This window comes from Streptomyces sp. NPDC005070 (assembly GCF_053600395.1).
On sequence record NZ_JBSFZS010000025.1, the window covers coordinates 1 to 57,671 of the forward strand.

The 57,671-nt window shown below is 71.9% G+C and carries 48 protein-coding genes and 1 pseudogene (1 of these 49 running past the window's edge); 34 read left to right on the plus strand and 15 right to left on the minus strand.

Translation table 11 applies throughout. The annotated features are described in order from the left end of the window. Positions 1-111 precede the first annotated feature (111 nt). The gene (locus tag ACWEBX_RS11440) at positions 112-750 is read right to left on the minus strand and encodes a winged helix-turn-helix transcriptional regulator (RefSeq protein WP_451884652.1); all 639 of its coding nucleotides are present in this window, start codon (positions 748-750) and stop codon (positions 112-114) included. A gap of 84 nt (positions 751-834) precedes the next feature. On the opposite strand from ACWEBX_RS11440, the gene ACWEBX_RS11445 reads away from it, so the two are divergent. From ACWEBX_RS11445 to ACWEBX_RS11460, 4 genes are all read left to right on the plus strand, one after another. After that, positions 835-2,052 carry a pyridoxal phosphate-dependent aminotransferase gene (locus ACWEBX_RS11445; protein ID WP_451884653.1) on the plus strand — a complete coding sequence of 406 codons (1,218 nt, stop codon included), beginning with the start codon at positions 835-837 and terminating at the stop codon, positions 2,050-2,052. A 103-nt stretch (positions 2,053-2,155) separates the two neighbouring features. Next, positions 2,156-2,815, plus strand: a complete 660-nt coding sequence (locus ACWEBX_RS11450) for a histidine phosphatase family protein (RefSeq protein WP_451884654.1) — start codon at positions 2,156-2,158, stop codon at positions 2,813-2,815. 54 nt (positions 2,816-2,869) lie between these two features. Then, complete coding sequence (locus tag ACWEBX_RS11455) at positions 2,870-3,514, plus strand: hypothetical protein (protein WP_451884655.1); 645 nt, start codon at positions 2,870-2,872, stop codon at positions 3,512-3,514. A 119-nt stretch (positions 3,515-3,633) separates the two neighbouring features. Continuing rightward, entirely contained in the window at positions 3,634-4,056 is a 423-nt protein-coding gene (locus ACWEBX_RS11460; RefSeq protein ID WP_451884656.1) for an acyl-CoA thioesterase, read from the plus strand. A 45-nt stretch (positions 4,057-4,101) separates the two neighbouring features. Here the strand turns inward: ACWEBX_RS11460 and ACWEBX_RS11465 are convergent, their stop codons facing one another. Further along, positions 4,102-4,503, minus strand: coding sequence for a winged helix-turn-helix transcriptional regulator (locus tag ACWEBX_RS11465; RefSeq protein WP_355774635.1), 402 nt, complete (start codon positions 4,501-4,503; stop codon positions 4,102-4,104). Between the two features lie 212 nt (positions 4,504-4,715). Here ACWEBX_RS11465 and ACWEBX_RS11470 point away from each other — a divergent pair, with 212 nt between their 5' ends. After that, positions 4,716-6,143: an MFS transporter gene (locus tag ACWEBX_RS11470; RefSeq protein ID WP_451884712.1), complete on the plus strand. Its 1,428-nt coding sequence runs from the start codon at positions 4,716-4,718 to the stop codon at positions 6,141-6,143. Here ACWEBX_RS11470 and ACWEBX_RS11475 read toward each other — a convergent pair. After that, entirely contained in the window at positions 6,083-6,721 is a 639-nt protein-coding gene (locus tag ACWEBX_RS11475) for a TMEM175 family protein (RefSeq protein WP_451884657.1), read from the minus strand. The genes ACWEBX_RS11470 and ACWEBX_RS11475 overlap by 61 nt on opposite strands. A 232-nt stretch (positions 6,722-6,953) precedes the next feature. On the opposite strand from ACWEBX_RS11475, the gene ACWEBX_RS11480 reads away from it, so the two are divergent. Continuing rightward, complete coding sequence (locus ACWEBX_RS11480; RefSeq protein ID WP_451884658.1) at positions 6,954-7,769, plus strand: chitosanase; 816 nt, start codon at positions 6,954-6,956, stop codon at positions 7,767-7,769. Between the two features lie 104 nt (positions 7,770-7,873). Here ACWEBX_RS11480 and ACWEBX_RS11485 read toward each other — a convergent pair whose 3' ends face one another. The 7 genes from ACWEBX_RS11485 to ACWEBX_RS11515 form a co-directional block, all read right to left on the minus strand. Further along, complete coding sequence (locus ACWEBX_RS11485) at positions 7,874-9,208, minus strand: nucleobase:cation symporter-2 family protein (RefSeq protein WP_451884659.1); 1,335 nt, start codon at positions 9,206-9,208, stop codon at positions 7,874-7,876. Between the two features lie 333 nt (positions 9,209-9,541). Further along, the gene (locus ACWEBX_RS11490; RefSeq protein WP_451884660.1) at positions 9,542-10,918 is read right to left on the minus strand and encodes an 8-oxoguanine deaminase; all 1,377 of its coding nucleotides are present in this window, start codon (positions 10,916-10,918) and stop codon (positions 9,542-9,544) included. A 78-nt stretch (positions 10,919-10,996) separates the two neighbouring features. Then, complete coding sequence (gene pucL / locus ACWEBX_RS11495; RefSeq protein ID WP_451884661.1) at positions 10,997-11,944, minus strand: factor-independent urate hydroxylase; 948 nt, start codon at positions 11,942-11,944, stop codon at positions 10,997-10,999. A 5-nt stretch (positions 11,945-11,949) separates the two neighbouring features. Beyond that, positions 11,950-12,357, minus strand: coding sequence for a hydroxyisourate hydrolase (uraH, locus tag ACWEBX_RS11500; protein ID WP_451884662.1), 408 nt, complete (start codon positions 12,355-12,357; stop codon positions 11,950-11,952). After that, positions 12,354-12,908 (minus strand): 2-oxo-4-hydroxy-4-carboxy-5-ureidoimidazoline decarboxylase, encoded by a 555-nt coding sequence (gene uraD / locus ACWEBX_RS11505; RefSeq protein ID WP_451884663.1) that lies wholly within the window; start codon positions 12,906-12,908, stop codon positions 12,354-12,356. Before uraD ends, uraH begins: the two co-directional genes overlap by 4 nt. A 183-nt stretch (positions 12,909-13,091) precedes the next feature. Next, positions 13,092-13,460 (minus strand): helix-turn-helix domain-containing protein, encoded by a 369-nt coding sequence (locus ACWEBX_RS11510; protein ID WP_382788352.1) that lies wholly within the window; start codon positions 13,458-13,460, stop codon positions 13,092-13,094. Continuing rightward, complete coding sequence (locus ACWEBX_RS11515) at positions 13,457-13,717, minus strand: thiamine-binding protein (protein ID WP_451884664.1); 261 nt, start codon at positions 13,715-13,717, stop codon at positions 13,457-13,459. Before ACWEBX_RS11515 ends, ACWEBX_RS11510 begins: the two co-directional genes overlap by 4 nt. A 169-nt stretch (positions 13,718-13,886) precedes the next feature. On the opposite strand from ACWEBX_RS11515, the gene ACWEBX_RS11520 reads away from it, so the two are divergent. The 4 genes from ACWEBX_RS11520 to ACWEBX_RS11535 all read left to right on the plus strand — a co-directional run bounded on the left by ACWEBX_RS11520 (position 13,887) and on the right by ACWEBX_RS11535 (position 17,301). Beyond that, a complete protein-coding gene (locus tag ACWEBX_RS11520; RefSeq protein WP_451884665.1) occupies positions 13,887-14,741 on the plus strand; it encodes a TIM barrel protein in 855 nt (284 codons plus the stop codon). 79 nt (positions 14,742-14,820) lie between these two features. Further along, positions 14,821-15,714: a 2-hydroxy-3-oxopropionate reductase gene (locus ACWEBX_RS11525; protein WP_451884666.1), complete on the plus strand. Its 894-nt coding sequence runs from the start codon at positions 14,821-14,823 to the stop codon at positions 15,712-15,714. Positions 15,715-16,226: 512 nt separating this feature from the next. Next, positions 16,227-16,472 (plus strand): hypothetical protein, encoded by a 246-nt coding sequence (locus ACWEBX_RS11530; protein WP_451884667.1) that lies wholly within the window; start codon positions 16,227-16,229, stop codon positions 16,470-16,472. Positions 16,473-16,713: 241 nt separating this feature from the next. Next, positions 16,714-17,301, plus strand: a complete 588-nt coding sequence (locus tag ACWEBX_RS11535) for a TIGR04222 domain-containing membrane protein (protein WP_451884668.1) — start codon at positions 16,714-16,716, stop codon at positions 17,299-17,301. On the opposite strand, the gene ACWEBX_RS11540 is transcribed toward ACWEBX_RS11535, so the two are convergent. Continuing rightward, positions 17,270-18,178, minus strand: a complete 909-nt coding sequence (locus ACWEBX_RS11540; RefSeq protein WP_451884669.1) for an alpha/beta fold hydrolase — start codon at positions 18,176-18,178, stop codon at positions 17,270-17,272. The genes ACWEBX_RS11535 and ACWEBX_RS11540 overlap by 32 nt on opposite strands. A 179-nt stretch (positions 18,179-18,357) precedes the next feature. Beyond that, positions 18,358-20,142 (minus strand): glyoxylate carboligase, encoded by a 1,785-nt coding sequence (gene gcl, locus ACWEBX_RS11545; protein WP_451884670.1) that lies wholly within the window; start codon positions 20,140-20,142, stop codon positions 18,358-18,360. A 233-nt stretch (positions 20,143-20,375) separates the two neighbouring features. Between gcl and ACWEBX_RS11550 the strand changes: the two genes are divergently transcribed. Further along, on the plus strand, positions 20,376-21,233 hold the full coding sequence (locus tag ACWEBX_RS11550; RefSeq protein WP_451884671.1) for a hypothetical protein: 858 nt from the start codon (positions 20,376-20,378) through the stop codon (positions 21,231-21,233). Positions 21,234-21,299: 66 nt separating this feature from the next. Here the strand turns inward: ACWEBX_RS11550 and ACWEBX_RS11555 are convergent, their stop codons facing one another. Both ACWEBX_RS11555 and ACWEBX_RS11560 read right to left on the minus strand, forming a co-directional pair. Then, positions 21,300-22,907 carry an AMP-binding protein gene (locus ACWEBX_RS11555; RefSeq protein ID WP_451884672.1) on the minus strand — a complete coding sequence of 536 codons (1,608 nt, stop codon included), beginning with the start codon at positions 22,905-22,907 and terminating at the stop codon, positions 21,300-21,302. Continuing rightward, positions 22,904-24,583 (minus strand): AMP-binding protein, encoded by a 1,680-nt coding sequence (locus ACWEBX_RS11560; RefSeq protein WP_451884673.1) that lies wholly within the window; start codon positions 24,581-24,583, stop codon positions 22,904-22,906. Before ACWEBX_RS11560 ends, ACWEBX_RS11555 begins: the two co-directional genes overlap by 4 nt. An 86-nt stretch (positions 24,584-24,669) precedes the next feature. On the opposite strand from ACWEBX_RS11560, the gene ACWEBX_RS11565 reads away from it, so the two are divergent. From ACWEBX_RS11565 to ACWEBX_RS11575, 3 genes are all read left to right on the plus strand, one after another. Then, a complete protein-coding gene (locus ACWEBX_RS11565; RefSeq protein WP_451884674.1) occupies positions 24,670-25,536 on the plus strand; it encodes a LuxR C-terminal-related transcriptional regulator in 867 nt (288 codons plus the stop codon). Between the two features lie 151 nt (positions 25,537-25,687). After that, complete coding sequence (locus tag ACWEBX_RS11570; protein ID WP_451884675.1) at positions 25,688-28,537, plus strand: AAA family ATPase; 2,850 nt, start codon at positions 25,688-25,690, stop codon at positions 28,535-28,537. 537 nt (positions 28,538-29,074) lie between these two features. Then, positions 29,075-29,866: a S1 family peptidase gene (locus ACWEBX_RS11575; protein WP_451884676.1), complete on the plus strand. Its 792-nt coding sequence runs from the start codon at positions 29,075-29,077 to the stop codon at positions 29,864-29,866. A gap of 151 nt (positions 29,867-30,017) precedes the next feature. On the opposite strand, the gene ACWEBX_RS11580 is transcribed toward ACWEBX_RS11575, so the two are convergent. After that, the gene (locus ACWEBX_RS11580) at positions 30,018-31,124 is read right to left on the minus strand and encodes a winged helix DNA-binding domain-containing protein (RefSeq protein WP_451884677.1); all 1,107 of its coding nucleotides are present in this window, start codon (positions 31,122-31,124) and stop codon (positions 30,018-30,020) included. Between the two features lie 158 nt (positions 31,125-31,282). On the opposite strand from ACWEBX_RS11580, the gene ACWEBX_RS11585 reads away from it, so the two are divergent. The 20 genes and pseudogenes from ACWEBX_RS11585 to ACWEBX_RS11680 all read left to right on the plus strand — a co-directional run. Continuing rightward, positions 31,283-32,524: a CorA family divalent cation transporter gene (locus ACWEBX_RS11585; protein WP_451884678.1), complete on the plus strand. Its 1,242-nt coding sequence runs from the start codon at positions 31,283-31,285 to the stop codon at positions 32,522-32,524. Between the two features lie 534 nt (positions 32,525-33,058). Continuing rightward, on the plus strand, positions 33,059-34,537 hold the full coding sequence (locus ACWEBX_RS11590) for a sugar transferase (protein ID WP_451884679.1): 1,479 nt from the start codon (positions 33,059-33,061) through the stop codon (positions 34,535-34,537). A 73-nt stretch (positions 34,538-34,610) separates the two neighbouring features. Further along, complete coding sequence (locus ACWEBX_RS11595) at positions 34,611-35,927, plus strand: nucleotide sugar dehydrogenase (protein WP_451884680.1); 1,317 nt, start codon at positions 34,611-34,613, stop codon at positions 35,925-35,927. Further along, positions 35,917-37,178, plus strand: a pseudogene (locus tag ACWEBX_RS11600) (glycosyltransferase family 4 protein). Before ACWEBX_RS11595 ends, ACWEBX_RS11600 begins: the two are co-directional and overlap by 11 nt. Beyond that, positions 37,175-38,542: a Wzz/FepE/Etk N-terminal domain-containing protein gene (locus tag ACWEBX_RS11605; RefSeq protein WP_451884681.1), complete on the plus strand. Its 1,368-nt coding sequence runs from the start codon at positions 37,175-37,177 to the stop codon at positions 38,540-38,542. The pseudogene ACWEBX_RS11600 and the gene ACWEBX_RS11605 overlap by 4 nt, the downstream one beginning before the upstream one ends. Further along, positions 38,539-40,056, plus strand: a complete 1,518-nt coding sequence (locus ACWEBX_RS11610) for a Wzz/FepE/Etk N-terminal domain-containing protein (RefSeq protein WP_451884682.1) — start codon at positions 38,539-38,541, stop codon at positions 40,054-40,056. The genes ACWEBX_RS11605 and ACWEBX_RS11610 overlap by 4 nt, the downstream gene beginning before the upstream one ends. Positions 40,057-40,059: 3 nt before the next feature. Beyond that, the gene (gene asnB, locus ACWEBX_RS11615; RefSeq protein WP_451884683.1) at positions 40,060-41,994 is read left to right on the plus strand and encodes an asparagine synthase (glutamine-hydrolyzing); all 1,935 of its coding nucleotides are present in this window, start codon (positions 40,060-40,062) and stop codon (positions 41,992-41,994) included. Between the two features lie 25 nt (positions 41,995-42,019). Further along, entirely contained in the window at positions 42,020-44,224 is a 2,205-nt protein-coding gene (locus ACWEBX_RS11620) for a bi-domain-containing oxidoreductase (RefSeq protein WP_451884684.1), read from the plus strand. Next, positions 44,221-46,188, plus strand: coding sequence for an alginate lyase family protein (locus ACWEBX_RS11625; protein ID WP_451884685.1), 1,968 nt, complete (start codon positions 44,221-44,223; stop codon positions 46,186-46,188). Before ACWEBX_RS11620 ends, ACWEBX_RS11625 begins: the two co-directional genes overlap by 4 nt. A 13-nt stretch (positions 46,189-46,201) precedes the next feature. Beyond that, on the plus strand, positions 46,202-47,722 hold the full coding sequence (locus tag ACWEBX_RS11630; RefSeq protein ID WP_451884686.1) for a right-handed parallel beta-helix repeat-containing protein: 1,521 nt from the start codon (positions 46,202-46,204) through the stop codon (positions 47,720-47,722). Position 47,723: 1 nt separating this feature from the next. After that, positions 47,724-48,956: an O-antigen ligase domain-containing protein gene (locus ACWEBX_RS11635; RefSeq protein WP_451884687.1), complete on the plus strand. Its 1,233-nt coding sequence runs from the start codon at positions 47,724-47,726 to the stop codon at positions 48,954-48,956. 2 nt (positions 48,957-48,958) lie between these two features. After that, positions 48,959-50,200, plus strand: a complete 1,242-nt coding sequence (locus tag ACWEBX_RS11640) for a glycosyltransferase (RefSeq protein WP_451884688.1) — start codon at positions 48,959-48,961, stop codon at positions 50,198-50,200. Then, positions 50,197-51,432 carry a class I SAM-dependent methyltransferase gene (locus ACWEBX_RS11645; RefSeq protein WP_451884689.1) on the plus strand — a complete coding sequence of 412 codons (1,236 nt, stop codon included), beginning with the start codon at positions 50,197-50,199 and terminating at the stop codon, positions 51,430-51,432. Before ACWEBX_RS11640 ends, ACWEBX_RS11645 begins: the two co-directional genes overlap by 4 nt. After that, a complete protein-coding gene (locus ACWEBX_RS11650) occupies positions 51,429-52,259 on the plus strand; it encodes a glucose-1-phosphate cytidylyltransferase (RefSeq protein WP_451884690.1) in 831 nt (276 codons plus the stop codon). The genes ACWEBX_RS11645 and ACWEBX_RS11650 overlap by 4 nt, the downstream gene beginning before the upstream one ends. Then, entirely contained in the window at positions 52,256-52,903 is a 648-nt protein-coding gene (locus ACWEBX_RS11655) for a PIG-L deacetylase family protein (protein WP_451884691.1), read from the plus strand. Before ACWEBX_RS11650 ends, ACWEBX_RS11655 begins: the two co-directional genes overlap by 4 nt. A 3-nt stretch (positions 52,904-52,906) precedes the next feature. Further along, on the plus strand, positions 52,907-53,932 hold the full coding sequence (locus tag ACWEBX_RS11660; protein WP_451884692.1) for an NAD-dependent epimerase/dehydratase family protein: 1,026 nt from the start codon (positions 52,907-52,909) through the stop codon (positions 53,930-53,932). Then, a complete protein-coding gene (locus ACWEBX_RS11665; RefSeq protein ID WP_451884693.1) occupies positions 53,929-55,203 on the plus strand; it encodes a DUF4910 domain-containing protein in 1,275 nt (424 codons plus the stop codon). Before ACWEBX_RS11660 ends, ACWEBX_RS11665 begins: the two co-directional genes overlap by 4 nt. Positions 55,204-55,208: 5 nt before the next feature. Beyond that, a complete protein-coding gene (locus ACWEBX_RS11670; RefSeq protein WP_451884694.1) occupies positions 55,209-56,507 on the plus strand; it encodes a hypothetical protein in 1,299 nt (432 codons plus the stop codon). Next, positions 56,504-57,451, plus strand: a complete 948-nt coding sequence (locus tag ACWEBX_RS11675; protein ID WP_451884695.1) for a glycosyltransferase family 2 protein — start codon at positions 56,504-56,506, stop codon at positions 57,449-57,451. The genes ACWEBX_RS11670 and ACWEBX_RS11675 overlap by 4 nt, the downstream gene beginning before the upstream one ends. Further along, on the plus strand, positions 57,448-57,671 hold the 5' portion of the coding sequence (locus ACWEBX_RS11680) for a polysaccharide pyruvyl transferase family protein (protein ID WP_451884696.1). 1,009 nt of this gene lie beyond the right edge of the window; only the first 224 of its 1,233 coding nucleotides appear in the window; the start codon lies at positions 57,448-57,450; its stop codon lies beyond the right edge, outside the window. Before ACWEBX_RS11675 ends, ACWEBX_RS11680 begins: the two co-directional genes overlap by 4 nt.

Here is a 57,671-nt window from a genome sequence, read left to right on the forward strand (position 1 = left end):
CGCCGCTCTCCGTCAGGGAGCGGCGCGGGCCTCTCGCTTCCGGTGCACCGGATCACCTCCGGTGCGGCATCGCCTCGGGTGCACGGGATCACTTCCGGTGCACGGGACGGGTCACGCCTCGCGCAGGGCCTTGGCGAGGGGGCCGTCGCCCGTCACGGCGACGCTTCCCTCGCGCAGCGCGTCGAGCAGCGTCAGGGTTCCCCGGTTCATGGCCTCGCAGGCGCACGCGTCCGGCGCCAGGCGGGCGTCCGGCTCGCGCGGGGCGGGCCCGTCGCCGTAGAGCGGTCCTTCCCCGGCACCGAGCCACACATGGAACAGGCCTTCGTCCAGGCGGACTTCGACCAGCCCCTCGCCCCCTCCGACGGTGTCCAGCCCGCGCAGCAGCGGCAGCGCGAACCAGTGGGCCCGTACGGCGTCGGTGGGCCGCCGCTCGCCCAGCGCGGGCCCGCCCCACTCCCCCAACGCCTGCAGGACGGGCAGCAACTCCTGTCCGCGAGGGGTGAGTTCGTACACGTATGCCGCACCCGGAGGCGGCAGGCGGCGCCTCGTGGTCAGTCCGTCGCGCTCCATGTCCTTGAGCCGGGAGGCGAGGACGTCGGTGCTGACTCCCGGCAGATCGGCGTGTAGATCGGTGTACCGGCGCGGTCCGCCGAGCAGTTCGCGGACGATCAGGAGGGTCCACCGGTCCCCGACGGCGTCGAGGGCGCGGGCGGCGGAACAGTACTGGTCGTAGCTTCGGCGCGGTGACATGCGACGCAGTCTAGCTATCTTGTTGGACTTTCCAAGCTCCCACTTGGTAAAACCAAGCAACACCACAACCGGAGGGCGCAGCGCATGGAGTTCCGGCAGTCGAGCAAGCTCAGCGAGGTCTGTTACGAGATCCGCGGCCCGGTGATCGAGCACGCCGACGCACTGGAGGCGGCGGGCCACAGCGTGCTGCGCCTCAACACCGGCAACCCGGCCCTCTTCGGTTTCGAGGCGCCGGAGGAGATCCTCCAGGACATGATCCGGATGCTGCCCCGGGCGCACGGCTACACCGACTCGCGCGGCATCCTGTCCGCCCGCCGAGCCGTCGCCCAGCGCTACCAGGACCGAGGCCTGGACGTCGGCGTGGACGACGTCTTCCTCGGCAACGGCGTCTCGGAACTGATCTCCATGGCCGTGCAGGCCCTGATCGAGGACGGCGACGAAGTCCTCATCCCCGCCCCGGACTACCCGCTGTGGACCGCCGTCACCACGCTCGCCGGCGGCAAGGCGGTCCACTACCTCTGCGACGAACAGGCCGACTGGTACCCGGACCTGGACGACATGGCGGCGAAGATCACCGACCGGACCCGCGCGGTCGTCATCATCAACCCCAACAACCCCACGGGCGCGGTCTATCCCAAGGAGATCGTCGAGGGCATCCTCGACCTCGCCCGCCGGCACGGCCTGATGGTCCTCGCCGACGAGGTCTACGACCAGATCCTTTACGACGACGCCGTGCACCAGTCGGCCGCGGCCCTCGCCCCCGACCTGGTGGTCCTCACCTTCTGCGGCCTCTCGAAAACCTACCGCGTCGCCGGTTTCCGTTCCGGCTGGCTGGTCGTCACGGGCCCCAAGCAGCACGCGCGCAGCTATCTGGAGGGGCTGACGATGCTGGCCTCCATGCGGCTGTGCGCCAACGCCCCCGCGCAGTACGCCATCCAGGCCGCGCTCGGCGGCCGCCAGTCGATCCACGAGCTGACCGCGCCCGGCGGCCGGCTCCGCGAGCAGCGTGACCTCGCCTGGGAGAAGCTCAACGAGATCCCCGGCATCTCGTGCGTCAAGCCCAAGGGCGCGCTGTACGCGTTCCCGCGCATCGACCCCGCCGTGTACCCGATCCACGACGACGAGAAGTTCGTCCTCGACCTGCTGCTGCGCGAGAAGATCCAGGTCGTGCAGGGCACCGGCTTCAACTGGTCGCGGCCCGACCACTTCCGCATCCTCACGCTCCCGCACGCCGACGTCCTGGACGCGGCGATCAGCCGGATCAGGCGGTTCCTGAGCGGCTACCGGCAGGAGAAGGGCTGAGGAACCGGGTGGGCCGACCGGAGGATCCGGGGCTGCGGCCGCGCCCGCCGGATGGCACCGTACGAGGGACGGCAGCGGACGCGGGGACGGAAAGGGCGCGGCGATGGGTGACCTGCTCCTCGTACGGCACGGTGAGACCGAATGGTCGATGTCCGGGCGGCACACGGGGTCGACCGACGTCCCGTTGACCGACAACGGCCGCGAACAGGCCCGGCGGCTCCGTCCGCTGATCGCCCGGCACCACATCGCCGCGGCGTTCGTCAGCCCGATGCGCCGGGCGCGGGAGACGGCCGAGCTGGCCGGGATCGGCCACGCGCGCGTCGACGCGGACCTGCGCGAGTGGGACTACGGCGGGTACGAGGGGGTCACGACCGTCGAGATCCACCGGGAGCGGCCCGACTGGTTCCTGTTCACCGACGGCGTCGCCCCCGGACCGCCCGAGCATCCGGGGGAGAGCCCGGACGAGGTCGGGGCGCGCGCCGAGCGGGCGCTGGCGAGGATCGACGCGGCGCTCGCCGAGTCGGAGGGCAGCGTGGTCGTCGTCTCGCACGGCCACTTCCTGCGGGTGCTGACCGCGCGGCGGCTCGGTCTGAGCGCCCAGTCGGGGGCCGTCTTCCAGCTCGGCACCGGGACGATGAGCCGGCTCAGCACGGAGCACCGCCGGCATGTGGTGGCGGGCTGGAATGTCAGACCCGACGCGTACTGTTCCCATGACTCCTTCTCCCCGGCCTCCTCGGCGGGAGAGGGAGCGGAGGAACACTGAGCCGCGGCCGGGCCGGAGCGCGGTGGCACCACCGAGTGGTGGAGGGAGCGCGCCGTGACACGACCGCCGAGCGCCGCACAGCGGCGCATCGTCGACGCGGCCGACCCCGTGACCGGGCGGCTGAGAGGCACGGAGGCCCAGCTCGCCGCCCTGGTGAAGCGCGGGCTCGCCTTCCGTCATCCGCGTCCCCCGCGCGACCACTTCCTGACACCGGCCGGGCACCGGCTGCGCGAGGCTCCCGGGGACTCGGGGCCGGCCGCGGCAGCCGAGGGGTCCGCTCCGGCGGCCGCGGCGGCGTCCGGGGTGTTCGCGGCGCGGGCCGGCGGCGAGGAGGGGACCGCGGAGGGGCCCGCACGGCTGAGAGAGGTGCGCGGGGCCTGGCAGGGGCTCCTGGAGCTGCGCCGGATGACCCGTCCGGACGGTGCCACGGACCTTCCGTGCGCCTGGGAGCGTACGCATCTGGTGCGGGCCGCCGCTCTCGCGCTGGAGGCGGCGGGGCACCGTCCCGCCCGGGCGGAGGGCGGCGGGTACCGCATACGGGAGACACCGCAGCCGGAGGCCGTCGCCGTGCACGAGCCGGACCCGGGGGCACTGCGGGCCTGCGCGGCCACCCTGGAGAAGGCGGGCTGGCAGGTCGGCGAGCACACGGAGCCGCGCACGGGCGCCCGGTACGTTCTGGCCTCGCCCCGGCGGGCGTGAGCGGCGTGCACCGAAGCGTCGATCCGGCGAGGCGCCGAAGCTTCGAAGTCGGTGTCGGAGTCGGAGTCGGAGTCGAGCAATCAGCAGCAGTCGCAGTCGCAGTCGTCGGAGGGAAAGTCGTGGCAGAGCCGTTCTTCGTCCCCGTGACCGTTCGCGGATACGAGACCGATGTGCAGGGGCATCTCAACCAGAGCGTGTATCTGCAGTACGCCGAGCACGCCCGCTGGTCGGTGCTCCAGGCGGCCGGGATCGGCCAGGCGGAACTGCTGGCCCGCGGTGTGGGCCCGGTCGCGCTGGAGACGACCATCCGCTACCGGCGCGAACTGCGGGCCGGCGACGAGGTCGAGGTGACGTGCGCCTTCCTCTGGGGCGAGGGCAAGAGTTTCCGCATCGAGCAGACCATCCGGAAGACCGACGGCACGGTGGCCGCCGAGATCACGGCGGTCGGCGGGCTGATGGACCTCACCGAGCGCCGCCTGGTGCCGGGAGCCCGGGACGCCTTCACGTCACTGGCGAAGGACCCGGGCCCGCTGGGCCTCTGACCCGGCGGGTCGAACCGCCGGTGCCCCGCCGGTCCGCCGGACGGCCTACGCGTCGACCAACTCCGGCCGGTGCTCGGCGTCGTAGGCCGCGCGGGACTCGGCGATCGTGACGCGGTGCCGCTCGGCCCAGTCGGTCAGGGAGAGCAGCGTCGCGTGCAACTCGCGGGCGACCGGGGTGAGTTCGTACTCGACCTTCGGCGGGACCGTCGGGTGCACGGTCCGCGTGACCAGGCCGTCGCGCTCCAGATTGCGCAGGGTCAGCGTCAGCATGCGGCGGCTGATCCCCTCGATACTGCGCTCCAGTTCGGTGAAGCGGATCGGGCCGTGCGCGGCGGCCACGATGATCAGCACGCTCCATTTCCCGGCGACCCTGTCAAGAACCTCGCGGACCGGGCACGCCTGCGCGAGCACTGCCTGCGCGGTAACACCGGTGTTCCCCTGGGACATCGAAGTGCCTCCTTATGCCGGTCTCCCATGGTCACTCACGATGTACCCCGTTACAAGTCGTGCACCAAGGGAGAACGTCCGTGGAACCGGAGCGGTCCACGGAGAACACGGAGGTCACCGTCATGCCGTCCCGGACCGAACCGGCGGGCTCGCCGACACCACGAACGTACTCCCGGTGGGCCTCGCTCGTCGTCCTGTGCGCCGGCACGCTGATGACGATCCTGGACGGGAACATCGTCACCGTCGCCATGCCCGCCATCCAGAGCGACCTCGGCTTCTCCGCCCCCGGACTCGCCTGGGTCGTGAACGCCTATCTGATCCCGTTCGGCGGGCTGCTGCTGCTCATGGGGAGGCTCGGCGACCTAGTGGGCCGCAAGCGGATGTTCACAGCCGGGCTCGCCGTGTTCACCGCGGCGTCCGTGCTGTGCGGGGTCGCCGACGGCCAGGTCACGCTGGTCGTGGCCCGCGCCCTTCAGGGGGTCGGTGGGGCGATGACCTCGGCCGTCGTCCTCGGCATGCTCGTGGCGCTCTTCCCCGAGCCCCGCGAACAGGGCCGCGCCATCGCGGTGTTCAGCGCGGTCGGCGCAGCGGGCGGGGCGCTCGGCACCTTCCTCGGCGGCGCGCTGACGCAGGCCCTCAACTGGCACTGGATCTTCCTGATCAACCTGCCGATCGGCGCGGTGGCCCTGGTCGCCGCCCTGCGGATTCTCGCCCCGGACCGGGGAGCGGGCCTGCGCGGCGGCGCGGACTATCCCGGCGCCGCCCTGGTCACCGGCGCCCTGATGCTGACGGTGTACACGATCGTCGGCGCCGGGGAGCGGGGCCTCGCCGGAACCCTCGCGCTCGGCGCGCTCGCCCTCGCGCTCTTCGCCGGCTTCACCCTCCGCCAGGCACGGGCCGCCCGGCCCCTGCTGCGGCTGCGGCTGTTCCGCTCACGGACCCTGACGAGCGCGAACGGCGTACAGATCCTGATGATCGCCGGAATGTACGGCTTCCAGTACCTCGGCGCGCTCTACCTCCAACGCGTGCTCGGCTACAGCGAGTTGCTCACCGGTACGGCGTTCCTGCCCGCCCCGGTCACCATCGGCGCCCTGATGCTGACCCTGTCGGCGCCGGCGATCGTCCGCTTCGGCCCGTACCGCGTCCTGCTCGCCGGACTCGCGCTCATCACGGCGGGCCTGGCCCTGCTCGGCCGGGCCCAGGCCGAGGGCGCGTACGTCGCCGACGTGCTGCCCCCGCTGCTCCTGCTCTCCGTGGGGTTCGCGGCCGCGATGCCCGCGGTGACGGGACTCGCCATGGCGGACGCCGGCGCGGAGGACGCCGGTCTGGCCTCCGGGCTCTTCAACACCACGCAGGTGGTGGGCGGTTCACTGGGGCTGGCCGTGCTGACGACACTGGCGGCGAGCCGCACGGAGCGCCTGACCCGCGCGGGCGAGCACGTCGTCGCGGCGACGGCGGACGGCTACCGGCTGGCGTTCACGGTGGCCATGGTCATCGCGGCCACGGCCCTGACGCTGGCCGCGGCCCTCCTGCGCCCCGGCCGAGGCTCCACGAGCGCCTCGGTGGAGGGAGTTCCTCCTCACGAGCCCTCTTCCGCCGACCCGGCCGCGTCGGGCGTACGGATCGGCACCGGCACCTGATTGAAGCCGTAGTAGACCGCGAGCAGCCCGTGCGCGGCCAGGGTCAGCGGCGCCGAGACGAAGGAAAGCGCGACCGTCGCCGGATAGGCGAGGGAGCCGAGGGCGAAGCGGACGCGGGTGCGCCGGGCGCCTTCCACATCGACGCGGCCGTCGAGAAGGCGCCCGGTACGGGTGAGATGCCACCACACCGCCTGGAAGGCGAGGGCCATGGCCACCATGACCAAGCTGTAGACGGCGGCGGCGGCATGGGATGCCTTGCCCTCGCGCAGATACTCCGCCACCATCGCCGTCGGCCAGGGAATGGCAGCCACCACCATCAGCAGGAGCAGGTTCAGGAACATCAGGGTGCGGTCGACCCGGGCGACGTAACTGAACACCTGGTGGTGGTTGATCCACATGATGCCGATCACCAGGAAGCTGACGACGTAGGCGGCATAGGAGGGCCACTGCTCTCCGAGCGCGTGCCACAGTCCGCCGTTCTCACCGGCCTCGGGGACCTTGATCTCCAGGATCAGCAAGGTGATGGCGATGGCGAAGACGCCGTCGCTGAAGGCCTCCACGCGGCCCGACTCGTTCATGCCCGACTCTCCCCGTTGTGACCGCGTCCTCACGTGGTTTCCGCACATGGGTTCCGCGCGACTTGTGTGCCGTCCGTACCATCCGTGCGCTCCGACCGTAGCCCAGCGCGGTTCGACATTCGGCCCCGGAGCGTCAACTCGCCTTCCCCTGACGGGTATACGCCGTCCTCAATCTCTGGTAGGAAACTTTCCTAACAGTACGCGGCAACACCACTCCCCCATCGGAGGTACCGTGCACACCCCCCACATAGGCACTTCACGGCGCACCCTGCTCACCCTGATCGGAGCCTCATTGGTGGCAGGACCCCTGATCGCCACCCAGACCGCGACCGCGGCGGCGGTCGGGCTGGACGACCCGGCGAAGAAGGAGATCGCCATGAAGCTGGTCTCCAGCGCGGAGAACTCCTCGCTGGACTGGAAGGCGCAGTACAAGTACATCGAGGACATCGGCGACGGGCGCGGTTACACCGCCGGGATCATCGGCTTCTGCTCCGGCACCCACGACATGCTCGATCTCGTCGAGCTGTACACGCAGCGCAAGCCCGGCAACGTCCTGGCCAAGTACCTGCCCGCGCTGCGCGAGGTCGACGGCAGCGACTCCCACGAGGGCCTGGACCCCGGCTTCCCGGCCGACTGGCGCCGGGCCGCGCAGGACTCGGCGTTCCAGCAGGCCCAGAACGACGAGCGCGACCGCGTCTACTTCAACCCCGCCGTGCGGCAGGGCAAGGCCGACGGCATCGGCGCCCTCGGCCAGTTCACGTACTACGACGCCATCGTGATGCACGGCGACGGCGGCGACAGCACCAGCTTCGGCAACATCCGTCGGCGCGCCCTGACCAGGGCCAGGCCGCCGGCCCAGGGCGGCGACGAGGTGACGTACCTGAACGCCTTCCTCGACGCACGGGTGTGGGCCATGAAGCAGGAGGAGGCCCACTCCGACACCAGCCGCGTCGACACCGCACAGCGGGTCTTCGTCCGCAACCGGAACCTGAACCTCAACACACCGCTGGACTGGAAGGTCTACGGCGACAGCTACCACATCGGCTGACGGGCCCGACAGGGCGGAGGGCGCGGCACGTTCCTCGTGCCGCGCCCTCCCTGTACCCGTTCAGCCTCCGTAAGTCCGTTCACCCTTCGGATCGTTCGGCCCTCTCAGTGGGCGGGCACCGCCTCGAGGTCCTCGCCCGTCTCCATGGGGTGGGTCACCTCGCCCGCTTTCTCGCGTCCCCTGCCGAGGTGGTTGAAGACGAGGTTGAGGACGACGGCGGCGACGCAGCCCGTCGAGATGCCGGAGTCGAGGACGATCCGTACGGTCTCCGGGAACGCGTGGTAGAACGCCGGCGCGGTGATCGGGATGATGCCGACCGCGAGGGAAACGGCCACGATCAGCACGTTGTTGTCGTTCTCGAGGCCCGCCCCGACCAGGGTCTGGATGCCGCTTGCCGCGACCGAGCCGAAGAGGACGACACCCGCCCCGCCGAGCACCGGGCGCGGGACGACGGCGATCAGCGACGCGGCCATCGGGCACAGGCCCATCAGCACGAGGAAGCCGCCCCCGGTGGCGACGACGTACCGGCTGCGGATCCTCGTCATCGCGACGAGGCCGATGTTCTGGGCGAAGGCGCTGCACATGAAGCCGTTGAGGAGCGGGCTCAGCGCGGAGCCGAGCGTGTCGGCCCGCAGTCCGGCCGCGATGGTCTTCTCGTCGGCAGGGCGCTCGACGATCTCGCCCAACGCCAGCATGTCCGCGGTCGATTCGGTCATCGAGACGACCATCACCACGCAGAGCGAGAGGATCGCGGCGAGCTGGAACTGCGGGGCGCCGAAGTGGAACGGCGTCGGGAAACCGACCACGTCCGCGTCGGCCACCGGCCCGAAGTCCGTGACGCCGAGGGGGATCGCCACGAGCGTACCGATGACCAGGCCGAGCAGGACCGCGATCTGCTGGACGAAGCCGCGGGTGAAGCGGCGCAGCAGAAGGACGACGACGAGCGTCGCCGCCGCGAGCCCGAGGGAGGTCCGCGAACCGTAGTCGTCCGCCGCGGGGTCGGGGCCCTGCGCCCAGCCGAAGGCGACCGGCAGCAGCGAGACGCCGATGAGCGTGATCACGCTGCCGGTGACGACGGGCGGGAAGAAGCGGACGGCCCTGCTGAAGAACGGGGCCGCGATGAATCCGAGGACGCCCGCGATGACGACCGCGCCGAAGATGATCGGCAGGGCGTCGCTCTTGTCCTTGGCGGAGGCGACGACCGCGGTCATCGGTGCGACACCGGCGAAGGTGACGCCGTTGACGAAGGGCAGCCGGGCTCCGATCTTCCAGAGGCCGAGGGTCTGCAGCAAGGTGGCGAGACCCGCGGTGAACAGGCAGGCGCCGGTGAGGAAGGTGAGTTCGGTGGCGGAGAGACCGACCGCGGCGCCGACGATCAGGGGCGGGGCGACGACTCCGGCGTACATGGCGGCCACGTGCTGCAGGCCGCTGGTCGCCATCCTGAGGGCGGGCAGTTTCTCGTCGACCGGGTGCTTCGACCCGCCGGTTGGTCCAGTTGTTCCAGTTGGTCGTGCATCGGTGCTGGGCTCGGGCTGGGCGGCCACGGCGGCTCCTCCGGTCGGGTACACGTCGTCGACGTGGGTGTCAGGGAGGTGATGCGCGGTCGTGCGGGACCGGGACGACGACCGTCGCGCGGACAGGAGTCCAGGCGGCGGAGACCGCTCCGGGGCGCGCACGTCCGTGCGCGCCCCGGAGACGGCCGGCGTGGACCCTGCTCGGGTCCACGGCCACCGGCCGAGGGCCGTCCCCCTCGGCCGGAGTTCTGCGGCGGGTCAGTCCTGCCCGGCGATCCGCGCGAGGCGCCGCGCCTCGTCCCGGGTGGAACGGGCGATGGCGTCCTCGTCCACCAGCAGCAGGCGGCTGTCCTCGACGACCGGACGGCCGTTCACGAGCGAGAGGGTGACCGGCGCGGCGGCGCCGAACACGAGCGCCGTCACCGGGTCGGCGATCGAGGCGTGCGCCAGGGTGTCCAGTCGCCACAGCACGAGGTCGGCGAGCTTGCCGGCCTCCAGGGAGCCGATCTGGCTTGCCCGGCCCAGGACTTGAGCCCCTCCGTAGGTGCCGAGGCGCAGCGCCTGACGGGCGTTCAGGGCGGCCTCGCGGTGGGCGCCCAGCCGGTTGATGAGCAGGGCGTTGCGCAGCTCGGTGTGGAGTTCGCCGGACTCGTTCGACGCGGTGCCGTCGACGCCGAGGCCGACCGGGACGCCGGCCGCGAGCATGTCGGGGACCCGGGCGATGCCCGCGGCCAGCCGGGCGTTGGAGGAGGGGCAGTGGGCCACGCCCGTCCTCGTCCGGGCGAAGGCGGCGATGTCGGAGTCGTTCATGTGGACGCAGTGCGCCATCCACACGTCCTCGCCGAGCCAGCCCGTCGACTCGAAGTACTCGGTCGGGCCCATGCCGAACAGCTCCTTGCAGAACTGCTCCTCCTCCACGGTCTCCGAACCGTGGGTGTGCAGCCGTACCCCCTTGCGGCGGGCCAAATCGGCGCCCTGCTTCATGAGTTCGGTGGAGACGGAGAAGGGCGAACAGGGCGCGACGGCGATCTGGGTCATGCTGTCGAAGGAGGCGTCGTGGTGCTCGTCGACGGTCGCCTCGGTGGCGGCGAGCGCCCCTTCGAGGGTCTCGACGGCGAAGTCCGGGGGCAGTCCGCCGTCCTTCTCGCTGCGGTCCATGGAGCCGCGGGCGAGGGTGAAGCGGACTCCGGTCTCGCGGGCGGCCCGGATGATCGCGCCGGACAGGTCGCCCGAACCCTTGGGGAAGACGTAGTGGTGGTCCATGGCGGTGGTGACGCCGCCGCGGGCCATCATGGCGAGGGAGCCCTGGGCGGCCACGTAGGCCATCGGCTCGTCGATGCGCGCCCAGGTCGGGTAGAGCGCGACGAGCCAGTCGAAGAGGTTGTGGTCCGTGGCGAGGCCGCGGGTGATCCACTGGTAGAAGTGGTGATGGGTGTTGACCAGGCCGGGGGTGGCCAGGTGCCCGGTGCCGTCGACGCGGCGGACCACGTTCTCCAGGTTCTCCGGGGCCTTTCCGGCACCCACCGACTCGATCCTGTTGTCGGCGACGACGATGTGCCCCGAGGCGTACTCGGTGTCGCCCGCGTCCACGGTCGCGATGGCGCAGTTCTCGATGACGATGCGCTGGACTGGCACTGCGGTTCCTCGTTCTTCCGGATCGGCGGACGGACCCGGCGGCCGAGGGGGGTGACGACCGGGTCCGTGGTGGCGGTTCTAGAGGTTGGTGAGGTCGACCGGGATGCGTGGGTCGCAGCCGTCGCGCAGGACGGTGGCTTCGATGAGTCCGTAGGGGCGGTCGGCCGCGAAGTAGACCTCGTTGTCGTTCTCGAGGCCGAACGGCGTGAGGTCGACGAGGAAGTGGTGCTTGTTCGGGAGCGAGAAGCGGACCTCGTCGATCTCGTCGCGGTGGTCGATGATCCGCGCGCCCATCTCGTACAGGGTCTGCTGGAGCGAGAGGGAGTAGGTGTCCGCGAAGGCCTGGAGCATGTGCTTCCTGACCTCGTCGTAGGACTTGTCCCAGTCGGGCATCGTCTCTTCGTCGCCGGTCCAGGCGAAGCGCCAGCGGCTGGAGACCTGGGTGGCCAGGATGCGGTCGTACGCCTCCGGGAGCGTCGTGTACCTGTCCTTGACGTAGCCCCAGAACTCGGAGTTCGTCGAGTTCATCACGACGAGGTCCTTCAGGCCCGAGACGACTTCCCACGCCTCACCGTCGTAGGTGATCTGGGTGACGCGCGTCTCCTGGTTCCTACGGACGAAGGAGTGCCTCGGCTCGTCCGCGCCGGCGGCCCGGGAGGCGGCGTCCGGGGCCTCGATGCGCTCCCAGGCGTACTCCTCGATGCGGATGCGTGCCCGGTGGATCGGCTCCTGGCTGGTCACGAAGTGCCGGGCGAGATCGATGCCGAACCGCTCGGCGGACTCGATGCCACGCTCCTTGGCGAACGCGTACACCGTGTTCTTGGTGGTGTCAGTCGGCAGGACGTTGGCGTTGGAGCCGGAGTGGTGTACCTCGTCCATGTCGCCGCTCAGCGCGACGGACACGTTCAGGTCCTTGATGTGGTGCGTGGCGCCGTCGCGGGTGATCCGCACGACGCGGTTCTCGGCCTTGCCGTACTGGTTCTGCCCCAGGAACACCGGGCGGCCCTGGCGGGAAGGTTCGGTCATGTCTGCTAGCTCCCTCGGTAAACGGAGTAGCCGAACGGGTTGAGCAGCAGCGGTACGTGGTAGTGCTCGCCCGGCCTGACGGCGAAGGTGATCGTCACCTCGGGGAAGAACGTCTCGCTGTCCCGATTCGCGGGGGCGTCCTGCTGCGCATCGGCTCGCTGTGTCGTTGTCGCCGGATCCTGCTCGAAGTACCGCTCGACCTCGAAGTCGAGCCGTACGTGGGTCGTGCCCTCCGGCAGCGCCGGAAGGTCCCTGCACCGGCCGTCCGCGTCGGTCGCGGAACCGCCGAGCGCCCGCCAGTCGCCCTCGCGCCCCGCGCGGGCGGCGAGCCGGACCGCGACGCCCCGGGCGGGGCGGCCCACGCTGGTGTCCAGGATGTGGGTGGACACGGAGGCCGTGGTCTCGGTGCTCATGCCTCTTCTTCCTGTACGGGGTCCGCCGCGAGTTCTTCCCGCACGGGGTCCCTCACGAGACGGCCGAGCCGGATGCGGTTGATCTTTCCCAGTTCGACGCGGACGATCTCGCGCTCCCGCCCGGCCGGGTTGCCGATCCGTTCCCTGACCGCGTCGCGCATCTGCTCCCCGGTCCGGCCGGTGGCGCAGACGAGGAAGACATGCCCGAACTTCTCCTGGTAGGCCAGGTTCAGTTCGAGCATCTCCTCCTTCACCTCCGCGGAGGCGCCGGCCATCCCGCGCTGTTCGCGCGAGGAGGCCGGGTCGCCGGGCTTCGGCCGTCCGATGGGCGGGTGCCCCGCCATCGCCTCCGTCAGGTCGGCGGTGGTGAGGCCCGCGGTGGCGGCGTCGCTCCGGGCGTACAGGTCCTCGGCGGTGGCGTAGGGACGGGCGGCGATCAGCCGTTCGGCCCACGTCCGGGAGGCGCACACCTCGTGGAGGACGGCGAAGGCCGCGGACTCCTCAAGGGTGTTGAGGCGGGCGAGGCCGCCGGATGCCGTACTCGACTCCATGGGAAGCCTCCGTGGCCGTGTGCTGGACGGGCTGCGGACAGCTAACGCCCTCGGCGAACCGACGTCAACACTTTGTTGAAAACTTCGCGTTACGGGAGGTGACGAGAACCGCCGCCCGGTCGTCCGGGCGGCGGCGGGGTGACGGCAGGTGACACCTGCCGCCCGGAGGCGTGTTCGCGCCGGTCAGGCGCCCTTCTCGCGGTTCAGGTAGTTGTAGACGGTGAACCGGCTCACGCCGAGCGCGCTCGCCACGGTCTCCACACCGTGCCGCACGGAGAAGGCCCCGCGGGCTTCCAGTATGCGCACGATCTCCTGCTTGGCCTTGCGGTCGAGCTCCGCGAGCGGCATGCCCCGCTTACGCTCCAGGGCGGCGAGGATGTGGTCGAGCGAGTCGGCGAGCTGAGGCAGGCGCACGGCGACGACGTCCGCGCCCTCCCAGGACAGGACGACGTCGTCGACGCCGGCCTGCTCGGGCGGCAGCATCTCGCCGCCCATGGCGTCGACCAGCGGCTTGACCGCCGCGACGAAGGGGTCGTCCGCGATTCCGGTCACTTATCACCCTCCCCCGCCGCCCCGACGACGTTGACCTGGAGCGAGACCCGGGTGGCGCCCGCGTCCAGGACCTGGCGCAGCAGCGCCTCGACGGCGGCGAGCACGGCGTCCGCACCGCCTTCCGCAGTGTTGCCGAACGGGCCGACGTCCACGGCGTCCAGCTCGGCCGCCTCGATGACCTCACGGGCGACCAGGGCGTGCCGGGGGGCCTCGTCGAGATCGAAGGGCTCGGTCGTGAACTCCACTCTCAATCGCACGGGCTCAACCTACTGCCCGCCGCGGCCGCCCCGGCAAGCCCCCTGCGGCCGGAGCGGGCCGCACCCACGGCTTTCCGCCGGGACCCCCCTTGACAACGCTCACGACCCGACTGCAATCTTCCATTGAGCAGAAACAAGTTTCCGCATTACGGAAAGGAGCGCGGACCTCATGGGATTCGCGGACCAGCGCTTCAACGTCAATCTGTCAATCCTCTTCACGGAACTCCCGCTGCTGGAGCGCCCGGCGGCCGCGGCCGCGGCGGGCTTCACCGCGGTCGAGCTGTGGTGGCCCTGGGTCGACTCCCCCACCCCCGAGCGGTCCGAGCTCGACGCTCTGAGGACGGCGATCGAGACCGCCGGTGTCCGGCTGACCGGCCTGAACCTCTACGCCGGCCGGCTCCCCGGTCCGGACCGGGGCGCCCTGTCCCTGCCCGGCGAGGAGTCCGAGCGGTTCCGGGCCAACATCGACGTGGCCGCCGATTTCGCCGGCTCGCTGGGCTGCACGGCGCTCAACGCCCTGTACGGCAACCGCCTCCCCGGCGTGGACCCGGACGAGCAGGACGCGCTGGCGCTGGAGAACCTGGCCCTCGCGGCCCGGGCCGCGGACCGGATCGGCGCGATCCTTTTGGTCGAGGCCCTCAACGAGCGGGAGTCACCCGACTATCCGCTGGTGAGCGCACCGGCGGCGGTCGCGGTCGTCGACAAGGTCAACGCGGCGACCGGCCTCGGCAACACCAGATTCCTCATGGACCTGTACCACCTCGCCATGAACGGCGAGGACCTGCCGCGGGTGATCGCCGCCTACGCCGGCCGGACCGGCCATGTGCAGATCGCCGACAGCCCCGGCCGCGGCGCGCCGGGCACCGGCGCGCTCCCCCTCGAAGGGCTCCTCGACCAGCTCGCCGTGGCCGGCTACGCGGGCTGGGTGGGGCTGGAGTACAAGCCGGGCGACCGGCCGAGCGCGCGGGCCTTCGACTGGCTGCCCGCCTCGGCCCGGGCCGCCCGCCGAGCGGCACCCCGGTGACGCGGCAGGGACCGCGGCGAAACGGACCGCGGCGAAACGGATCACACAGACGCAGCACGGATCGCGGAGAGGCACCCTCATGAGCGACAACCTGCCCAAGGTGGCATGGATCGGTCTCGGCATCATGGGCTCACCCATGTCGGAGAACCTGATCAAGGCCGGGTACGACGTCACGGGCTACACACTGGAGCGGGACAAGCTGGAGCGCCTGGCCGCCGCGGGCGGCACGGCCGCCGGTTCGATCCCCGAGGCCGTACGGGACGCCGACGTGGTGATCACGATGGTGCCCGCCTCCCCGCAGGTCGAAGCCGTCGCGTACGGTCCCGACGGCATCCTGGAGAACATGCGGCCCGGCGCGCTGTTGATCGACATGTCCTCGATCACCCCGCGGACCTCGGTGGACCTCGCCGAGGCCGGCGCCGAAAAGGGTGTCCGTGTCCTGGACGCCCCGGTGTCCGGCGGCGAGGCCGGGGCGATCGAGGCGGTGTTGTCGATCATGGTCGGCGGTGACCCCGTGGACTTCGACGAGGCGGAGCCCCTGTTCGAGGCGCTCGGCCGGACCATCGTGCGGTGCGGTCCGCACGGCTCGGGCCAGACCGTGAAGGCGGCCAACCAGCTCATCGTGGCCGTGAACATCCAGGCGTGCGCCGAGGCCGTGGTCTTCCTGGAACGCTCCGGCGTGGACCTGAGCGCCGCGCTCGACGTCCTCGGCGGCGGTCTGGCGGGCTCCACGGTGCTGGCCCGCAAGAAGGACAACTTCCTGAACCGCGACTTCAAGCCGGGCTTCCGCATCGACCTGCACCACAAGGACATGGGCATCGTCACGGACGCCGCCCGCTCCGTGGGCGCCGCGCTGCCGGTGGGAGCCGTGGTCGCCCAGCTCGTGGCCAGCCTGCGCGCGCAGGGCGACGGCGGCCTGGACCACTCCGCGCTGCTGCGCGCGGTCGAACGCCTCTCCGGCGCCCGGGTCTGACCGGGCACTCCAACGTCCGGGCCGCGGCGGTGCCGACATCTGTCATGTCGCGCCCAGGCGCCGCCGCGACCCGGATCCGCGTTCGGAGAGCCGAGCTCCCGGACCGCGTCACGAACGGCCCGGATGAGGGGTGGCCGTAACGGGCACGGTCCGGGCGGATGAGGACCGCGGCGGCCTGCGAGCCAGTGCGGTGGTGAAGGATCCGGTTCCCCTTCTCGACCTGAGGGAAGGGTGAATCCGGTCCGTCGCGACCGCCGCGGTCCCAGCCACTCATCGGCTGCGGCCGGACCTGGGCATCAGCCACACCCCGGCCGCCGCGGGACCTCGGTTTCGGCCGGACCATGGCTGCCCCCGGCTTCGGCCATGCCCCCTCCCAAGACCCCGTCCGGCGGCGCGAACGTACTGTCGCGCCCAGCCTCGCGCCGTCGGACGGCAACAAGCCCATGGCCCGCCGAGGGGCCTGATGCCGGGCTCCGGGTGCGGATTCCGGTCGCGGCCAGCAGCCTTGGACCATGGACGCTGACGGCATGGAACTCCCCAGGATCGTGGTGCACACACCGGGTCTGGACGGGTCGCGGCGGGTCACCGAGGGCGACCGGGTGCTGGGTCTCGCGTACCACCTCGACGACGTGGTCGAGATCCTGCGCCAGGCGGACGTCGACCTCGACGTGATCGAGGTCGAAAAGAGCGACATCATCGACTGGCAGGGCGGCGGCCCGGACGACTGGCCCGGCCTCTCCGAGCACCCCGAGGTCTGAGGACCGTACGCCGTGCGCGCCGGACCGCGCGTCGCCCGCTCCTTGATCCGCGAACCGGAACGGGCGCCGAACGGACCCCGTCCGTACGCAAGCGGGCGTAGGACGCCTACGGAACCCTCAAATCAACCTCTGAACACCGCCCCGGGGGCTTCACCTGCCGCCGGATAAGGCACATCCTCGGCACACGGGGCCCGCCGGCACGGGGGCGGCGGGTCCCGAACGGGGGCACGGGGGAAGCACCATGAGCGGAAGCGCGGCGGTCGGGCCTGGGCCTTTGACCGTCGCGCTGCTGCGTGGCGGGCCGCGCGCGGCCGTGAAGGTCGCCGTGGTCGCCCTGCATCTGCGGGGCGCGGTGGCCCCGGGCCCGCCGGGCACGATACGGACCTCGAACCCGTCCCCGGGGGCATCCTTCGCGTCGGGGCTCGCCCTGGAGAAGGCAGTCCGCGGCTCGCTCTACCTCCCGGCGGGAGTACGGGAGTTGATGGACCGGCCGCGCGTGCGACGGGCACTGGCGGAGCTGCGCGGCGAGGCCGCCGCGGCCGGACTGCTGCGCCGCCTGCCGCCGCACCGGACGCGCGCCGCCCGGCGTGTCCTGCGGGAACTGCGGGCCACGGCCCCGCTTCCCGCAGGACCGGAGGGCCTGTCCCCGGCCGATGTCCTGCTCGCGGTCGCCCTGTACGGCGATGCCGCCCTGACCGTGCTGGTGCCGCGCTTCACCGAGGCCGCCGGCCTGAAGGGGCGCGGCGGCCCGCAGGAGCGCGGACTCTCCCGGAGCGGCGACGTGGGGGGCGACGGCTTCACCGGCTGCGCGGGCGGCTGGGGGGCTTGACCCTCCGCGCGGTGACCGCCCGCGGATTCTCCAGGAACGGCAGGACATGCCGGAGGAAGAGACCGGGGCGTTCGTTGTACGGCTCGTGGGCCGTGGGCAGCCGGACACTCGACGTCCCCGCGGGCAGGACGCGTCGGGCCCTGCGGCCGTCGAGGAACGCGGGGACGACGGGATCACGGCTCCCCCACAGCAGCAGGATCGGCACACCGAGGGCGGCCGGGTCCGCGAGGCCGAAGTCCGGGTCGACGAGACCGCGCCACAGCGCGCAGTGCACCGCCAGTCTCCGCTCGTCCCGCGGCAGCCGGCGCGCCCGGGCGTACGTCTCCCGCGCGCTCGGGGTGCCCAGCCGGCCCAGATAGGCGCGGGCCAGCGGGACGACGAGCCGGCGGGCACGGGCGGGGCGGCCCATCACCTCGCGGCAGAACCAGCGGGTGAGCGCGGTGTGCCGGGTGAAGCCCGCCGGGTCGACCAGGACGAGCGCTCTCACCGACGCGGCACGGGGGCCCTCGGCGAGACGGCAGGCGACATAGCCGCCGACGCTGTTGCCGAGCACGGCGAACTCTCGCACGCCCTGCTCCTCGGCCAGGGCGTCGATCACCCGTTCCGCGACCTCCACCAGTCCCTCGGGAGTGACCCGCCCGGGTTCCGGGGCGGTCGAGTCGCCGTACCCGGGCCAGTCCACGACGAAGGTGCGGTACCGGTCGGCGAGGGCCGGCAGCACGGCGTCGAAGTCGCGGCTGTCCCCCGGGTTGGCGTGCAGGAGCAGGAGAGCGGGCGCGTCGGACGGGGCCGGGGCCCCCGCCGGCCGGGCGCCGGAAAGGGGGTCGAGGCAGCGTACGGCGATGTCGCCGAGGGGGGTGGGGACGGTCATCCGCATGGGGCGAGCATGCCGGACCGGCCCGCTCCTGGGAACAACGCGCCCGGACGGCACGTCACTTGGGGCGGGCCGCCCGGCACGCGAAGGGGAGGTACCGGCACACGAGGGGGAAGTACCGGCGCACGAGAGAGAGGTACCGGCACGCGAGGGAGAGATCCGGGCCGAGGGAGAGGTCCGGGTCAGACCTTCAGTGTCCTGATCGCGGTGGGCGCGTGGCCCGGCTCGGTGGCGATCTCCTCGAACTCGACCACGTTTCCGATGTCGTTGGTCCTGCTCATGGCGATGTTGGTGACGCGTTCCAGGATCGCCTCGACGACGACGGGAACCTGGAACTCGGCGGCGAGCTTCCTGGCCCGCTCGAAGGCGGCGCCGAGTTCGGCCGGGTCGGTGACCCGGATCGCCTTGCAGCCGAGGCCCTCGACGACCTTGACGTGGTCGACGCCGTAGACGCCGAGCTCCGGGGAGTTGATGTTCTCGAACTCCAGGTTGACCTGGAAGTCGATGTCGAGGCCGAGCTGCGCCTGTCGGATCAGGCCCAAGTAGGCGTTGTTCACCAGGACATGGACGTACGGGATCCTGTGCTGGGCCCCGACGGCCAGTTCCTCGATCATGAACTGGAAATCGTAGTCGCCGGAGAGGGCGACGACCTGCGCGCCGGGGTCGGCCTTGGCGACGCCGAGCGCGGCCGGGATCGTCCAGCCGAGCGGGCCCGCCTGGCCGCAGTTGATCCAGTGGCGCGGCCGGTAGACGTGCAGCATCTGGGCGCCGGCGATCTGCGAGAGGCCGATGGTGGAGACGTACCGGGTCTCCGGGCCGAAGGCCTTGTTCATCTCCTCGTAGACGCGCTGCGGTTTGATCGGGATGTCGTCGAAGTGCGTCCGGCGCTGGAGGGTGGCCCGCTTCTCCTGCGCCGAGGCGGCCCACGCGGAGCGGTCGGGCAGCGCGCCCGCCTCCTTCAGATCCTTCGCCACCTCGACGAGGAGTTCCAGGGCGGCCCCGGCGTCGGAGGCGATGCCGAGGTCCGGGGCGAAGATCCGTCCGAGCTGGGTGGGTTCGATGTCGACGTGCACGAAGGTCCGGCCGGCCGTGTAGACGTCCAGGTCGCCTGTGTGGCGGTTGGCCCAGCGGTTTCCGATGCCGAGGACGAAGTCGGACTCCAGGAAGGTCGCGTTGCCGTAGCGGTGCGAGGTCTGGAGGCCCACCATGCCCGCGTTGAGCTCGTGGTCGTCGGGCAGGACGCCCCAGCCCATGAGCGTCGGCACGACCGGGGTGCCCGTCAACTCGGCGAACTCGACGAGGAGTTCGGCGGCGTCGGCGTTGACGACCCCGCCGCCGGCCACGATGAGCGGGCGCTCGGAGGCGTTCAGCAGTCCGATCGCCTTCTCGATCTGGGCACGGGTCGCGGCGGGCTTGTACGGCCGCAGGGGCTCGTACGTCGCGGGGTCGAACTCGATCTCGGTGAGCTGGACGTCGATGGGCAGGTCGACCAGGACGGGCCCGGGGCGACCGGAGCGCATGAGGTGGAAGGCATGCTGGAGGACGCCGGGAACCTGCGCGGCCTCCAGCACGGTGACGGCCATCTTGGTCACCGGACGCGCGATCGAGGCGATGTCGACGGCCTGGAAGTCCTCCTTGTGGATCACCGCGGTGGGCGCCTGGCCGGTGATGCACAGGATCGGGATCGAGTCGCCGCTCGCGGAGTACAGACCGGTGATCATGTCGGTTCCCGCGGGGCCCGAAGTGCCGACGCAGACACCGATGTTGCCCGGGTGGGTACGGGTGTAGCCCTCCGCCATGTGCGAGGCGCCCTCCACGTGCCGGGCGAGGGTGTGGCTGATTCCGCCGGACGCCTTGAGCGCCGCGTAGAAGGGGTTGATCGCCGCACCCGGAACGCCGAACGCGTCGGTGACGCCCTCGCGCTTGAGGATCTCGACTGCCGCGCGGGCAGCGGTCATACGAGCCATGGAGTACTCCTGCTTCGGCTGTCGGATTCGCGCTCCCGTCGCGCCCCGCGGAGAGTCGCTGGTCCCACTTCTTATTCCGCATCGCGGAAACTAACTTCTGCCATCTGGAAGCAATGTAGGTGTCGGGGCAGGGAGCGTCAAGGGCGGGCGGTGCGCGGGGAGGGCCGGTGAGCGGGACCGGGCCGGTGCGCGTCGCGGCGTTTCGCTGCCGGACGCCGCCCGGCAGGAGGACGATGGACGCGCTGTCCCGACGTGAGTTCCTGGAGTGGGCCATGGCCGAGAGCGTGCCGGTGCGGTGTCCGGCCTGCCGCCGCGAGCACCTGTACGCGGCCCCGTCCTACCCCTGCGTGTGCGGATCGCCCGTGACGGCCCCGCTCGACCACCTCGCGGAGGCGACCCCCGTCACCCACCGCGCATGGGACGAGGAATGGACGACGGTCCGGTGCGACACCTGCGGCCGCGGGAGTCAGTGGCCACAGCCCGAGCTGGGCTGTCCCTGCGGAACGACCCTGCGCATCCCGCTGCGAACGGCCCCGGCGCGGGCGACCGGACCGGTCGCCCGTCAGGCCGACGGGGAGGCCGGCACACCCCGGGACGGGGACCGGGAAGCCGGAGCCGACACCCCGGAGGACAGCGGCCCCGCGGGGGACGCGGGCCGCGTCCCCCGCGCAGGGCTCGGGCAGTCCGGCCATGACGGCGGGACCGACCGGAGGCCCGCGTTCCGGCCGGTCGCCATTCGTACCGCTCGCGACGCCGTCACCGCCGCCGCGCTGTATCTGGGCTGGCTCGGCTATCGCGACATCCGGCGCGCCGACCAGCGGCCCACGTCCGGGATCGGGCTCGCCGCGCGCGGCGTCCTGGCCCAGGTGGACCCCACCGTGCGGCCGGCCTCGCTGCGCGACGTGGAGTGTCTGTGGCTGACGGCCATGACGGAGTCGGCGAACTGCGTGTTCTTCTCCCTGGCCGGCTACGCCGAGGATGCCCGCGCCCGCGCCGACACCCTCGGCGTCCCCCTCTTCGTCCTGGACCTCACGGGCACACCGCAGCCGGTGAACAGCCCGGCCGACGAACTCATAGCCGTCCCGGACTGAACACCGGGCACGAGGACAGGCCTCGACGGCGGCACGGAAAGCGCGGGCACGGGCGCCCCGGGAGCCCTACTCGGCGTACGTCTCCCGCAGTTCGATCTTCCGCACCTTCCCCGAGACCGTCATCGGGAAGGTCTCCAGGACGCTCAGCCGGCTCGGGATCTTGTAGTGCGCCAGCCGACCCTCGCAGAAGGCGCGCAACTCCTCCAGCGTGAGCGGGTCGGCGGGATCGCGCGGGATGACACAGGCGAGCACCTCCTCGCCGTAGCGCTCGTGGGGAACGCCGACCACCTGCACGTCGGCGATCTTCGGGTGGGCGTACAGGAACTCCTCGATCTCGCGGGGATAGATGTTCTCGCCGCCCCGGATGATCATGTCCTTGATGCGTCCGACGATCTCGACGTACCCGTCCTCGCGCATCACAGCAAGGTCGCCCGTGTGCATCCAGCGCCCCGCGTCGACGGCCTCGGCGGTCTTCTCGGGCTCGTTCCAGTAGCCGAGCATCACGCTGTAGCCGCGGGTGCACAGCTCCCCGGTGGTGCCGCGCGGCCGGGTCACCCCGTCCACCGGGTCGACGACCTTCACCTCCAGGTGCGGCAGCACCCGGCCGACCGTGCCCGTGCGGTGCTCCAGGTCGTCGTCCCGGCGCGTCTGGAGCGAGACGGGTGAGGTCTCCGTCATGCCGTAGCAGATGGACACCTCCTCCATGTGCATCTCGGCGACCACCCGTTTCATCACCTCGACCGGGCAGGGCGAGCCCGCCATGATGCCGGTGCGCAGCGTGGACAGGTCGTACGAGGCGAAGTCCGGGAGGTTCAACTCCGCGATGAACATGGTGGGTACGCCGTACAGCGACGTGCACCGCTCCTGCTGCACGGCTTTCAGGGTGGCGGCCGGGTCGAACGACGGGGCCGGGACGACCATGCACGCGCCGTGCGAGGTGGCGGCCAGATTCCCCATCACCATGCCGAAGCAGTGGTAGAAGGGCACGGGGATGCAGACCCGGTCCTGTTCGGAGTAGGCGATCGACTCACCGACGAAATAACCGTTGTTGAGGATGTTGTGGTGGGAGAGGGTGGCTCCCTTCGGGAACCCGGTCGTCCCTGACGTGTACTGGATATTGATCGGGTCGTCGCAGGACAACTCGGCCTCACGCGCCAGGAGTTCGCTCCGCAGATCGGGGGTCCCCCGTCGGATCAGCGCGTCCCAGCTCGGGTCGCCGATGTACACGGTCTCCCTCAACCGCGGGCACCTGCCCCGCACTTCCTCGACCATCGCGTGGTAGTCGCTGCTCTTGTGGCTGAGCGAGGCGAACAGCAGCGAGATCCCGGCCTGGTTGAGGACGTACTCCACCTCGTGGGTGCGGTAGGCCGGATTGATGTTCACCATGATCGCGCCGATGCGGGCGGTGGCGTACTGGACGAGCACCCACTCGGGGCAGTTGACCGCCCAGATGCCCACCCGGTCGCCCTTGGCGACTCCGGACGCGAGCAGCGCGTACGCCAGCTCGTCGACGTCGGCGCCGAATCGGGCGTACGTCCAGCGGCGGCCCGAGGGCACGTCGACCAGTGCCTCCCGGTCCGGCCAGGCGGCGACGGCCCGGTCGAGGTTGGCCCCGATGGTGTCGCCGAGCAGCGCCGTGCCACCCGTCCCGTGCGCGTACGACAGTTCACTCACCGGAAGTCCTCCTCGCGGTACTCGGCGTCCGAGCCCGCGGCCGTGGCCTCGCGCAGCTCGATCCGGCGGATCTTGCCGGAGACGGTCTTGGGCAGCTCGCCGAACTCCAGGCGGCGGATGCGCTTGTAGGGCGCGAGCACCGTGCGCGCGTGCTCGAAGAGGACCTTGGCCGTGTCGGGTCCCGGCTCGTACCCTGCCGCGAGGACGATGTACGCCTTCGGGACGGCCAGGCGCAGTTCGTCGGGGGCCGGGACCACGGCGGCCTCGGCGACCGCCTCGTGCTCCAGGAGCGCGCTCTCCAGCTCGAAGGGCGAGATCTTGTAGTCGGAGGCCTTGAACACGTCGTCCGCGCGGCCGACATAGGTGATGTAGCCGTCGGTGTCGCGCGAGCCGATGTCCCCGGTGCGGTAGTGGCCGCCGGCCATCGCCTCCGCCGTGCGGTCGGGGTCGCCGTGGTAGCCGGTCATCAGGCCCACGGGGTGCGCGGACAGGTCGAGCGAGATCTCGCCCTCCGAGGCGCCGGGCGCGCCGGTGACCGGGTCGAGCAGTTCGACGCGGAAGCCGGGGCTGGGGCGGCCCATGGAGCCGGTCTTGAGCGGCTGGCCGGGGCTGTTGGACACCTGGACAGCGGTCTCGGTCTGCCCGAAGCCGTCCCGGACGGTGACGCCCCAGGCGCGCCTGACCTGCTCGATGACCTCGGGGTTCAGCGGCTCGCCCGCGGCGACGACCTCGCGCGGCGGGGTCCGCAGCAGTCCCAGGTCGGCCTGGATGAGCATGCGCCACACGGTGGGCGGGGCGCAGAAGGTGGTGACGCCGGCCCGGTCCATCTCGGTCATCAGCCGGCCCGCGTCGAAGCGCGTGTAGTTGTAGAGGAAGACGGTCGCCTCCGCGTTCCACGGCGCGAAGAGGTTCGACCAGGCGTGCTTGGCCCAGCCGGGTGAGGAGATGTTCAGGTGGACGTCCCCGGGCTTGAGCCCGATCCAGTACATGGTGGCCAGGTGGCCGATGGGGTACGAGACGTGGGTGTGCTCCACGAGCTTGGGCTGAGCGGTGGTGCCCGAGGTGAAATAGAGCATCAGGGGGTCGTCCGCGTGGGTGGGGCCGTCGGGCTCGAAGACGGGACCGGCGGCGGCCGTCTCCTCGTACGCCTGCCAGCCGGGGCGCGTGCCGCCGACCGCGATACGGGTGTAGCCGCCGGGCACCGCGTCGAACTTGGCGGTGTCCTCGGAGCGCGCGACGACGTGCCGCACCCGGCCGCGTTCGATCCGGTCGGCCAGGTCGGCGGGGCCGAGCAGCGGAGTGGCCGGGATGACGACGGCGCGCAGTTTCATCGCGGCCAGCGCCGTCTCCCACAGCTCGACCTGGTTGCCGAGCATGACCAGAATGCGGTCCTCGGCCCGTACGCCCCGGTCCCGCAGCCAGTTGGCGACCTGGTCGGAGCGCTCCGACATCGCGGCGAAGGAGACCTCGACACGTCCGCCGTCCTCCTCCACGATGTGCAGGGCGGTGCGGTCGTTGTCCCGCGCGATGACGTCGAACCAGTCGAGGGCCCAGTTGAAGTGCTCCGGGCGGGGCCAGCGAAAGCCCTCGTACGCGGTGGTGTAGTCCGAACGGTGCTCCAGCAGGAAGTCCCGTGCGGCACGGAACTCGTCCGCCCTGCCCGTTGTCGCCGTCATGTGTCCTCCTCGTTGCCGGACCGCCGCCTACCATCGTGTATTCCGTGATGCAGGTCTCACCACCCCCGAACGGGGGGTGCCCCGCGATGAAGGGACGAGCAGTGGCAGCGGACACGGCCGAATCGGTGGAAGTGCGCGCCGCGCTGGTGCGGCTGCGGCGTGCCACGGGGCTGCCGGTGGCCTTCGGCGGCCTGGTCGACTCCGGCGGGCGGCTGGTGCGCATCAGTGAGCTGAGCGGTACGGCGACGGCCGCGCTCAGCGCGCTCGCGGTCTCGTCCGGCAACGGTCTGGGCGGCAAGGCGGTGGCCCTCGCCCGGCCCTGCGCGGTGAGCGACTATCCGGCCTCGCGGCAGATCAGCCACGAGTACGACAGGGCGGTGGCGACGGAGGGGCTGTGTTCCGTCCTCGCGGTTCCCGTCGTCGTACGGCGCCGGGTGCGCGGTGTGCTGTACGGCGCCCTGCGGACGGCCCAGCCGCTGGGCGACCGCACGCTGGGGGCGGCCGTCGCCGCGGCCCGGGACGTGGAACAGGCGCTGGTCGTCAGGGACGCGGCGCACGAGCTGCTGGGCGTCGTCCGCGAGCCCGGCCCGGCGCCGGGGGCGACGGGTGACGCGGCCTGGGAAGAGGTGCGCGAGGCGCACGGGACGCTGCGGGCACTGGCGCCGCGGATCGCCGACCCGAGGCTGCGGGCCGAACTGCTCTCCGTGTGCGGCAGGCTGGCCGACGCGGCGGCCCCGTCCGAGGGCGTGGCGCACGAGGTCGTCCTCGCTCCGCGCGAGGTGGACGTCCTCGCCTGTGTCGCGGCGGGAGCGACCAACGCGGCCGCCGCCGAGCGGCTCGGGCTCCGTCCGGAGACCGTGAAGGGGTATCTGCGTTCGGCGATGCGCCGGCTCGGCGCGCACACCCGTCTGGAGGCCGTCGTCGCCGCGCGCCGGGCGGGGGTGCTGCCCTAGCGGCCCGCCCGCCGCGGGACCCTTCATTCAATCGTCCGGACCGTGAAATGACGTATGCGTACCATCTGTTATTTCCCTCACCACCCGGACTGTCCGAAATTCAAAGAGACGTTGCCTAATATTGGCCAGGACACGACACACGAGGGGAGCGGTGACCGTGCGAGGGGACTTCAGAGAACCTGCGAGACCGCGCCCCGACCTGGTCATCGGCCGGGAGGAACTCTTCGCCGCGGCACGCGATCAGCTCTCCGACGGTGGCAGTGTGCTCGTCCACGGGCCCGCCGGAATAGGAAAGTCGACCGTTCTGCGGGCGCTGGCCGCCGAATGCGCCGAATCGGCGCGGACCGTCTTGCGTTGCTCGGCCACCGAGTCCGAATCCCATCTCCCCTTCCTCGCGCTGGCGGACCTCCTCGGTCTGGTCGTCGACGAGATAGCCGACCGGCTGCCCGCCCCGCAGCGCACCGCCCTGGAGTCGGCGCTCACCGGCCGCGGTGAGTCCACCCTCCAGCGCGACGGTCTGGCGCTGCGGCTCGCGGTGCTGTCGGCTTTCCGCGCCCTCGCCGCGCGCGGGCCGGTGCTGATCGTCGCCGACGACCTCCAGTGGCTCGACCCGGCCAGCGCCGAACTCCTCGGCTTCGCGGCCCGCCGGCTCGGCGGCACACCGGTCCGCATGCTCACCGCGGTCCGCACGGAGACCGAGCCCCAGGCACAGGACCACGACCGTTTCCTCCGCGCGTCCGTGCCGGAGACCCTGGCCCTGCGGGTCGCCCCGCTGGCCCGCGCCAAGGTGGCCGAACTCCTCGCCCAGCGCGGCTACACCGGTCTGCCGCGCTCCACCGTGCGCGACATCCACCGCACCAGCGGCGGCAATCCGCTCTTCGCGCTGGAGCTGGGCCGTGCCCTCGCCGAGTCGCCGACCCGGCCGAGCCCGGGCGAACCGCTCCCCGTACCGACGTCACTGCGGGCGCTCGTCCTCAGCCGTCTGGACATGCTGTCCGCCGAGGCCCGCCGCACCCTGCTCGTGGTGAGCGCCGGCGCCCGCCCGACCCTGGCCCTGCTGCACGCCGCGGGCCGGGAGAACGCGGAGGCGGAGACGGCCTCGGCCGCCGCCCTCGGGCTTCTCGCCACCGAACGGGAGACACCGGGCATCCGTTTCGCGCACCCCCTGGTCTCGGCCGCCCTGTACGCGGAGGCCGACGCGCAGGAGCGGCGCGCCGCGCACTCCGCCCTGTCCCGCGCCGCCTCCGATCCCATCGAGCGGGCCCGGCACCTCGCGCTGGCCACCACCGGCACGGACCCCGCCGTCGCCGACCGGCTCGGCGAGGCCGCGGCCGCCGCCCGTGACCGCGGCGCTCCTTCCGTCGCCGTCGGACTCGGGCTGCTCGCCGCCCGGCACACCCCGGCCGGCACCCGGCCGGGCGCGGACGAACGGCGCCTCCAGGCGGCCGAGGACGCGTTGACGGCCGGGGAGACGGACCTCGCCCGGGACATCGCTCGCCAGGTGCTGTCACGAGCCACCGCCCCCGCCGAACGGGTCCGGGCCTGGATGGTCGTCGTCGACTCCGCCGGACAGGCCATGGCCGAGATCGACGCCGTCTTCCCGCAGGCGCTCGCCGATGCGGGCGACGACCCCGGCCTCGTCGCCCTCGTCCGCTACCAGCTCGCCTGGCGGGCGCTGCTGATGGACGGCGAGATGACCAAGGCCCGCGAGGAGGCCGCCCGGGCCGCCCGGCTCGCGGCGCGCGCCGGCGACCGGCGCACCGAACTCCTCGCACTCGGTTTCCAGGCGCAGATGGAGACCCTGATGGGACACACGGACGCGCCCTCGACCATCCAGCGGGCCATGCGCGAGCCTCAGGACCCGCGGGTCGCCTGCGACCACAACGGGGCCGGCGCCGCCCGCTTCCGCTGGCTCATCATGGGCGACCGGCTCGCCGAGGCCCGCACCGCCATCACCGCGCTGCTGCGCGAGGTGCAGCGGCGCGGCATGGTCGAGAGCGAACTGCACTTCCTGCGCGGCCTCGCCGAGACCGAACTGCGCTCCGGTCACTGCGGCCGCGCGCTCGATCTGGCCCGGGAGAGCCTGCGGCTGGCCCGGGACACCGGCATCGGCGAGGCGGCCACCGCCATGTTCACCTCGCTCGCCGAGGCGGCCGGCGGTGACGTGGGGCGCGCGCTCTCGCTCGCCCACGAGGCCGTGGACCGCGCCGAGGAGGACGGCGACCTGGTCTACCTCTCCCGCGCCCTCGGCGCCCTCGGGCACGCCCAGCTCGTCGCCGGGGACGCGTCGGCCGCGGTCCACTCCCTGCGCCGGGTCCGGGAGCTGGAGGAGAGCCTCGGTGTCATCGACCCCGCCCGGGGCCGCTGGCACGGGGACCTTGCCGAGGCCCTGGTCAGGATCGGCGAGACCGCCGAGGCGCAGGACGTCATCGACGTGACCCGCAGGCGCGCGCTGCGGCTGGAGCGCGAGAGCGTGCTCGCCGTGCTCGACCGCGCCGAGGCGCTGGTCCGGGCCGCCCGCGGCGAACAGGGACCCGCGGAGCGCCAGTTGGCCTCCGCGCAGGACCGCCTGGGCAAGCTGGGCTACGGCCTGGAGGAGGCCCGGGCCGCGTACGCCCTCGCCGGGCTGCGCACCTTCCCGCACGCTCCCGGGTCCGCTCGACCGGGCGGTGCGACCGGGCCGGGACCCGCCTCCTACGACGAGGCGGCCCGGCTGTTCCGCCGGTGCCGCGCGCTGCCCTGGCTCCGGCAGGTGGAGGCGGCCACCGCGCACCCGCCGGCCGCGCCGCCCCTCGCGCCCGCCGCCCTCGACACCCTCGCGGCCACGGAACGTCAGGTCGCCGCCCTGGTCATGGAGGGCGCCACCAACCGTGAGATCGCCGGGCGCCTGTTCATCAGCGTCAAGACCGTCGAGGCCACGCTCACCCGGGTGTACCGGAAGCTGGGGATCCGGTCGCGGGTCGACATCGTGCGGCTGGCGGCGGAACGCAGGCCCGACTGACCCTCCCCCGGCGCCTGGGGAACCGCCCTGCCGGGCGGGGACGCCCGGACGGAAGCGCCGGGTCGTATCCGACCCGGCCGTCGGAAGCCGCGCTGGCCCGGAGGCAGGCGGTGCGGGCCCGGAGACGGTGCGGGCCCGGAGGCCGCGCTGGCCGAAACAGTGACGCGGGGCACGCCGGAAGCGGCCGGACCGGTGAGACTGCGGGCCGGAACGGTGACGCTCCCGCCGACAGCGGTAGAGCTCCCGGCCAGGGCGGTATGGCTGCTGGGTGACTCCTTCGGGTGAACGTGCGCCGGACGGGCGGGGCCCCCTGGCCGGGACCGGCCGTCCGGTGCCCGCGTCAAACACGGCCCGCGCCCCGCAAGGGTTTTCCCTCCCCCGTCTCCACTAGGGGGTTCCCTCATTGGGGGAGAGCGGTCACACCCCCTAGCGTGTGGGCGTGCCGCTCGCTCGGGCCTACGACACCCCATCCAGAGGCGTCGTGACTCCCCCACACACACCCGCGCGTCCCCCCACCGGCAACTTTCAAGGAGACCGATGTTCGGGCTCATCCGCCTCAAGAACAGCGCAGCCCTCTGTGCGGCGACCGCCGCGGCAGCCGCGACCACGCTGCTCGGCGCCCCGTCCGCCGCCGCCGTTCCCCAGCCCATCGTCGGCGGCACGACGACCACGACGACCGCGTACCCGTTCATGATGCAGATCACCGACGCCAGGCAGAACCAGTTCTGCGGCGGCACCCTCGTCGCCGCCGACAAGGTCGTGACCGCGGCCCACTGCATGTCGGGCGAGACCACCGCCAGCGTCCGTGTGGTGGGCGGGAGGACCTTCCTCAACGGCACGGACGGCACCGTCAGCACGGTCGGCAAGATCTGGATCAACCCCGACTACACCGACGCCACCGACGGCGACGACGTGGCCGTGCTGACTCTGTCCACGCCGATGCCGTACACCCCGGCACCGTACGTGTCGGGCTCCGACACCGGCCTGTACACGGCCGGCACCGAGTCCCGCATCGTCGGCTGGGGCACCACCTCGGAGAACGGCACGTCCTCCAACCAGCTCCGCACCGCGACCGTCCCGATCGTGTCGGACTCCAGTTGCGCGGCCTCGTACGGCTCCAACTACGTGGCCTCCGACATGGTCTGCGCCGGTTTCGACGCCGGCGGCGTCGACACCTGCCAGGGCGACAGCGGCGGCCCGCTGCTCATCAACGGTGTGCTGGCCGGCATCACCTCCTGGGGAGAGGGCTGCGCGGAGGCCGGCTACCCGGGGGTGTACACCCGCCTGGCGACGTTCTCCAGCCTGGTGACCGAGCAGGTCGACTCGTAGGAACCGATGATCTCCTGAGTACCCCTCAGGTAAAAGCCGAGGGGCGTTGCGAGCCTCCACGAGCGGTCCGCAACGCCCCTCATCCAAGGACACGTCCCTCACTACCTGCCGGCGGACGGCTTCCCCGCGACGCCCCCCGTCCGCCGGCATCTCAGGACCGTGCGACCGTGCCGAACCGGATGTCGTACTCCTCTCCGGCGTGCATCGCCGTGAGCATCCGCTCCCCCTCCGCGGTGACCTCGTCCCGCCGCGCCCCGGTGAGCGTGCCGAAGGGTTCGACGACCAGCGCGCCCTCCTCCAGCTTCCACAGGCCGGACACGAAACCGTCGACGAGCAGGGTGCGGTAGGCCTGATTGCCCTGCCACGTACGCCCCTTGAGGTCCGCGGGGACGACCCGGGAGCGGTCGGCGTGGGACAGCAGCAGATTGTCGAACTCGGGCAGGAAGCGGGGCGGGGCCGGGGTGTCCGGGTCGGGCCGGGACGCGTCGGGCAGGTCGAAGAGCTCCCCTCCGTTCTCGTCGCGGAACACCTCCAGAGCGGGCCGGAGCCGCTCGAAGACCTCGCGGAGCCGGGTCAGGCCGGCCCAGGTCTGCATGTCCTTGACCGAGGCGGGGCCGAAGGCAGCGAGATAGCGCAGCACGGTCGCGTCGGGCGCGGGGGCGGGTTCGGCGGGGCGGCCCAGCCAGTGCTCGGCGGTGGTGAGGGCGACCTGGCCGCTGCGGCCCCACAGACCGCGCGGGGTGACCTGGACGAGGGGCAGGGTGCAGCGGGCCGCGACGGAGAGCGCGAACGGGTCGGCTTCCGGCCACTGGGCGAGCAGTGCCTCCCGGAGCTGCTTCATGGTGCGCGGTTCGGTCTCCACCAACTCGCGGCTGATCGCGGCGAGCCGGTCCAGGTCGACGCCGGTGAGCCCCTTGCGGAACTGGCCCAGCTCCCGGTCGCGGGCGGCCTGGACCAGCGGACGCAGGGTGAGTGCGTCGTCGGCGGTGTGCGTGTGGATGGTGGAGCGCATGGTGACGATGCGGACGACGTCGCGTGCCTCCATGGCCGTCGACAGGTGCTCGGGCCGGAAGCCGTCCAGGCGAGCCGCGAGAGCGTAGTACGGCGGCTTCACGTTCTGCGCCTGGAGGCCGAGGAGGTGCTCGACGGCGGCCGTCGCGGCCATCGGGGAGCGGCGCAGCAGGAGCTGACGGTCGAGGGTCGCGCGGTTGAGGGCGCGGGTGCCGAGCACGGGGGCCGTCGCGGTCGTCTTCGTCATACCCGGCACGCTAACCCCCCTCGCGGACACCCTCTGTCCGCAACTCCCGCCCGGCATGCCTCCCGGATCCCCGGCCGGTGAGGGTACGCGGGCCGTTTGCCCCGTATATCCTGCTCGGAGATCGCGCAGACGTACGTTCGACCCTGGAGGCAGCCGCGATGTCCGAGCGACGCGCCCGCTCAGCCTCGGATGACCGGAGGGGCCCGGGGGACACGGACGGCTCCGGGGAGGCGAAGGGCTCCGCGAGCCCCGGGGGCCGGAAGCACCCGGGGGCCGCGCGGAGGTCGCTCTGGCGGCGCGCCCTGACGCCGCCGTCCGCGCCGCCCCCGCGGAACACGCCGCCTCGGGAGGTGCCTCCCGCGCCGGAGCCCACCGAGGTCGTCAGCGTCGTCCAGTCCGCGCTGTACCGCGACGGGGTACGGGTGTCGACGCCCGCGTCGCTGGCCGAGACCTTCCGCGCGCTGCGCGAGCAGCCGGACGGCATGGCGTGGATCGGCCTGGCGCGTCCGACGGCGGCCGAACTCCATTCACTGGCAGCCGAGTTCGATCTGCATCCGCTGGCTGTCGAGGACGCGATGGAGGCGCACCAGCGTCCGAAGCTGGAACGCTACGGGGAGACACTCTTCGTCGTCCTGAGCGCGGCCCGCTATCTGGACGCGGCCGAGGAGGTCGACTTCGGCGAGCTGCACGTGTTCGTGGGACCGGACTTCGTGATCACGGTCCGGCACGGCGCGGCACCGGACCTCTCGGCGGTGCGCCGCCGTATGGAGGGCAGTCCGGAACTGCTGCGGCTCGGCCCGGAGGCCGTCCTCTACGCGATCCTCGACTCGGTCGTCGACGGTTACGTCCCGGTGGTCGCCGGCGTCCAGAACGACATCGACGAGATCGAGACCGAGGTCTTTCGCGGCGACCCCGCGGTGTCCCGCCGCATCTACGAACTCTCCCGCGAGATGGTCGAGTTCCAGCGTGCCACCCGCCCGCTGGTCGGCATGCTGCACAGCCTGATGGCCGGCTTCGCCAAGTACCGCACGGACGAGGAGCTCCAGCGCTACCTCCGCGACGTCGCCGACCACGTCACGCACACCAGCGAGCGGGTGGACGGTTTCCGCCAGGCCCTCACCGACATCCTCACGGTCAACGCGACGCTCGTCACCCAGCAACAGAACGCCGAGATGCGGGCGTTGGCGGAAGCGGGCTTCGAACAGAACGAGGAGATCAAGAAGATCTCGAGCTGGGCGGCGATTCTCTTCGCCCCGACCCTGGTCGGGACGATCTACGGTATGAATTTCCGTCATATGCCGGAGCTGCACTGGGTGTTGGGCTACCCCTTCGCGATCGTCCTTATGGCGGTGGTGTGCACGAGCCTGTACGTCGTCTTCAAACGGCGCGACTGGCTCTGATCGACGTCGAGCGGGACGGTTCCGCATCGGCCGGTTTGCCGAACTGTGCGCTGTGGAAGGCCTGTTGAGGCTCGTCGATCATCATCGCCCACCCGCACGCGGAAGTGCTGCTCAAGCGCACGGTGGGGTCAAAGCGCCCGGAGGGGGACAACCGTCGGCGGAACCGGCACCAAATCTTGAACACAAATTCCACACATCCCCCTCTTCATACCGGCCCTGATGGTCTAGATTGACCGTGCTTCAGCTGTTCGGACATGAGGCGACCAATAATGATCTATAGGTCCGGCGCGAGGAATGCCAGCATTGGCCTCCTCGACGCCAGACGTGGGGGTGGTCGGTCCTTGCAGCCCTGAAGGGTTCGGGTGCGGGGAGCACCCGGGTTCTCGACGGGTTTCCGGACACACAGCGCGGCGCGGGAGGCGGGGGCCTCCCGGGGGAGGAACAGCGCGGCGCGGCGCGGGGGGCGGGGGTGCCTCCCGGGGCGAGAAACAGTGTTAGGCGAACACGTCGAACCACTGGAACCTGGGGGGTTCTGTGCGGCAAGGGGGACTAGTACGTCCGTTTCCGTCTGCGCGCGAGCGTCTGACGGACGGGCCGATGCATCAGCCTGCGACCGACTGGGAGCAGCGGTACCGCCGTACCGTGATCACCAGTGACATGGTCGCCACGGCCTTCGTGGTGGCGTCCATCGGCAACTTCTTCGGTGCCCGGGACGCGGCCAACTGGCATGAGAAGTGGGGCATACTCGCGTTCGGCACCGAGCTGCTGGTACTGGGGGCACTGGCGGTGAGCCGTTCCTGGGCTCCGGCCGTCTTAGGCCAGGGCGCGGAGGAATTCCGCCGGCTGGGACGCTCGCTGTTCGCGGCGACCGTGGTCCTGGCGCTCGGCGGGATCGCCCTCACCTCGCGCAACATCAAACTCTGGATCTTCGTCGCGATCCCCGCGATCGCGATCGTGACCATGACCGTGCGCTATCTGCTGCGTCTGTGGCTGCACAAGCAGCGGAAGGAAGGCCGGTGTCTGCGACCGGTGCTGGCAGCCGGCAGCCCGGCCACCGTGCGCGATCTGGTCACCCGCACCCGCAAGTTCCCGCACCTCGGCTGGCGGGTGGAGGCGGTCTGCACGACGGACGGCCACGGCTTCGACGGTGACCACCTCGACGGGGTGCCGGTCGTCGGCCGGCTGGCGGACGTCGCGAACCATGTGCACCGCGACGGCTACCGCGTCGTCGCGGTCACCCCGGACCCGCACTGGTCGCCGGACCGGCTGCAACGGCTGGCCTGGAACCTGGAGGGCAGCGACGCGGAGATGGTCGTGGCCCCCGTGCTGATGGAGGTGGCCGGTCCGCGGCTGCACGTCGACGCGGTGCTCGGGATCCCACTGCTGCGGGTCAGCATGCCGACCTTCACCGGCGGCCGCCGAGCGGTCAAGGTGGTCGTCGACCGGCTGGGCGCGGCCGTCCTGCTGCTGCTGTTCGCGCCGCTGATGGTGCTCGTCGGCCTGCTCGTGCTGCTGGACAGCCGGGGCGGGGCGTTCTACCGCCAGCGCCGGGTCGGCAAGAACGGCCGCGAGTTCACGATTCTCAAGTTCCGCACCATGGTCTCCGGGGCCCACAAGGCACGTGCGGAACTGGCCGGCCTCGACGAGGGCGCCGGCCTGCTGTTCAAGGTCCGCCGGGATCCGCGGGTGACCCGTGTCGGAGCGGTGCTGCGCCGGTACTCGATCGACGAACTCCCGCAGCTCTTCAACGTGTTGACCGGATCGATGTCACTCGTCGGTCCGCGGCCTCCGTTACCGGAGGAGTCCGCCGCGTACGGCCCGGACATCCGGCGGCGGCTGCTGGTCAAGCCCGGGCTCACCGGCCTGTGGCAGATCAGCGGGCGCAGCGACCTGTCGTGGGAGGAGGCGGTGCGGCTGGACCTGCGGTACGTGGAGGACTGGTCGCTCGCCCTCGACACAGTGATCTTGTGGAAGACGCTGCGTGCGGTGCTCTACGGGCAGGGGGCCTATTGATGCGCGGAGGGTGTCGTCCGGCGGGCACGTGTACGGCAGGCCGCAAGGGTCTGCCCTGGGGGAGGAACGGGTCATGAAGGTCAGCGTTTTCGGGCTCGGTTACGTGGGCTGTGTGTCGGCCGCGTGCCTGGCCGGACAGGGCCACGAGGTCATCGGGGTGGACGTCAACCAGGTGAAGGTCGACCTGGTCAATGACGGCAAGGCCCCGGTGGTCGAGGAGGGGATCGGCGAGCTCGTCGCCGGCGTCGTGGGGAGCGGGGCCTTACGCGCCACCACCGACGTCCGTGAGGCGATCGCGAACAGCGAGGTGTCGCTGATCTGCGTGGGCACGCCCTCGGAGCCCAACGGCAGCCTGTGCACCACGTACTTGGAGCGGGTCACCGAGGAGATCGGTGCCGCGCTGGCCGAGCGGGGCGGCCGGCACACCGTCGTGTTCCGCAGCACCATGCTCCCGGGCACCTGCCTGGACCTGCTGCTGCCGATCCTGGAGAAGTACGTCGGCGGAACGGCCGGCGTGGACGTCGGGGTCGCGGTCAACCCGGAGTTCCTGCGCGAGGGCACGAGCGTGCGGGACTTCTTCGACCCGCCGAAGACCGTCATCGGCGAACTCGACGCGGCGAGCGGCGACGTGGTGGCGGCTCTGTACGAGGGGCTGCCCGGCGAGGTGTTCCGGGTGCCGATCCCGGTGGCGGAGGCGATCAAGTACGCGGACAACGCGTTCCACGGCCTCAAGATCGGTTTCGCGAACGAGCTGGGCGCGGTGTGCCAGGCCCTCGGGGTGGACTCGCACCAGGTGATCGACGTGTTCCTGGCCGACCGCAAGCTGAACATCAGCCCCGCCTACCTGCGGCCCGGCTTCGCCTTCGGCGGCTCGTGCCTGCCCAAGGACCTGCGGAGCCTGGTCCACGCGGCACAGCGGGCCGACGTGTCGGTGCCCATCCTGTCCCACGTGCTGCCCTCCAACGCCGACCATCTGCAGCGCGCTGTGGAGATGGTCGAACGCACCGGCAAGCGCAAGGTGGGCCTGTTCGGGCTGTCCTTCAAGCCCGGCACCGACGACCTCCGCGAGAGCCCGCTCGTCGAACTGGCGGAGAGGCTCTTCGGCAAGGGGTACGACCTGCGGATCCACGACGCCAACGTGAGCCTTTCCCGGCTGCTCGGCGCGAACCGCGAGTACATCGAGACCCGGCTGCCGCACCTCGCGCAGCTTCTCGCGGACTCCGTCGACGAGGTGCTCGAACACGCCGAGGTGTGCCTGGTCGGGACGAAGGACCCGGCCGTGCTGTCGGCGCTGCCCCACGGTGACGGTCCGCTGATCGTCGACCTCATCCATCTCCCCGACGCCGACGCGCGCCGGGCCGAACCGGGATACATGGGCCTTGCTTGGTGAATCGACCAGCGGCGACCGGCCAAGCCGGCGCGCGCTGATCCTGGTGGAGAACCTGTCGGTGCCGTTCGACCGACGGGTGTGGCAGGAATGCACGACCCTGCGCGACGCGGGCTGGACGGTGCACGTCATCTGTCCCCAGGGCAGTAAACGGGACACGGAGCCGGAGGCGGTGATCGACGGGGTGCGGATCCACCGCTACCCGTTGCGCGCCGCCACCGGCGGACCGGCCGGCTATCTGCGGGAGTACGGATCGGCGTTGTGGCACACCATGCGGCTGGCCCGGAAGATCGGTCCGGTCGACGTGGTGCACGCCTGCAATCCGCCCGACCTCCTGTTCCTGCCGGCGCGGTGGCTGAAGCGGCGCGGGGCTAAGTTCGTCTTCGACCAGCACGACCTGGTGCCCGAGCTGTACCTCTCGCGGTTCGGCCGCGGCGAGGACCTGCTCTACCGCGGGGTGTGCGCGCTGGAACGGATGACCTACCGGGCCGCGGACGTCGTGCTCGCCACGAACGAGAGCTACAAGGACACCGCGGTACGCCGTGGCGGCCGGCGGCCGGAGGACGTCTTCGTGGTGCGCAGCGCACCCGACATCGACCGGTTCCACCCCGTGCCGCCCGAGCCGGAGCTGAAGCGCGGCAAGCCCCATCTGCTGTGCTACCTCGGTGTGATGGGCCCGCAGGACGGCGTCGACTACGCCTTGCGGGCCCTCGCGAAGCTGCGCGACGAGGTCGGCCGGACCGACTGGCACGCGGTGTTCGTCGGCGGCGGGGACACCTTCGACGCGATGGTGGAGCTGTCCCGGAAGCTCGGGCTCGCGGATCAGGTGCAGTTCACCGGGCGGATCCCGGACGCGGACCTGGTGCGCTACCTGTCCACCGCGGACGTCTGCCTCTCCCCCGACCCGCACAACCCGCTCAACGACGTGTCGACCATGAACAAGGTCCTCGAGTACATGGTGATGGGCCGGCCGCTCGTCTCCTTCGAGCTCAGGGAAGCCCGCGTCTCCGCCGGTGACGCCGCCGTCTACGCGCCCGCCAACGACGAGGGCGAGTTCGCGCGGCTCATCGCGCTGCTGCTGGACGATCCCGAGAAGCGGGCTCTGATGGGCAAGATCGGCCAGGAACGGATCAGCGGCCCGCTCTCGTGGCGGAACTCGCAGGCGTCCCTGCTCGCCGCCTACGCCGCGGCCTGCGGCGACGACGCTCCGGCGGGCGGCCCGGAACGTGCACAGGGCGGAGGCCGCACCGTTGAACGATGACACGATACGCCTGGTCACGATCGGCCGGATCATCCGTCGGCGCTGGCGGCTCCTCGCCGCGCTCGCCCTGGTGGGCGCGCTGATCGGATACGGCACCTCGCTGCTCTTCCCGCCGCGCTACACGGCGTCGGCGTCGGTCCTGCTGCCCGGCGCCTGGGAGGAACGCGAACTGCTGACCCAGCAGGAGATCGCGACCAGTTCGGTGGTGGTCGACGCGGCGGCGGACGCGCTCCACTGGACCGGCGTCGGCAAGAGCGAGCTGCGGGACCAGGTCGGCGCGAAGACCGCCGACGGGAACATCATCAAGATCTCGGGCACGGCCGACACCCCGGAACGCGCGCAGCGGCTCGCCGACCAGGTGGCCCGGCAGTTCGTCACGTTCGCCGCGCGGGTCGCGGACAACAACACCGACCCCGACACCGCGGCGCAGCGCGAGGCACTGCAGCAGACGGTGACACAGACCAGCAAGCGCATCACCGAGCTGGCCGACGCCGCCGATCCCGGGCAGACCGTGGAGGGCGTGCAGGCCCGCACCGAGCTGGAGAAGCTGCGCACCACGCTGCAGGAGGCCATCAGCAAGCTGGACGAGGCCGACCCCTCCGCCCGCAAGGCCAACATGGTCGTCATGGGCTCGGCCCCCCGCCCCACCGGCGAGGCACCGCCGACGCGGCTCCAGCTCGTCGTCGCCGGGGCGCTGCTGTTCTTCCTGCTCGGAGTCGTCGGCCATCTCACCGCGGCCCGCATGAGCCGTCGGCTGCGCACTCAGCCGGAGATCGCCGCGGCGCTGAACGCGGAACTGCTGGGCACCGTCGACGTTCCCGCCGAGCGGCCCGGGCACCGGCCGGAGAGCGGTGGCTCGCGCTCCGGGATCCGCCGGCTGCTGGGCGTCGACGTCCGCTGGGACATCCCGGCCCCGCAGGCCTCGGGTGACGAGGTCAGCAGACAGATCCGCTACCAGCGGGTGTGCGCCCGTCTGCGGGACCGGCTGCCCGCCCCCCGGCGGCTGCTGGTCCTCGTCCCGGACGGTGACGAGACCGCCCGCCTGGCCGCCGGCCGGCTCGTCGCCGAGTCCGAGGGCGATCCGGCACTGCGGATGGTGGGGGTCTCGGTGTCCCAGCCCCTGGTCCCGGACCGCGGCAGCGAGTCCGGTGCCCTGGTCGTGCTCAGCCCGGGGAACTGGACCGCGGCCGAGCTCGCCGGCATCGCCGAGGCATGCGCGGACGCCCGGCACGAGGTCGTCGGCGTCGTCCTCGCCGGCATGGTCCGCGCCCTTCCGGCGCGGTCCGCCGGCCGTCCCCGGAACGCGGCCACGCCGTTGCTCGCGGTCGGCCACGACGTGAAGGGAAGTTCAGGGTGACGACGAGTACGACAACGGAGTCGTCGGCCGCCGCTCCGCTGCTGGACCTGCAGGCACTGGTGGTGGCGGTGCGCAGACGGCGCCGCTTCTGGTGTGCCGCGGGTCTGCTGGGGCTGCTCGTGGGCGCGGCGGTGGCGGTCCTGCTGCCGGCGCCGCCGACCGCGGTGACCAAGGTGCTGGTCGCGCACCAGGAGGACCAGCCGAACGACCCCGGGACGCTGATCCGCACCGACGTCGCGCTGCTCCAGACCACACGGATCGCCGACCAGGCCCTGAAGTCCCTCCACTCTTCGGAGAAGCCGGAGGACTTCATGCGGGACTACTCGGGGATCGGGCTGACCAACAACCTGCTGCAGATCACGGTGACGGGTGACAGCGACGCGCAGGCGGAGGCCCGTGCCAAGGCGCTGGCCGACGCGTTCGTCACGGACCATGTGAAGCGGATCCGGGCGGCCGCGAACGCCGAGGCCAAGGCCCTGCTCGACCAGCGTGACCGCCTGCAGGGCGAACTCACCAAGGTCAACAAGGCGATCGGGGACGCGTCGGCGCAGAGCGGGCCGACGGCGTCGGCGGACCTGGAGTCCCTCTTCGCCCGGCGGGCCGAACTCACCTCGCGCATCACCGACTTCGGCCAGCGCGCCGCGGAGGCGCGCATCGGCACGCCGCAGCTCATCGCCGGCACACAGATCGTGGACGCCCCGAGCGCGGTGCGCGGCTCCCTGCCCAAGGCCGCCGCCACCAACGGCGCGATCGGACTCGTCCTCGGACTCGTCCTCGGTCTCGCGGTGGCCGCGGTCGGTTCGGTCGTGGCGGACCGCCCCGTGCTGCGCCGGGAGATCGCGTCGGGCCTCGGCGCCTCGGTCATCGCCGAACTGCCCCGCCGGAAGGGCAGGCTGGGGCGGCGCCGACGGGTCCGGGTGGCACGCGAACGGCTCACCACGTCGCTGGCGCGCACCGCGCGCGGCTCCGCGGAACCGGTGTCGCTGCTCGAACTGGGCTGTGCGCGCGGTACCACCGCGATCGCCCTGGACCTCGCCAGGGCGCTGGCGGCGGACGGGCCGGTGGTCGTCGTCGACGGTCTGCCGGGCCCCCAGCTCGCCAAGCGCCGCCCGAAGCAGGGTGACCCGACGGTGGTCAGCGGCGAACATGCCGCGGCCCTGCCGCACCAGGACCGCCGGGTCGGGGTCGGATCGGTGGCGCCCGGCACGGCGTGGACCGACCTCCAGTACCTCGGCACGCGGACCGTGCTCGTCGTACGGGCCGGGCACGGCAGTTCCGCCTGGCTGCACACCGTGGCACGGCAGCTCGCGGACCAGCGGATCGCGGTGATCGGTGTCGTGCTGATCGACCCCGATCCGCGTGACCGGACCGACGGCACGCTGTGGGACGGGCTGAGCACCGCGCTGCGCGGCCAGGACGAGCGGGCGGCCCGGCAGAGCGGGCCGGCCCGGCGGGCGGAGCGGCAGCCGATCTGGGCGGCCCGCGTCCCGGACAGCGACCAGGAGGCACGGTAGGACATGTGTGGCATCGCGGGGACTTACCGATGGCCCGACGGGAAGGCGGTGGCCGACCGGCTCACCGAGACACTCGCCCACCGCGGACCGGACGGGGCGGGCCACTACAGCCACTCCGCCGGTGACGGCGAGGTGCACCTCGGGCACCGCCGGCTGGCCATCATCGACCTGTCCGAGACCGGCGCCCAGCCGATGGTCTCGGGCGGCCTCGTCCTGACGTACAACGGCGAGCTGTACAACGCGCCCGAGCTGCGTGCCGAGCTGGAGGCCTCGGGGGTGCGTTTCCGCGGCACCTCCGACACCGAGGTGCTGCTGGAGGCCTGGCGGCGCTGGGGCACGGACTGCCTGCCCCGGCTGCGCGGCATGTTCGCGTTCGGCGTCTTCGACGAGCGGACCGGTGAACTGACGCTCGCCCGCGACCAGCTCGGCATCAAGCCGCTGTTCCTGCTCCGGCGCGGCGGGGGTCTCGTGTTCGCCTCCGAGCTCAAGGCGCTGGCCGCCGTGACCGGCGGGTCGCTGGAGGTGGACCACGCGGCGCTGGTGGCGTCGCTGCTGTACTACTGGGTGCCGGACTCGCGGTGCGCGTTCCGCGAGGCGGAGAAGCTGCCGCCGGGGAGCTGGATCCGGTTCCGGCCCGACGGCGGGGTGCAGCGCGGCCGGTACTGGAACCTGCGGGAGGTCGCGGCCGAGGGCCGGGACCGTGCCCTCGGCGGCGACCTGCCGGACATCGCCGCCGTCGTCGAGGAGTCGACCCGGCGCCATCTGCTCTCCGACGTGCCCGTGGCGACCTTCCTCTCCGGGGGGCTCGACTCCAGCTATCTGACCGCGCTGGCGGCCCGCGACCGGCCCGGGATCTCCGCCTACACGATCGGGTTCCGGGCCGAGGACGCCAAGTTCGAGGCGATGCCGGACGACCTGCGCTATGCCCGGCAGGTGGCCGAGCAGTTCGGCGTCGACCTGCACGAGATCGAGATCGCCCCGAACGTGCTCGACCTGCTGCCGCAGATGACACATCATCTGGACGAGCCGATCGGCGACCCCGCCGCGATCAACACCTTCCTGATCTGCACGGCCGCCCGGGAGGCCGGGGTCAAGGTGATGCTCTCGGGGATGGGCGCCGACGAGCTGTTCGCCGGCTACCGCAAGCACCTGGCCAACCTGATCGCGCTGCGCTACCAGCGCGTCCCGCGGCCCCTGCGGCGCGGCGTGTCCGCGGCCGTGGACCGGCTGCCGGTCGCCTCGGCCCGCCGCGGATACCGCTCGGTGCGCTTCGCGAAGCGGTTCCTGTCCTTCGCCGATCTGCCGGAGGAGACCGCGTTCCGGCGCAGCTACACCATGTACGACCGGGACGAGCTGCTCGCCCTGATCGATCCGGACCTGGCGGGGACGGTCGAGGACGTGCTGACCGAGCACGCGGACGTCTACGAGGACAACGACCTCGACGACTTCGTCAACCGTATGTGCCTGGGCGACGCCCGGATGTTCCTGCCGGGTCTGAACCTCGCCTACACGGACCGGTCGAGCATGGCCGCGTCGACCGAGGTGCGGGTGCCGTACGTCGACGTCGAGGTGGTCAAGGCGGCGTTCGCGGTGCCCGGTGACCGCAAGATCGTCAAACGGCAGGGCAAGGCCGTCCTCAAGGAGGCGGCCGCCTCGGTCCTGCCGCGGGAGATCGTGTACCGGCCCAAGGGCCTGTTCAGCGCCCCGCTGCGGGCCTGGATGAGCCGGGATCTGGCGCCGCTGGTGCGCGAGGTGGTGAACGACGGCGAGCTCGTCCGGTCCGGGCTCCTGCGCCGCGACGCGCTGGCGCGCATGGTCGCCGAGGACGCCGCCGGGCAGCGGGACTTCTCCAAGCATCTGTGGCACGTGCTGACCCTCGAGTACTGGTATCGCGGCGCGACCTCCGGGGCCGGCCAGCACTCTCCCGTGAACGCGTAGAGACAGTAGAGACAAGAGGACTTCGGTGAAACAGGTCGTACAGAACTACAAGAGCGGTGAGCTGGCGCTGCTCGACGTGCCGGTGCCGGGATGCAAGCCGGACGGTGTGCTCGTACGGAGCGCCTACTCGCTGATCTCCACCGGCACGGAGCTCATGAAGGTCTCCGAGGCCGGCATGTCGATGCTGGGCAAGGCCCGCTCCCGGCCGGACCAGGTCGCCAAGGTCATGCAGAGCGTCGCCACCAACGGGGTGCCCGCCACGTACCGCAAGGTGATGGGCAAGCTGGACTCGTACACACCGCTGGGCTACTCGCTGTGCGGGGTGGTCGAGCAGGTCGGCGCCGGGATCGACGACGTGAAGGTCGGCGACCTGGTGGCCTGCGCCGGCAACGAGCACGCGCTGCACGCCGAGTTGAACTGGGTGCCGAAGAACCTCTACGCCCCGGTGCCGGACGGTCTCGCGCCGCGGCACGCGGCCTTCGGCACCGTCGGGTCGATCGCGATGCAGGGTGTCCGCCAGGGCGAGTCGCGGCTCGGCGAGGTGGCGCTGGTCATCGGTCTCGGGCTGATCGGGCAGTTGGTCGTGCAGCTCCTCACCGCCTCGGGCGTCCGTGTCGTCGGCGTCGACCCGGACCCGGCGCGCTGCGAGCTCGCCGAGCGCCTGGGCGCCGCGGCCTGCGGCGATCCCTCCTCCGCGGCCGTGGAGAACTCCGTCGCCGAACTCACCGGCGGCCACGGCGTGGACCAGGTGTACCTGGCGGCCGGCGGCGGCAGCAACCAGCCCGTCGAGCTGGCCGCCCGGCTCTGCCGCGACCGCGGGCGGGTCGTCGACATCGGCAAGTGCCGCCTCGACCTGCCGTGGAACGCGTACTACGAGAAGGAGCTCGACGTCCGGTTCTCCCGCAGCTACGGACCCGGTCGCTACGACCCGGAGTACGAGCTGGAGGGGCGGGACTACCCGATCGGCTATGTGCGCTGGACCGAGCGCCGCAACCTGGCGTGCTTCCTCGACCTCGCCGCCCGCGGCAGCGTCGACGTGGAGCCCCTGATCTCCCACATCGCCGACTTCGACGACGCCGTCGAGACGTACCGGAGCCTGAAGGAAGGCGAACTGAAGGCCGTGGCCGTGCTGTTCCGGTACCCGGAGCAGGCCGCGGAGACGGACACGCCGGAAACCCCGGTCAAGGCACCGGTGCTGACCGTGCCCGCGGTGAAGCGGAGCGGCGGCGAGGGATCCGCGCCGGTCCGGGCCGCGAAGACGCCGGTACGCCTCGCGTTCGTCGGCGCGGGCAACTACGCCACGTCGATGCTGCTGCCGCATCTGACGCGGCGCGACGGCGTCGAGCTGTCGACGGTCGTCACCACGACGGCGCTGTCCGCGGCCAACGCGCAGCGGAAGTTCGGCTTCGCCGAGGCGACCACCGATCTCGACGCCGTGCTCGGCGACAAGTCCATCGACGCGGTGTTCGTGGTCACCCGGCACAGCTCGCACGCCGAACTCACCCGGCAGGCCCTGCTCGCCGGAAAGACCGTGTTCGTGGAGAAGCCGCTGGCCCTCACCGAGGAGGAGCTGGCCGGGGTGCTCGCGGCGGTGGAGGAGTCCGGCAACGACCGGCTCCAGGTGGGCTTCAACCGCCGGTTCTCGCCGCTCCTCCAGGAGGCCAGGAACCAGTTCGGCGCCCGGACCGGTCCGGCGAGCCTGCGCTATCTGGTCAACGCGGGCCGGCTCACGCAGGGAAGCTGGTACCTCCAGCAGGGCACCGAGGGCTCGCGGTTCGCCGGCGAGGGCGGACACTTCATCGACACGGCGAGCTGGCTGCTCGACGCCGATCCGGTCTCCGTGTACGCGGTCGCCTCGTCCGGCAACGAGGACCTCCAGATCGTCCTGCGCTACCCGGACGAGTCCACCGCCACCATCAGTTACGTCACCACGGGTGCGCCCGGCTTCCCCAAGGAGACGCTGGACCTCGTCGCGGACGGCAAGGTGCTGCGGCTCGACGACTTCGTCCGTGCCTCTGTCTACGGCCGCAAGCGGTGGGTCAGTTCGCGGCTGCCGAAGGCCCGGGACAAGGGCCAGTCGGCCGAACTGGCCGCGTTCGTCAAGGCCGTTCGGACCGGCGGTCCGATGCCGGTGCCGCTGGAGTCGCTGGTCGCCACCACCGCGGCCACCCTCGCCGTGCAGACCGGCCTGGCCGGCGGCGCGCCGGTGACGTTGGCGGCGACTCGATGACCATGAGCGCGGGCTGGTACCTGCGCCGTCTGTCCCGGATGGGCCCGCGGGAGGTCGGCGGCCGGGCGGGCGACGCGGTGCGCAGGCGGCGGTGGCGTGCGGCGCCGCCGGACTGCCCGGGCGTGACCGGCGCCCGGTTCACCGCGTCGCTGCCCGCGGGGACTCTCGCCGCGGTGCCGCCGGACGCCGCGAAGCGTCTGGTCGCCGAGGCGGACCGGCTGATGGACGGGCACGCCGAGTTCTTCGGGGTGGAACGCGACGACCTGACCGACCCCGACTGGTCGTACGACCCGAAGACCGGACGCCGGGCTCCGCAGGTGTACGCCTTCGACGTGCCGTACCGCGACGAGGACGCGGTCGGGGACATCAAGCAGATCTGGGAGCCGTCCCGGCACCAGTACCTCACCGTGCTGGCCGCCGCCTACGCGGTCACCGGGGACGAGCGGTACGCCGAGCGGGTGGCCGGGCATCTGCGGTCGTGGTGGGAGGCCAACCCGCCGCTGCGCGGGGTGCACTGGACCAGCGGCATCGAGCTGGGCATCCGGCTGCTGTCCTGGGTGTGGGTCCGCCGGCTGCTCGACGGCTGGCAGGGCGCGGCCGCCCTCTTCGAGGACAACCCGGTGGCGCTGAACCAGATCTGGCACCACCAGCGCTGGCTGGCCGCCTTCCCCAGCCGCGGGTCCTCGGCGAACAACCACGTCATCGCCGAGACCGCCGGGCAGTTCGCCGCGGCCTGCGCGTTCGGCTGGTTCCCCTCCTCGGCTCGCTGGCGCTCCGACGCCCTGCGGTCGCTGGAACGGGAGCTGCGCGGCAACACGTTCCTCTCCGGCCTCAACCGCGAGCTGGCCACCGAGTACCACGGCCTGGTGCTCGAACTCGGCCTGGCCGCGGTGGCCGAGGCGGACGCGGCGGGCGTTCAGGTCCCCGCCACGGTCCGGCTCGTGCTGCTGCGCATGACGGACGCGCTCGCGGCCGTCGTGGACAACCGGCTGCGGCCGCCGCGTCAGGGCGACGCGGACGACGGGCACGGTCTGATCGTGGACGGCGCGGGCACCGACCGCTGGGCCTCGCTGCTCGCCACGGGGGAGGCCGTGTTCGGCCGGCTCGACTGGTGGCCGGCGGTGACCGGCACCGACGTGCGCACCCCGCTGCTGGCCGCGTTCATCCAGCCGTACGCGAGGAAGGACACCGCACCGGCCGTGTCCCGCCCCGCGGAACGGCCCGCCCATTTCGCCGACGCGGGCATGACCATCCTGCGCGGGCCGGAGGAGATCTGGGTCCGCTGCGACGGGGGCCCGCACGGATTCCTGTCCATCGCCGCGCACGCCCACGCCGACGCGCTGTCCGTTGAGGTCCGGCACGACGGGGTCGACGTGCTCGCCGACCCCGGCACGTTCTGCTACCACGGGCAGCCCGAGTGGCGGCGGTACTTCCGCTCCACCCTCGGCCACAACACCCTGGAACTCGACGGCGGTGACCAGTCCGTCTCCGGCGGCCCGTTCCTGTGGACCCGGCACGCCCGCAGCCGCGTCCTGGTCGCGGACACCTCCGGTGCCCCGGCCGGGGGGACGTCCCGCTGGTGCGCCGAGCACGACGGCTACCAGGACTCGGTGCACCGCCGCCTGGTGGAACTGGCGGCCGGGAGCCGGGAGCTGACCGTGTTCGACGAGGTGCGCGGCCCGCACCGGGACGTACGCCTGGCCTTCCACCTCGGTCCCGCGGTCACCGCGGAGCTGGAGGGGAACCGGGCGCGGCTGACCTGGGCCGGCGACGGCGAGGAGCGCTCCGCGGAGCTCGACCTGCCCGCGCGGCTGAACTGGCAGGCGCACCGCGGCGAGAGCGAACCGCCGCTGGGCTGGTACTCCGCCGGCTTCGGGCGCAAGGAACCCGCCACGACGCTGGTCGGCACCGGCGTCGCCGACGGCACGCAGGGGTTCACCACCGTACTCAGGTTCCACGGCTAGGGAGGAAGGACGCTTGGGGATCAACTGGCGGCACTGGGCGCTGCCGGCTGCGCTGTTGGCGCTGGCCCTGCCGGCGGCGACCGGTTGCGACAGCTCGCAGGACGCGCGTCTGAAGCCGACGGCCGGGCCCTCCACGTCCGTGGCCCGGATGTGCGCCAAGCCCGCGTCCGGGCCGGCGAAGGCGCCGGCGGGCGCGGTGACGGTCGACCCCTCGAAGGCCGGTGACCTGGCCGAGAAGACCAAGAAGAGCCCCCCGGGCACCACGTTCTGGCTCAAGCCGGGCAAGCACCGGCTCGATGCGGACCGCTACGCCCAGGTCGTCCCGAAGAAGGGGGACGTCTACCTCGGCGCGCCGGGCGCGGTGCTCGACGGCCGCAAGGTCAATCAGTACGCGTTCGCCGGCACGGCCCCCGACGTCACCATCCGCTATCTGACCGTGCAGGGTTTCGTCGCCCCGCGCGACGAGGGCGTGGTCAACCACGACTCCGCCGACGGCTGGGTGATCGAGCACGCGACGATCCAGCGCAACTCGGGTGCGGGGCTGATGGCCGGGGCCCGTCAGCAGGTCCGCGCCAACTGCCTGCGCGACAACGGTCAGTACGGCGTGAACGCGTACAAGGGCAATGGCCGTATCAGCGGCCTGGTGCTGGAGGGCAACGAGATCGTCGGCAACAACACGGACGACTGGGAGCGGAAGCGGCCGGGCTGCGGCTGCACCGGCGGGGTCAAGTTCTGGGCCGTCGACGGCGCCGACGTACGCGGCAACTGGGTGCACGACAACCGCGGAACCGGGCTGTGGGCGGACACGAACAACAACGACTTCCTCATCGAGGACAACGTGCTGGAGGCCAACGACGGTGCCGCGCTGATCTACGAGACCAGCTACAACGCGGTCGTCCGCAACAACAGGATCCGGCGGAACAACTGGGTCGAGGGCCGCAAGTACGCGGACCGCGGGGACAACTTCCCGTTCGCGACCATCTACATATCCGAGTCGGGCGGCGAGCCGCGGGTCCACGCCCGCACGGACAGGATCGAGATCTACCGGAACGTGCTGGAGAACAACTGGTCCGGGATCACCCTGTGGGAGAACGCCGACCGGTTCTGCAACAGCCCGGCCAACACCTCGTCCGGGGACTGCACCCTGCTGGTGAAGGACATGCGGCGCTGCGCCCGGCCGGGGATCGCGGCCGAACCGCTCTACGCCGACTGCCGCTGGAAGACCCAGCGGGTGGACATCCACAACAACCGCTTCACGCTCGACAAGTCCGTCGTCGACTGCACGGTGAAGTGCGACCGCATGGCGGTGCTGGCCAACTACGGCACCTACCCGGACTGGTCGCCGTACCAGGGCGAGCGGGTGGCGGAGGCGATCACCGGCAAGCAGCACAACCGCTGGCACGACAACACCTACGTCGGACCGTGGAGGTTCGTCGCCCACGACCCGAGCCGGGTGCTCGACTCCGGCCAGTGGCAGGGGACGCCGTATCTGCAGGACACGGGCAGCACCTTCCGCGCCCAGGACGGTGGCTGAGATGAGCACGGACCGTACACCGAAGATCATCGGGACCGTCTGGGGGCTGCTGATCCTCAACACCCTCGGGTCCGCGGGGGCGAAGACCATCGTCCCGCTCCCCCGCTCCCTCATCCAGATGGTCACCATGGGAGCGCTGGTCACCGCGTTCGCGCTGGCCCTCGCGGTCAATCTCCGGCTGCGCATCCGGACCAGCGCCTACCTGTTCCTGCTCACCCTGCTCCTGGTGATGAGCGTGATCTCCAGCATGCATCTGGAGTCCGGGTTCGGCGCCCTGTTCCGCTGCTTCCGGCTGGCCCTCTTCGTCGGCACCCTGTGGCTGGTCAGCCGCTGGTGGGACGGCGGCGAGACGTTCGTACGGCACCACATCCGGATATACCTGGCGGTGCTCGCGACGGTGGCCGCCGGTCTGGTCGCCTCGCCGGGCGCCGCCCTGCCCGACCTCTACGGCGGGCGCCTGGTCGGCGCGCTCTGGCCGCTCACCCCGCCACAGATCGGACAGTACGCCGCGGTCATCATCGGACTGACGGTGCTGCTCCTGCTGGGCCGCCGGACCGACCGGACCAGCGCGGCCGTGGTCATCGTGCCCTCCCTCGTCCTGCTCGCCCTGACCCATACCCGCACGGCCACGCTCGGCCTGCTCGTCGGGCTGGCGCTGGCGATCGGCTCGCTCATCCTCACCAGCGGCGCCGCCCGCCGGTTCTTCACCTGGGCGGTGACGATCGGCACGGTGGCCGCGGTCGGGTTCGCGTCCGCGCTGCAGACGTGGTTCCTGCGCGGACAGAGCCAGGAGAACTTCTCCAGCCTCACCGGCCGGGCCAAGGTCTGGCACGCGCTGCTGGCGGAGCCCCGGTCGGCCACGGAGTATCTGTTCGGCGCCGGTCTGGGCGACAAGTCGTTCGACGGGCTGCCCATCGACAACAGCTGGCTGGCCGTCTTCAACGAGCAGGGAGTGATCGGCGTCGGGCTGGTGGCCGCGATCATCATCGTGCTGGGCGGTGTCGCGCTGCTGCGGCCGCCGTCGCTGTCGAGGGCCTGCGCGATCTTCCTGATCAGCTACTGCGCGATCGCCTCGTACACCGAGGCCGGACTCGGCGACGCCTCGCCGTATCTGCTGCACCTGGCCGTGGCCGCCTCGCTGCTGGCGACGCCCGACCGGGCGACTCCCCTGCCGGGGCCCCGGCTTCCCCGGCGACACGTCCCTCGATGGGCCCAGCGATCGGAGGTGATCTGAGCATGCACGTCCTCGTGGTGCACAACCGCTACGCCTCGGCGCAGCCTAGCGGGGAGAACAAGGTCGTCGACCAGGAGGTGGCGCTGCTGCGGGAGGCCGGCCACCGGGTCGAGACGTTCGAGCGGCGCAGCGACGACATCGCCGCCCGGTCCCTGCCGGGCAAGGTGGCGATACCGCTGCTGGTGCCGTGGAACCCGGCGGTCCGCTCGGAACTCGCCGACCGGCTGCGCGCCGACCCGCCGGACGTGGTGCACGTCCACAACGTCTTCCCGCTCCTGTCGCCCGCCGTGCTGGCCGCCTGCGCCGACGCCGGAGTTCCCGCGGTGGCCACACTGCACAACTACACCCAGATCTGCCCGCCCGGCACGCTCCAGCGGGACGGCCGGCCGTGCACCGAGTGCGTCGGGTCCACACCGCTGCCCGCCGTCCGGCACGGCTGTTACCGGGGCTCCCGGCTGGCGACGGTGCCCCTCGCGGTCAGCATGTCGGTCAACCGGCGGCGGTGGTGGACCGGGGTGGAGCGGTTCTTCTGCATCTCCGCGGCGCAGCGCGACGTCCTGGTGAAGGCCGGCATGCCGGCCGGGCGGCTGGCGGTGAAGCACAACTTCGTGCCCGAACCGGGCGCCCGCCGGGAGGGTACGGGCGACCACGTGCTCTATCTGGGCCGGCTCGCGGAGGCCAAGGGCGTACGGCTGCTCATGGCCGCCTGGGACGAGATCGCCGCCGGGGGCGGTGTGGGCGTACCGCTCGTGATCGCCGGCACGGGGCCGCTGGAGCCGGAGGTGACCGCCTGGGCCGCGGGCCGGGACGACGTCCGCTACGTCGGCCTGTACGACCAGGAGCAGTGCCGGCGGGCCATCGCGCGGTCGGTCGCCGTGGTGGCTCCCTCCACCTGGCTGGAGGCGTTCGGCCTCGTGGTCGTGGAGGCGATGGCGGCGGGGGTCCCGACGGTCGCCGCCGGTCACGGTGCCTTCGTCGAGCTCGTCGAGGACGGGGTGACGGGGCTGCTGCACGAGCCGGGTGAGACCGCCTCGCTCGCGTCCTGTCTGCGCCGGATCACGGCCGCGCCGGACGACAACCGGGAGATGGGGCGGGCGGCCCGGCGCCGTTACGAACAGGGCTTCAGCCCGGCCGTCGGGCTGGAGCGCCTGGTGGAGGAGTACCGGACCGCGATCGCGGGACGGTCGGCACATGCTCGCGGCGGGGACACCCGCGCGTTCAAGGGGGATGGGGAAAGTACATGACACGATGCCGACTCTGCGGCTCGCACGCGACGGCGAGCGTCGTCGATCTGGGGGCGACACCTCCGTGCGAGAGCTTTCTCGCCGCTGACCAACTGGACCAGCCGGAGCCCGCGTACCCGCTGCACCTGCGGGTCTGCACCGACTGCTGGCTCGCGCAGATCCCTCCGCTGATCAAGCCGGAGGAGACGTTCACGGAGTACGCGTACTTCTCCTCCTACTCGACGTCCTGGGTGGAGCACGCGCGCACCTTCGTCGACGACGCCGTACAGCGGGTGGGCCTCGGCCCCGACGCCTTCGTGGCCGAGGTCGCGAGCAACGACGGATACCTCCTCAAGCACGTGGTGGAGCGGGGGATCCGCTGCCTCGGCGTCGAGCCCTCGGTGAACGTCGGCGCCGCGGCCCGCGAGGCGGGTGTGCCCACGCTCACGGCGTTCCTCGACCCGGACACCGGCGCCGCCGTGCGCGCCGAGCACGGGCCGGCCGACCTGGTCGTGGCCAACAACGTGTACGCGCACATCCCCGACGTGGTCGGGTTCACCCAGGGGCTGCGCGCCCTGGTCGCCGACGACGGCTGGGTCTCCATCGAGGTGCAGCACCTGCTGACCCTGATCGAGGAGAACCAGTACGACACGATCTACCACGAGCACTTCCAGTACTACACCGTTGCTTCCGCGATCCGAGCCCTTGCCAGCGGTGGACTCGCGCTCGTGGACGTCGAGTTGCTGCCCACGCACGGCGGTTCCATCCGGCTGTGGGCGCGGCCCGCCGAGGTGGCCGGCGAGCCCTCCGCCCGCGTGGCCGAGGTGCTCGACCGGGAGAAGGCCGCCGGGCTCCAGGAGCTGTCCGGGTACACCGAGTTCTCCGCGCGGGTGGCCAAGGTCCGCCGGGATCTGCTGCGGTTCCTCATCGAGGCGGCCGAGCGTGGCGAGACGGTCGTCGGCTACGGCGCCCCGGGCAAGGGCAACACCCTGCTCAACCACTGTGGCATCCGGCCCGACCTGCTCGCGTACACGGTCGACCGCAACCCCTACAAGCACGGCCGGTTCACCCCGGGCACCCGCATCCCGATCCTGGCACCCGAGCAGATCGCCGCCGACAAGCCGGACTACGTCCTGGTCCTTCCGTGGAACCTGCGGGCCGAGCTGACCGAGCAGTTGTCCTTCGTGCACGAATGGGGCGGCCGACTCGTGTTTCCCATTCCGGAACTGAGCATTGTCGAGGTCAAGGCATGAAGGTCGTCCTGTTCTGCGGCGGTTACGGGATGCGGATGCGCAACGGAACCTCCGACGACGTGCCGAAGCCGATGGCGATGGTCGGCCCGCGCCCGCTGATCTGGCACGTCATGCGCTACTACGCGCACTTCGGGCACAAGGAGTTCATCCTGTGCCTCGGCTACGGGGCCCACCACATCAAGAACTTCTTCCTCAACTACGAGGAGACGACGTCCAACGACTTCGTGCTGCGGGGCGGGCAGACCGAGCTGCTGTCCACCGACATCGCCGACTGGACAATCACGTTCGCGCAGACCGGCATCGAGTCGCCCATCGGGGAGCGGCTGCGCCGGGTGCGGCACCACCTGGACGGCGACGAGATGTTCCTCGCCAACTACGCCGACGTGCTCACCGACGCCCCGCTGCCGGAGATGATCGACAACTTCGCCCGGCGCGACGCCGGCGCGTCGATGACGGTCGTCCCGCCGCAGTCCTCGTTCCACTGCGTCGAGCTGGGCGAGGACGGCCTGGTGGGCGGCATCACCGCGGTCAGCGACATGCCGCTGTGGGAGAACGGCGGCTACTTCGTGCTCCGCCAGGAGGTCTTCGACCACATCCCGGAGAACGGGGACCTGGTGGCCGACGGCTGCGCCCAACTGGCCAAGCAGGGACGGCTGGTGGCACACCAGCACCGCGGCTTCTGGAAGCCGACCGACACCGTGAAGGAGCGGGCCGCGCTCGACGACGCCTACACCCGGGGCGACCGTCCGTGGGCCGTGTGGGAGCACGGCGGCACCGTGGCACGGGTGCCCGCGAGCCGGGTCGGCGCCACGGCGGGCACCGCGTGATCCGGCTGGGGGCCGGGCGCCTGAACAGCATCGTCGCGGTGGGCGCGCACTGCGACGACATCGCCATCGGCGCGGGCGGCACGCTGCTGACGCTGTGCCGCGCGCATCCGGGCCTCCGGGTCGACGCGCTGGTGCTCAGCGGCGGCGGCGGTGAGCGGGAGCAGGAGGAGCGGGCCGCGCTGGCCGCCTTCTGCCCGGGCGCCGACCTCGGGCTGACCGTGCACAAGCTGCCGGACGGCCGGCTGCCCGCGCACTGGGACGAGGCCAAGGGCGCGGTCGAGGAGCTGCGCGCGACCACGGAGCCGGATCTCGTCCTCGCCCCGCGCACCGACGACGCGCACCAGGACCACCGCGGTCTGGCGCAGCTCATGACCACCGCGTTCCGCGACCACCTCGTGCTCGGCTACGAGATCGTCAAGTGGGACGGCGATCTCGGCCGTCCGTCGGCATACCAGCCGCTGGCGCCGGAGACCGCCGAGGAGAAGGTGCGGCTGCTGCAGGAGCACTACCCCTCGCAGCAGCACCGGCCCTGGTACGACCGGGAGGCCTTCCTCGGGCTGGCCCGGATCCGCGGCATCGAAAGCAACGCGCGCTACGCCGAGGCGTTCGCCGTCACCAAACTCACTCTCGACCTGGGGGAATGAACCTTGCGCGTACTGCTGACCGGGCACCAGGGCTATCTGGGCACCGTCATGGCCCCGGTCCTCACGGCCGCCGGACACGAGGTCGTCGGTCTTGACGCCGGCCTGTTCGCCGACTGCGTCCTCGGCCCGGCGCCCGAAGACCCGCCGACGCGACGGGTGGACCTGCGCGACGTCACGGCCGAACACGTGGCCGGGGTGGACGCCGTGATCCACCTGGCCGCGCTGTCCAACGACCCGCTGGGCGCGCTGGCGCCGGACCTCACCTACGACATCAATCACCACGCGTCCGTGAAGCTGGCCAGGCTCGCCCGCGAGGCGGGCGTGCGGCGCTTCCTGTACGCGTCGACCTGCTCGGTCTACGGCGCCGCCGGCGGCGACGAGCTGGTGGCCGAGGACGCCCCGCTGCGGCCGGTGACGCCGTACGCGGAGTCCAAGGTGCGGGTCGAGGACGACCTGCACGAGCTCGCCGACGGCGACTTCAGCCCGGTGTACATGCGCAACGCCACCGCCTTCGGCTTCTCTCCTCGGCTGCGCGCCGACATCGTCCTGAACAACCTGGTGGGTCACGCCCTGCTGTCGGGCGAGGTCCTCGTGCTCTCCGACGGCACACCCTGGCGCCCGCTGGTGCACGCCGCCGACATCGCGCGGGCCTTCGCGGCCGCGCTGGTCGCGCCGCGGGAGGCCGTGCACGACCTGGCGTTCAACATCGGCAGCGAGGTCAACAACGTCACCGTCGCCGAGATCGCCGAGCAGGTTGCCGAGGCGGTGTCCGGCGCGAAGGTGGTGATCACCGGGGAGAACGGCGCCGATCCGCGGTCGTACCGGGTGGACTTCTCCCGGTTCCGCGCCGCGCTGCCCGGCTTCGACTGCGAGTGGACGGTCGAGCAGGGCGCGCTCGAACTCGCCGACGCCTACCGCAAGCACGGGCTGACCCGGGAGTCCTTCGAGCAGCGCTTCACCCGGCTCGCCGTGCTGCGGGCGGCGTCGGACGCCGGCACCGTCGACGAGACCCTGCGGTGGCGCCGATGAGCACGGCAGGGGAGGAGATGTACGCGCTGGTGGAGCGGTTGTACCCGCTGTGCCGGAGCATCACCGGCGACGGGGTGCGCGCCACCCTGGACATCGTCGGCGAGCACATCCCGCTCCAGGTGCACGAGGTACCGACCGGGACCCAGGTGCTCGACTGGACGGTGCCGCAGGAGTGGAACATCCGGGACGCCTACATAGCCGACGGCACCGGCAGGCGGGTCGTCGACTTCGCCGCGTCCAGCCTGCACGTGCTCGGCTACAGCGTGCCGGTGTCGGCGACCATGCCGCTGTCCGAGCTCCGCGGACATCTGCACACCCTGCCGGACCAGCCCGCCCTGGTGCCGTACCGCACCAGCTACTACAAGCCGGAGTGGGGGTTCTGCCTGGCCCAGGAGACCCTGGACGCGCTGCCGGACGGCGACTACGAGGTACGCATCGACTCCACGCTCGCCGACGGCCACCTCACCTACGCCGAGCACGTGGTCCCTGGTCGGGTGACCGACGAGGTGATCGTCTCCTGCCACGTCTGCCACCCGTCGCTGGCCAACGACAACCTGGCCGGCATCGCCGTGGCGACGTACCTGGCGCGCGCGCTCGCGGAGCAGAACCCGTACTACACCTACCGGTTCATCTTCGCGCCCGGCACCGTCGGGGCGATCACCTGGCTGGCCCGCAACGCGGAGCGGGTGGACCGGGTCAAGCACGGGCTGGTGCTGGCCTGCGCGGGTGACTCGGGCCAACTGACGTACAAGCAGAGCAGGCGCGGGGACGCGGAGATCGACCGGGTGCTGGAGCATGTGCTGCGCGCCTCCGAACGTCCGCACCAGGTCAAGGAGTTCACTCCGTACGGCTATGACGAGCGGCAGTACTGCTCGCCCGGGTTCGATCTCGGTGTGGGTTCGCTCAGCCGGACCCCGTACGCCGGGTACCCCGAGTACCACACCTCGGCGGACGACCTGGACTTCGTCTCCCCGGAGGCGATGGCGGACACGCTCGCCGTCTGCCGCGAGGCGTTCGCCGTCCTGGACCGCAACCGGCGGTACGTCAACCTCAGCCCCTACGGCGAGCCGCAGCTCGGCCGGCGCGGGCTGTACGACTCGCTCGGCGGCCGCAGCGACGCCAAAGAGGCCCAGATGGCCATGCTGTGGGTGCTCAGCCTCTCCGACGGCGAGCACAGTCTGCTCGACGTCGCGGAGCGCGCCGGGCTGCCGTTCGACACCGTCGCCGCCGCGGCCGGTGCCCTGCGCGACGCCGACCTGATCAAGACGTGACGCCGATGACCACCGAGGGGGAGAATCCGCCGGCGACGGCGCCACCGGCCGGGTCCGCCAAGCGGGCCCTCGTCGGCCGGCTGTCCTGGGGGCTGGCCGACCAGGCGGCCTCCAGCGTGAGCAACTTCGCGGTGGGCATCTACGTGGCCCGCTCGCTGGGGGTGACCGCGTTCGGCGTGTTCAGCCTCGCCTGGGTGACGTACGGCGTGGTGCTCAACGTCTCCCGCGGGCTGGCCACCGATCCGCTCACGGTGCGCTTCAGCGGCCCGCCCGGCGCGGCCTGGCGCGGGGCGGTGGGCCACTCGACGGGCACCGCGCTCGGCGTCGGCGGCGTCCTCGGCGTGCTGTGTCTGGTGGCCGGGCTCGGCCTCGGCGGCCGGGTCGGGCCCGCGTTCGCCGCCCTCGGTGTCCTGCTGCCGGGGCTGCTGCTCCAGGACGCCTGGCGGTACTCGTTCTTCGCCGCGGGCACCGGGCGCAAGGCGTTCTTCAACGACGTCGTGTGGGGTGTCGCGCTCGTCCCGGCGATGGTGGTGGCCGCCCGCGTCGACACCGTGGCCGCCTTCGTGTTCGCCTGGGGCGCGTCCGCCACGGTGGCGGCGGGGTACGGGTTCATCCAGTCCGGCATCCGGCCCCGCATGGCCGAGGCGCGCGGGTGGCTGCGCGAACAGCGCGATCTCGGCTACCGGTACCTGGTCGAGAACGTCAGCCTCAGCGGCGCGAGCCAGGTGCGGGCGTACGGGGTCGGCGTGATCGTCGGGGTCGGCGCGGTCGGCGCGGTGCGGGGCGCCGAGCTCCTGCTCGGCCCGTTCCTGGCCGTGCTCATGGGACTCTCGCTGGTCACCGTCCCGGAGGCGGCACGGGTACTGCGGCAGGCCCCGCACCAACTGGGCAGGTTCTGCCTGCTCCTCGGCGGCGGACAGGCCGTCGGCGCGCTGCTCTGGGGCTCGGCACTGCTGCTGGTGCCCGGCCGGTACGGCGAGATGGTGCTCGGCGACGTCTGGCACTCCGCCTCCCCGCTCATCGTGCCGATCAGCCTCGGGGTCGCCGGCGCGGGCCTCGGCACCGGCGCGGCGGCCGGGCTGCGCGCGCTCGGCGCGGCCCGGCGCAGCCTGCGCTGCCAGTTGTTCGCCTCCGTCTGCTACGTCGGCGGCGGGCTCGGCGGCGCGGCCGCCGGCGGCGCCGTCGGCTCGGCCTGGGGCGTCGCCGCCGCGACCGTCAGCGGCTCGGCCGTGTGGTGGCTGCACCTGCGGTCCGCCCTGCGCGAGCACGCTCAAGAACCGATCCGCGAAGTGAGGACGTCATGACCGCGCAACCCAGGCTGAGCATCGGCCTGCCCGTGTACAACGGCGAGGAGTACCTGGCCGAGTCGTTCGACGCCCTGCTCGGCCAGACCTACGAGGACTTCGAGCTGGTCGTCTCCGACAACGCCTCGGCCGACGGCACCGAGGACATCTGCCGCCGGTACGCCGCGAAGGACTCGCGCATCCGGTACATCCGGCTGCCCCGGAACATCGGCGCGACACCGAACCACAACCATGTGCTGGCCGAGTCCCGCGGCGAGCTGTTCAAGTGGGCCTCGCACGACGACCTGTACGGCCGGGACCTGCTGCGCCTGTGCGTGGAGGCACTGGACGAACGGCCCGGGATGATCCTCGCACACACCGGCCAGGCGGTCATCGACGGCGACGGCAAGGTGAAGGTCCCCTACGAGTACACGCTCGCCACCGACTCGCCGCACGCGCCGGAGCGCTTCCGCAGTCTGCTGTTCGAGCCCGGCGGCGACGACTTCTACGGGGTCATGCGGACCGACCTGCTGCGCCGGGTGAAGCCGATGGACAGCTATCACCACGCGGACCGCACGTACGTCGCCGAGATCACCCTGCACGGGCCCTTCCACCAGGTGCCCGAGCTGCTGTACTTCCGGCGCGACCACCCCACCCGCGCCGAACGGGCGAACCCCTCCAAGCGCTCCCGGTGCGTCAACCTGGACCCGCGCCGGGCCGGCTTGCTGCACCCGACGCCCCGGCTGCTCGCCGAGTACGTCTGGGGCTTCGCCTCGGCGATCCGGCGGGCGCCGCTGTCCCCGGCCGACCGGCGCGCGTGTCGCCGCCACCTGGCCGCGTGGATGACCAGCCGGGTCCGGCCGGGCGCAGGCGAGCGGGTCGAGGACCGCGCCCCGGTCGACCCGGACCGGCTCACCGTCTCCGTCGACGCCCTGGTCGCCGGCCGTGAGGGGAGGCAGGCATGACGGCGGCGGACGGAACTCCGGTGCGCGTCGGGGTGTTCGGCCTGCTCGGCTCCGGCAACCTCGGCAACGACGGGTCGCTGGCGGCCGTGCTCGGGTACCTGGGGCGGCGGCACCCGGAGGCGGCGGTGGAAGCGCTGTGCGGCGGGCCCGAGGCCGTCACGGCCCGGTTCGGGATCCCCGCGACGCGGCTGCACTGGTACCGCGGGGAGTACCGGACCGC

Coding starts and splice junctions, on each gene's coding strand:
- ACWEBX_RS11440 (WP_451884652.1), bottom strand. CDS start 750: ATGTCACCGCGCCGAAGCTACGACCAGTACTGTTCCGCCGCCCGCGCC.
- ACWEBX_RS11445 (WP_451884653.1), top strand. CDS start 835: ATGGAGTTCCGGCAGTCGAGCAAGCTCAGCGAGGTCTGTTACGAGATC.
- ACWEBX_RS11450 (WP_451884654.1), top strand. CDS start 2,156: ATGGGTGACCTGCTCCTCGTACGGCACGGTGAGACCGAATGGTCGATG.
- ACWEBX_RS11465 (WP_355774635.1), bottom strand. CDS start 4,503: ATGTCCCAGGGGAACACCGGTGTTACCGCGCAGGCAGTGCTCGCGCAG.
- ACWEBX_RS11470 (WP_451884712.1), top strand. CDS start 4,716: ATGACGATCCTGGACGGGAACATCGTCACCGTCGCCATGCCCGCCATC.
- ACWEBX_RS11475 (WP_451884657.1), bottom strand. CDS start 6,721: ATGAACGAGTCGGGCCGCGTGGAGGCCTTCAGCGACGGCGTCTTCGCC.
- ACWEBX_RS11485 (WP_451884659.1), bottom strand. CDS start 9,208: ATGGCGACCAGCGGCCTGCAGCACGTGGCCGCCATGTACGCCGGAGTC.
- pucL (WP_451884661.1), bottom strand. CDS start 11,944: ATGACCGAACCTTCCCGCCAGGGCCGCCCGGTGTTCCTGGGGCAGAAC.
- uraH (WP_451884662.1), bottom strand. CDS start 12,357: ATGAGCACCGAGACCACGGCCTCCGTGTCCACCCACATCCTGGACACC.
- uraD (WP_451884663.1), bottom strand. CDS start 12,908: ATGGAGTCGAGTACGGCATCCGGCGGCCTCGCCCGCCTCAACACCCTT.
- ACWEBX_RS11520 (WP_451884665.1), top strand. CDS start 13,887: ATGGGATTCGCGGACCAGCGCTTCAACGTCAATCTGTCAATCCTCTTC.
- ACWEBX_RS11525 (WP_451884666.1), top strand. CDS start 14,821: ATGAGCGACAACCTGCCCAAGGTGGCATGGATCGGTCTCGGCATCATG.
- ACWEBX_RS11530 (WP_451884667.1), top strand. CDS start 16,227: ATGGACGCTGACGGCATGGAACTCCCCAGGATCGTGGTGCACACACCG.
- ACWEBX_RS11535 (WP_451884668.1), top strand. CDS start 16,714: ATGAGCGGAAGCGCGGCGGTCGGGCCTGGGCCTTTGACCGTCGCGCTG.
- ACWEBX_RS11540 (WP_451884669.1), bottom strand. CDS start 18,178: ATGCGGATGACCGTCCCCACCCCCCTCGGCGACATCGCCGTACGCTGC.
- gcl (WP_451884670.1), bottom strand. CDS start 20,142: ATGGCTCGTATGACCGCTGCCCGCGCGGCAGTCGAGATCCTCAAGCGC.
- ACWEBX_RS11550 (WP_451884671.1), top strand. CDS start 20,376: ATGGACGCGCTGTCCCGACGTGAGTTCCTGGAGTGGGCCATGGCCGAG.
- ACWEBX_RS11560 (WP_451884673.1), bottom strand. CDS start 24,583: ATGACGGCGACAACGGGCAGGGCGGACGAGTTCCGTGCCGCACGGGAC.
- ACWEBX_RS11565 (WP_451884674.1), top strand. CDS start 24,670: ATGAAGGGACGAGCAGTGGCAGCGGACACGGCCGAATCGGTGGAAGTG.
- ACWEBX_RS11575 (WP_451884676.1), top strand. CDS start 29,075: ATGTTCGGGCTCATCCGCCTCAAGAACAGCGCAGCCCTCTGTGCGGCG.
- ACWEBX_RS11580 (WP_451884677.1), bottom strand. CDS start 31,124: ATGACGAAGACGACCGCGACGGCCCCCGTGCTCGGCACCCGCGCCCTC.
- ACWEBX_RS11585 (WP_451884678.1), top strand. CDS start 31,283: ATGTCCGAGCGACGCGCCCGCTCAGCCTCGGATGACCGGAGGGGCCCG.
- ACWEBX_RS11595 (WP_451884680.1), top strand. CDS start 34,611: ATGAAGGTCAGCGTTTTCGGGCTCGGTTACGTGGGCTGTGTGTCGGCC.
- asnB (WP_451884683.1), top strand. CDS start 40,060: ATGTGTGGCATCGCGGGGACTTACCGATGGCCCGACGGGAAGGCGGTG.
- ACWEBX_RS11625 (WP_451884685.1), top strand. CDS start 44,221: ATGACCATGAGCGCGGGCTGGTACCTGCGCCGTCTGTCCCGGATGGGC.
- ACWEBX_RS11635 (WP_451884687.1), top strand. CDS start 47,724: ATGAGCACGGACCGTACACCGAAGATCATCGGGACCGTCTGGGGGCTG.
- ACWEBX_RS11640 (WP_451884688.1), top strand. CDS start 48,959: ATGCACGTCCTCGTGGTGCACAACCGCTACGCCTCGGCGCAGCCTAGC.
- ACWEBX_RS11645 (WP_451884689.1), top strand. CDS start 50,197: ATGACACGATGCCGACTCTGCGGCTCGCACGCGACGGCGAGCGTCGTC.
- ACWEBX_RS11650 (WP_451884690.1), top strand. CDS start 51,429: ATGAAGGTCGTCCTGTTCTGCGGCGGTTACGGGATGCGGATGCGCAAC.
- ACWEBX_RS11665 (WP_451884693.1), top strand. CDS start 53,929: ATGAGCACGGCAGGGGAGGAGATGTACGCGCTGGTGGAGCGGTTGTAC.
- ACWEBX_RS11670 (WP_451884694.1), top strand. CDS start 55,209: ATGACCACCGAGGGGGAGAATCCGCCGGCGACGGCGCCACCGGCCGGG.
- ACWEBX_RS11675 (WP_451884695.1), top strand. CDS start 56,504: ATGACCGCGCAACCCAGGCTGAGCATCGGCCTGCCCGTGTACAACGGC.